Genomic DNA, 57,210 nt, shown 5'->3' with positions numbered 1-57,210 from the left:
TCATTTCATATTCGACAATCGAGAGAATCCCCGCCGGGATAACTTTCATGTATGGGTAGACCTCTGCCGATTTGACGTGAAATAACACCATGGCATTGTGACATACCGAGAACGTTACGCCTTGCTCGTGTAGAGCACTCAATAGCGGCGCCCAACCGCCGTATTTCTGATTGAAGGCACTCGCAACCCATACGGCCTTGCTATAAAAAACGAAATGTACTTTATAGCTATAGCCCTTTGATTTAAGATACTTAATCACCAACGCCGCATTGATTAGCGATTCCTTGAGTTGCGGCCCGGGTTGGCCGACGGCAAAGAGGATCTTGACGGGTTGGTGTTCCTTAAAGTAGCCCCCGTAAGACAGCCCCGGTTTAATCGGGATATTCGGTACGTTTGGGAAAGTAACGCCATCCGCGAGGCTCGATTGCCAGGATAGCAAAAACAAAAGCGCGACCGCGATAACACTTTTTTTCACAAATATGTCCTCTCAAAACTGCAGTGGATTGTAGAGGTGCGTCCAAGAAGGGGAGGCGATGTCCCAAGCCAACAGACCGGCGTTCATTGGGCCGGTTCGGTCGTAGGTATCCCGGGGCAGCCCGATCGCCTAGACGAACCGATCGGGAGCCGCGGAATGATGAAATGCCGGTAAGGGGAGTGAGCGCTAGCTCCGAGCGTAAGTGAATCCGGCTTGCTGCAGCGCAACCAACTCGCCGACAACATCGCTGGTGAGGATCACGCCGGGAATCAGATGATCGGTAAGTTCGGCGGCCAGCTCTTCCTGCGACAGCTTGTCGGGGTTGTGCCCTTTTTCGCGCAGGTGCATGCTTAATTCCCAGATGCCGTCGTGACATGCCATGAATACGACGCCGCGTTTCTGCAGAACTGTGACGCTATTAGCTTTCCCCGAAAAGGCCCCGACCGGGTTTTGGTAGTCGGCGGGATCGGCGTGGGCGGCCGCCGGAATGTCGATGAACGTATTGGTCTTAAATTTCCCTTTGGTCAACTTGGAAAAGTCATATTTTGCCCAGATCGATTGATCGAACAGCGCAAGGCCGGCCGGACCATGGGTGACCGACACAATGAGAAAATGAGGGTGCTTGAACGACCAAATTTGGGAGTTGAGCGAAAGCCGCATAAGATTGAGCCACGGCCCAGACAGATCGGTATTGTCCCAGACCTGTTTTGGACCGCCTGAATAATTCAGGACTTCTTGCAGGGCTTGGTTATCCCATTGATCCGGGTTGGTTAAGATCATCGGAACGGTCTTAAAATCGCGCCGTCGCGGTGCCTTAGCTAATTTTTCGCTCAGGGTCGCAAGGGTGGCAGCCCCCGTCGGTAACAGCGTCGCAGGCTCGCCGCTCGCGCCGGCAGCTTTCGCTGCACCCGTGCCGCGAACCGCAAGGCCGGCAACCCCAGCCAACGCTGCGCCATGAATAATACTACGTCTTGTAAAAAGGCGATTTTCCATCGTGCTCTCTCCTATTTAGCCCGTGTGGAATATGCTATGCCTCGTTCATTGACCGTAAACCGCTCTTCCAAGCACTTCGGCAACTACGATCGTCATCGTTCGATGAGTTTGAAGAGCGAGGCAAGTAGGCGGTCGGATTACGCTAGTCTTGCCTGCTTCCTTCCCGCTTGCGCGCTCGACGAGCGCAAACCGAAATATACGAATTTCGATATTTCCTATCGAGTATTTCGATGACGCTCCGTGCTACGACCGAAGGATTTACAAGACGTTACCGACCCGGCGAAAGAGTTGCCGGGGGGCGAGGCATTTTGGCGGGCATACCGTACGGCGAGCGCGCGGGGAGCGGGGCGGGCATTTCTGAACGCTCGGCATCGATGTGTGCAAACGTCTCCAGCGCTTGCGAAAACGCTTCCGACTTCACACTAACCACGCCCCGGTACGGAAAATCCAAACTCAGGGTGAGATAGAGCACTAGGCCGATGATTGCGGCCAGGGCGGCGATCATCAGGCGCTGCATCAGCGCGCTGCTAAAGCCGAAGAGGAGTGCGAATCCAACCGTCACCACGCCACCCAGCATCAGCGTCCACCACATGACCGGGCGCAGGCCGCTCGCATCCATGAATATCCGCTGATCGCGGTCCGCGAGGGCCGCTTCCGCGGAGGCGAGCATCTGCGCCTGAGCGTTCTGCTGAAGGCCGTTTCGCACCGGAAGATGCCGCACCGTCGCATCGATTCGTTCGATCTGGCGATCCGCCAGGGCGCTCTCGGAACCGTGCTGCATCAGCGGCCATTCGCCGTTAACGACGGTCTCGATATAGCTGCGCAACTGGTCGCGCAGGTGCGGCCCCGCCGAGAACGCGTCGGCATCGCGGTAGATCGTCGCGAGCTGCCCCGCTTCGCTATACGTACGCACCTCAGCTTGATCGAAACGCTCCCACACGCCGATGGCGACGAAGCCCAACAACACCGCATACACCACGCCGATGACGGCGAGAATAAAGCCGGCTAGCTCGTTGTGTGCGAGCAGGACGTCGCGGTTCACATAGCGGCGCACCACTTCGGCCGCGAGGAGGGCTAACGCGACCGCGCCCCCGACGATGAGCAGGCCTCCTAGAACCGGATGCCATGCAACCATCCCGCCTACATCCATGCGCTTACGGGAGTGGTAGCAACGATGCGCCGCTTGCAGAGCTGGTCGCATGCGCCGACTCCGGAACACCCGATTCGACTAACTGACGGTAGACGATCAGACGGTTCGTGTCTTTGGCCACATCGAGTTGCAACTCGTAGCTCTGCTTGATCGCTTTGGTGAGTTGCTCCGCATCGTAGGTGTAGCTGAAACTGCGCAGGCTCGCCATGATCGCCTTATTCGAAACGTCGATCTCGGCGTACGCGCGCTGCAGTTGGAGCCCGGCTTCGCGATAGGTCGGATAATTCGAAATCACGATCTCGCGCTTGAGCTTGGCTTGATCGATCGAGGTGCGCAAAGCCGAAAGGCGCACCGACGACGGATCGCTCTTGAGCCCTTCGTTGATGATGGTCAGCGCGGTATCGAATTGGCCTTTGGCATACTCGGCCTGGGCGTAGTCGCCGGCGGCTTGCACGAACCCGGTGCGGGCGGCTTCGTCGGCCGGATCGACGCGTAGCGCCAGGCGATACGAAAGCTCGGCATCGGCAAGGTTTCCGCGTTCGAGCGCGACGTCGCCCTGGTGGACGCGCGTCTGCACGATCCAACGCTCGATCGGTCCCGCGCAGCCGGTCAAAGCCAGCGTCCCGAGAAGCCCAAGAATGGCAAGCGGCCGAAATTTAAAGATGTACATGCCCCGCAAACCGTGCGACGTATTCGATGACGACGGCCGCCGGATAGAAGATCAACTGCGAGAGCAGCGACCCGACGATGGCCGTCACCGCAAGATAGAACACCATGGACCGAACCTCCTCGATGGTTCGCTTACCGTGGATAGCCTGGTCGGTAATCATCGAAGACGTGGGGTCGACGAAGAGCGTGAAACAGATAGTGCCGATCCCGTTAATGACGCCCGAGAGGCTGATGGCCGTCCGCGCGACGTGGATGTCCAAGACCGACGCCAGGAACGACGCCTGCACGCCGATCGCATAGACGCCCATCACCAGGGTATTGAAGATCAGCAGGCGGCGCGGGAGGATGCGCCACGAGAAAGACCGGATTTGCGCGAGCGACGGAAGCCGCTGCGAGCGAAACACGTCCCGCAAGTTCGAAGGCTTGAAGAGTTGCGCGAGCGCGTGCGGCACCGAGCCGCGAGCTTCGAACGAGTGGACGCCGCGCCGGAACAGATAGGTAAACATCGGCAACAACAGCGCCGAGAAGAGCATGCCGAGCGTGCCGGCAAGCACGATCAATCGCAGTTGCACTTCGAACGTGTGCTGCCAGGCCGCCGAGAGAGCGGGGTCGCTCTGGAACTTCACGACCGCGTTCCCGGCCGCGTCCGAAAGCGGCCCGATGAAAAACACCATGAACAGGTTCGCGAGCCGTGAGGTCGTGACGAACAGATTGAAGAGCGAGATCGACGTTGCGATCCGTTTCGTCTGGACGCCCGCCAGTCGAGCCGCATAGGCGCCGATGGTGAGGCCTTGGACGATGAACGTGATGGCCATGGCGCCGATCAGTCGCCCGGACCATAGGACCGGGGCCAGCGCGTGCGGGTCGGGGCTAGGCGGCGTCACGATTCCATGCAATCGCCGATTCGTCCACGGGACCCAAGATGCACAATCCGAGCTTGTCGTCGGTCAGCAGCTCGGCCGCGAGGGCTTGAATCTCTTCGGCTTGCACCGCTTCAACGCGCTCCTCGATCTCCTCCGGCGTTACTTGCCGGCCGAGTACGAAATCGTTTCGGCCCAAGCGCAACATCCGGCTCGAGGTCGACTCGAGCGAGAGCGTCAGGCTCCCTTTGATGTGCTCTTTTGCAAGCCGGAGCTCGCCGTCGCTCACGCGGACGTCACGGAGCAACGCGAACTGCTCGGCGATGACATCGACGCACGGCTGCACGTTCTCCGGCGAGGTTCCCGCATAGACGCCGAAGAGTCCCGCGGCGCGGTAGCCGGCTTGGAACGTGTACACCGTGTAGACCAAGCCGCGCTTCTCGCGAATCTCCTGGAAGAGCCGGCTCGACATCCCGCCGCCCAAGATCGTATCCAATACCGAGAGCACGTACCGGCGATCGTCGCGTACGCTCAATCCCTGCGCTCCCACGACGACGTAGGCTTGTTCGCTCTCTTTGTGCCGGACGAGTTTCGAGGGGCGAGCGATCGGCGCGTCGGCCCGCGGCAGCTCGCACGCTCCGGCGAATCCGGTGAACTGCCGGTTCACCATATCGACGAACGCATCGTGGTCGATATTGCCGGCCGCGGCCACAATCACCGAATTGGGAGCGTAGCGAAGGCGCATGTGTTCGCGTAAATCACCGGAGGTGGCCGCGGTAACCGTGGACGCGAAGCCGATCGTCGGATCGCCCAGATCCGAGCCGCCCCACATCGTCTGCAGGAAGAGATCGTGGATCAACTCATCGGGCGAGTCGTCGTACATCTTGATCTCTTCGAGCACGACCTTCTGCTCTTTGGCGAGTTCCTGCGGATCGAAGGTGGAGTGCAAAAACATATCGGAGAGGACGTCGACCGCGAGCGGTACGTGACGATCCATAACCTTCGCGTAGTAACAGGTCGTCTCTTTATCGGTGAAGGCGTTGAGATTACCGCCCACGCCGTCCATCGCTTCGGCGATCTCGCGCGCGCTGCGCGTATCGGTGCCCTTAAAGAGCATGTGTTCGATCAGGTGCGAGATGCCGCGCTGTTCCCGCGATTCGCTCGACGAGCCGACGTCGGCCCAAATGCCGATACTCGCCGAGCGCACCGCAGGCATGGCTTCCGTAATGATGCGAAGACCCGACGGCAGGGTCGTTTTCCGATACATTATGTCCCCTGTTTGAAAGCGGTCTTGGCCCATTCCTGGTCCCAGAACACGCCGTCACCCCGATCGATTCGCTGCACGAGCTTGGCCGTACTCTCACCGCGTCTGGCCGAAATGGTGAACACGTTCCGCCAAGCGGGTTTAGCCAGATCGCCGCTCACGATCTCGCCTTTGAAGACCGGTATCGGCACGTCGGCCCAGAGATCGACTTCGCCGGCCTGCGGCGCGGCCGCAAACGAACGCCGGACCAAATCGACGATCTCCGCGACGAACTGCGCCCGCGTGATGGCCGCGTGAAACTTGACGCCTGAGAGCGCCAAACCGATCACCGTGTGGCCGTCGGCCGAATTTGCCGAAACGTGGATAACCTGCGCGTTCCACGTGGTCCGAAAGATTGAGTCGCCGACGCGCTGCGCGAGGTCGATCCGATTGCCGCTCGCTCGCGAGTGGGCATCCAGATCGGCCACCGAGGGCATCTGCGCGCGCGCGACCGTTGCGGTCATCGCGAGCACGCCGAGGAACGCGACGATCTGTTTAATACGATTAATACGACTGGGCAAAATACGCTCGTACCTTTGCTGGTTCGCCGCACGCAACGCATGCGGTGGGTCCGCCCTCGAGGGGCCGCGTGTTCCGGCTGGTCGCACCCGTCTCAGCCTTGACGTACTCTTCGCATGCCGCACGTGCGCACCATGCGATATCGATCATGCCGGCGCGCGAGCGGCACTTCGCGAAAAACTCCGCACCGTCATCGACGACGAAGGTGTGGCCGGTAAGAAATGCGCTGGCCTGGTCGTAGAGCGAGCGCTGGATGTCTTCGAGCAGCGCGCGCAGTTGCGGCGCCAGCGCGTCGAGCATCACGCTCTGCTTATGATCGGCATCGCCTTTGTTGCGATCCCGTCGCACCAGCATAACGCTGCCGCCGTCGACGTCGCGCGGGCCGATCTCAATCCGCACCGGCACGCCGCGAACGTCCCATTCGGCATACTTCCAACCGGGCTGCTGATCGCGGTCGTCGACGCGAACGCGGAATCCGGCCTGCGTCAAGGTTTTCGCGGTCGCGTGGGCGGCCGCTACCGCGCGGTCGTCGCCCGAGCGCACGATCGGTACCAGGACCGCCTCGATGGGAGCCATTTTCGGCGGAATCCGCAAACCGCGATCGTCGCCGTGCGTCATGATCATCGCCCCGAGCATCCGCCACGACATGCCCCACGAGGTGGTATAGACGTGCTTGATCTGTTGATCGGCATCGGAGAACGTGATGTCGTAGGCCTTGGCAAAATTCTGTCCGAGATCGTGCGAGGTCGCCGATTGCAGCGCCTTGCCGTCGGGCATCAGCGCCTCGATCGAATACGTCTCGACCGCACCCGGAAAGCGTTCGTTCGCGCTCTTAACGCCCGGGTACACCGGCACTGCGACAACCTCGCGAGCGAATTGCGTGTAGACGTCGAGCATGCGCAGCGTCTCTTCGCGCGCCTCTTGGGCGGTCGCATGCGCGGTGTGGCCCTCTTGCCACAAGAACTCCATCGTGCGCAGGAACGGACGCGTGGCCTTCTCCCAGCGCAGCACGTTGGCCCATTGATTGATGAGGATCGGCAGATCGCGGTACGACTCGATCCACTGCGCGTACATCACCCCGATAATCACCTCGGAGGTGGGGCGAATCGCCAGCCGTTCGGTGAGCTTTTCCGTTCCGCCATGTGTAACCCAAGCGACCTCGGGGGCAAACCCCTCAACGTGGTCGGCTTCCTTCATCAACAAGCTTTCGGGAATCAGCAGCGGGAAGTAGGCGTTCTCGTGGCCGGTCGCTTTAAAGCGCGCGTCGAGATCCTTCTGCAGGTTCTCCCACAGTCCGTAGCCGTACGGACGCAATACCACGCAGCCGCGCACCGGCGAGTACGATGTGAGCTGCGCTTTGAGGCAGACCGCCGTATACCAAGCGGAGAGATCCGCGGCTTTAGGCGGAATCTCTTTCACGACGGGTTGAAGTTCTGATCCCTGGGACATGACCCGCCCGGGTTCTCGCGCGGTACCGGCGAAACCTCGCCGGTATGCCCAAGCTCACCCGAATCTACACGCGTACCGGCGATAACGGCACCACCGGCTTGGTCGGCGGCCAGCGCGTTAAAAAGAACGCGCTTCGCATCGAAACCTATGGAACGGTCGACGAGCTCTCGAGCGCGATCGGCCTGGCTCGCACGCAGATGCGCCCCCTGCTTGCCACCCATCGCCGCGCCCAGCGGCTCGATGCTTGGCTGGCCTGGACGCAAGACATGCTCTTCAACCTCGGGAGCGATCTTGCCACAATGCCGAAAGATCGCTGGGAGGGTATGCCGCTGGTCGAGCGGCAGGACGTCCAGGCGCTCGAACGCGCGATCGACGAAGCGCAGATCGATCTCGAACCGCTGGCGAACTTCATCCATCCGGGCGGCTCACCCACCGGAGCCTTTCTCCACCTCGCGCGAACGATCGCGCGACGGGCGGAGCGACTGCTCGTGACGCTGATGGAACACGACGACGGCGTATCGGTCACCACGCTTGAGTACCTGAATCGCCTCTCGGATGCGCTCTTTGTCTGGTCGCGCTGGATCAATGCGGAGTTGCGCGAACCGGAGTATCTCTGGAACGCCGCCACGGCGCCGCCGGCCGCGCTGGGTTAGGAAAGCAGTAACGCCCCGCTGCGCAAGCCGAAGCGCAGCAGCGCCGCGAGCGTGACCGCATCGGAAATGTCGCCGCGCAGGGCGCGATCGAACGCGGCGGCGCGGCTCATCCGCACGGGCGAGATCGATTCCACGTCTTCCTGTGCCCCCGAGCACGCCGAGAGATCGCGCGCGACGAACAGCGCGACCGGATGCGCGACGATCGACGGGAGTTCGTACACCTCGCCGAGCGACTCCCAGATACCGCCCTGCAGCCCGAGCTCTTCGCGCAATTCTCGCCGCGCGCACGCCAGCGCCGATTCGCCCGCTTCGGCACCGCCTTTGACGATCTCAACGGTCGTTTTTTGGGCGGCGAAGCGCGGCTGCCGGGCAAAGACCAGCTCCTCGCCGTCCAGGACCACCACCGCGCTCGCCGCGGGCGTGACGATCGCAACGTGCTCCCCCGCCACGCCGCTCGGATGCACGATCTCGTGCACCTCCACACTGATCCAGCGATTGCGATAGGCCTCGCGCGAACGCAGGCGACGGTAAGCATCCATGCCTGCGAGGTTCCGGGGGGACGGGCCGCCCATCCTTGCGAACGGTCGCGGAATGTCGTTCGTCTCCCAACTGTTCGCTACAACGAATGTCGATAAGCTACGCGAGCTCGGCTCTCGACGCATCCTCAAGCGCGCGCTCACGGCCAAGGATCTGATTGCAATCGGCCTGGGCACGATGATCGGCGGCGGAATCTTCACCACCATCGGTACCGGCGTCAAAGGCGCGGGGCCGGCGGTCATCATCTCGTACCTGCTCGCCGGCCTCACGTCGTTCTTTGCGGCGCTCTGCTATGCGGAACTCGGTGCGATGGTTCCCGTCGCCGGCAGCGCCTACACCTATGCGTACGCGACGATGGGCAAGCTGTTTGCCTGGATCATCGGCTTCGCGCTGATTTTCGAATACGGCATCAGCGCCGCGCCGGTAGCGCAGCAGTTTTCGGCCGCCATCCAAGACGTGTTCAAATCGATCGGCGTGTCGTTACCGGCGTGGGCGCAGCAATCGAACTTGATTATCCACGGCCCGTGGTGGCAACTCGGCAGCTGGGACCTGCTGCACTCGCAGTACGACGTCGTCGGAGCGTTGTTCGTTCTCGGGCTCTCAGCATTGCTATCGGTGGGCATTCGCGAATCCGCTACGACCAACAACATCTTCGTCGTGCTCAAAATATCGGCGTTGATCGTGTTCGTCATCGCCGGCCTTTGGCTCTTTAAGGCGGCTCATTTCGTGAGCGGCCCGCCGCAAACGTGGTGGAACCAACTCTCTCCACATGGCTGGGGCGCGCTCAAGCCGTTCGGCGGTGCGGTTGAATCGGCGCAGCCATACGGCATCGTAGCAATCGGCGCGTACGTCTTTTTCAGCTACATCGGCTTCGACACGGCAACGACCACCGCCGAAGAGTGTAAAAACCCACAGCGCGACGTTCCCATGGGCGTCATCGGCGCGCTCGCGATCGGCACGGTGATTTATTGCGCGACTGCGCTCGTGCTCATCGGCGCGCTGCCTTGGAGCCAGGTCCCGATCAAAAATCCCCTGGTCTACGCGCTCGCCCCTCTCCACATGCCGATTCTCAATTGGGTCATCACCATGGGCGTATTGGCGGGGACGACCAGCGTCGCGCTGAGTTCGTTACTCGGACAATCGCGTATTTTCTACGTGATGGCGCGCGATAAGATGCTGCCTCCGGTGGTGGCGATCATCCACCCCAAGTATCAAACGCCGATCGTGACCACCATGTCCACTGGCGTCGTCGTCGCGATCCTCACGCTCATCGTGCCGCTCAACAGCCTGCTGAACCTAGTGAACATCGGGACGCTGATCGCGTTCACGGTCGTGTGCGCCGGCGTGCTGTATTTACGCAAACGCAAGCCGAATATTCCGCGAACGTTTCGGGTTCCGTTCGTGCCGCTCTTCCCGATCTTGGGCATCGTATTTTCGCTCTTCCTAGCGGTATTCGGCCTCTCGCGCACGACCTGGGTGTGGTTCCTGATCGCGCTGGTCATCGGCCTGATCTTCTTCTTTAGCTACGGCTTTCACAAATCCAATCCCGACGACGTCGTCCCGGTCGAAGAGCCCGAAGGCATCAGCGAATTCGCTCCCTAAACGGTTGCGCTATGCCATGGTAATTCGCCGATCAGTTCGTCCAGCGGAACGAAGTGAGCGCGCAGAAGATCCTCTAAGAGATCTCGAGTCTCTTGCGAGAAAGCTTCGAGCGCCCTCCCGTTCGTACCGACGTTGCCGCGAGTTCTGCCCGACATCGCATTCGAATCCAGGACTGCAGACAGGCGCGCGCGATCGACGCTCCCGGCGATGGTCGCGATCGTCTCCGTAAAATAGGCCAGCGGATCGCTTGCGAGCAACTCGTAACGAGCGATCGGAATCCCTTGCTCCTTCCAGCCGAGATAGAAACTGACATACCACGGCGCGGCATAACGGATCAAAAATTGATAGCGGCGTTGATCCGGCATCGCGAGGTAAGCGGCGTCGACCGAATACATCAGGAAATGTTGAGCGACGCCTTCTCTGCGAACGTGATCGTCCAGCGACACAATCGTGTCCGCAAGATTACGCCACGTCACGACGACCGAGATACGTTCGTTTCGGATCGCGGCGAGATTTGGAGCGTATGGGCGCATGTGCCGCTGCAGTACGTACGACCGGCCGCGCAGTCGATCGACGACGTTGGCATCCAGGTTGTGTTCCCATTGCCAATGCATACCTGCGACGTGCGGCTCGTCGAGTTCGAAATACTTTTGTAGAATCATCGACGTGTACGTAGATCCGCTTTTCGGGGCCGCCGCGACGAGGATCCGCGACGCGAGGCCTCCGGTATACGCGACGACGCGGATGGGCAGGGGCTTCGCGTCGTACACCTCTCCGGCTTCGTCGAAGAACCTAAACGTAAACTCATGCTCGCCGATTCCGCATGCTTTGCTCGGAATCTCAAAGGCGAAGCCGCATCGTTCCAGCGCATCGTGCCCGAAGTGCTTGGCGATATCGGGACGCGATACCACCGTAGCTTCGACGGGAAAGAAGCCGTCGACGAGACCGGTCACCTTGCGCGCGACGCGCGCATTTTCGGGGTCCGCAAGCCACCCTGAAATCACGATCGTCTGTCCAGGTGCCACGACCCCGTATTCCACATCGGGCGCATGTACGTCGCCGGCGCGGTCGATATAAATCAGAAAGCTCATGCACTCATAGCGCGACGAATCGCTTTCCTGCAACAAGAGTGAACCCGCCTGTGACACTTTTACATTCTGCGGGCACGCTCCTCGCGCGACCTACTGCGTCGCGGGAACCGAGGATGCATCGGCTTGGCCGATCCCGGGCGTGAGCACGTTGATGCGGGCGGTGCGCGGATCGTAGTCGACGTGCACGTTGAGCGCGAGGGCCAGCGCCTTGATACCGATCATCACACGACCGCGCACGCGAAACGGCGCGCGCTCCAGCGTGAGCGGCATTCCGTTGAGCGTCGCATGGCGATCGCCGACGCGCAGTCGCAACGATTGCTTACCGCGAATGATGTAGATGTTATTCCCTTGGACGAGCGTCTGGGCTCCCAACGCGTCGGCAACCGCCCGTAACGGAACGAACACGCGTTGCGCGGCCGTGGTGATGGGAGGAACGTCGCTCTCGACGCGTTGACCGTCGATGCGCAACTGGGCCGGATGGGATAACGCCAGCATAGCCGACGCAACCAACGCCACGACGCCCGTAAGGATCAGCGTCTGGATGGCCGGCCGGGCATACGTCATGCGTGAATGCCGATCTCGTGCGCGTAATCCGGATATTTCTCGGCGATGACCTTCTCGATCTCGAGCCGCAACATCCCGAGTAACTCGTCTTCCGGGTAGGTTCCCACCAACTCCCCGGCTCGATAGATCGCGCCCTTGCCTTTACCGCCGGCGACGCCGACGTCGGCCATCTTCGATTCGCCCGGTCCGTTGACGACGCAGCCCATCACCGCAACCTTCACGGGCGCGGTATACTGTTTGGCAATCGCCTCGACCGAACGCCCCAGTTCCAGCACGGAAATCTCCGCGCGACCGCACGACGGGCAGGCGGTAATCTCAAAGCCCTTCTCGCGCAGACCGAGCGATTTGAGGATGCCCCAGCAAACCGGCACTTCTTCAATCGGATCGGCCGCGAGAGAGACGCGGATCGTATCGCCGATCCCCTCGAACAATAGGATGCCCAGACCGATCGACGATTTGATCGTGCCGTCGCGGAGCAGCCCCGCTTCGGTGATGCCCAAGTGCAGCGCGTACGGCGTGTTGCGCTCCGCTAAGCGCCGATCCATCAAGCGATACGCCGCCACGGTCGTTAGAACGTCGTGCGCCTTGAGCGAGATCGCGATGTCGGTGTGGCCGTGTTCTTCCAGGATCGCCACGTGACGCAGCGCCGATTCCACCATGGCCTGCGCGGTAAGGCCGAACGCTTTCTCAAGGTCCGGTGCGAGCGAGCCCATGTTCACGCCGACGCGAATCGGAATGCCGCGCGTCTTGGCGGCGCTGACGACTTCGGCGACTTTCTTGGGATCCCGAATGTTCCCCGGATTAAGGCGCAATTTCGCAACGCCCGCTTCGATCGCCGCCAGGGCCATCTTATGATCGAAATGGATATCCGCAACGATCGGCACGGGCGAGCGATGCACGATCGCGGGGAGACCAGCCGCATCCGGCGGATCTTTGACGGTAACGCGAACGATCTCGCAGCCTTCCATCGCCAGGCCGTAGATCTGTTCGAGCGTTGCCTCGGCATCGGCCGTATCCGTCGTGGTCATCGACTGCACCGCAACCGGATGGTCGCCGCCGATCCACACGCTCTTCGCATCGCTCTTGCCGGTTTTATTTTGCAGGAAGATCGGATTGCTTTTGCGCCGCAGGTGAATCACCTAGAAGACTCCCTTTCCGGCCACGATGCGCGCGATGTCGTGCGCGGCTACGAGCAGCATGAGCGCGATCAGCACCGCGAAGCCGCCGATATGCACCATCGCCTCTTTATCGGGGTCGACCGGCTTGCCGCGCAGCAATTCCGCGATGATGAATGCCGCGCGCCCGCCGTCCAGCGCCGGAATAGGCAGCAAGTTGAAGAGCCCGAGCGCGAAAGAAATCGTCGCCGCGAGCATCAGGTAAGGGCCCCAGCCGAAATCTTGCACGACGCCGGCCGCTTGACCCATGCCGATCGGGCCCGAGACTTGGCTGGCGTACTGCGTGAAATGCGTCACGAGCAGCCCCAGGCTGCTGAACGTTTGATCCGCGATGCCCAGGAATTCTTGGCCGCTGATCGTCAGCGCGGCCAACGGCGCCACATGCGTAAACTGCGAGGCCGGAATAATGCCGATACATCCGAGCTTCGACCCGGGCAAGCAGGGAACGGGCGTAACGAACGTTTCGCGGCGTTCGCCGGAACGGTCGTAGACGAGATCGAGGCGCTTGCCTTTGGAAGCGTGCATGATCGAGACCACCTGGTTACCGTCGCGAATCTGCGTCCCGCCGATCGCGACGATCTTATCCCCGACGTGTAGCCCGATGGCGCTTGCCGGGTAGCCGGCCTTGACTTCGCCGACCACAGCGGTCGGCGTATTGCCCATCACGCCGAACGAGAACGCGCCGACCACCAGAATCACGTAGCACAGGATGAAATTCGCGACCGGGCCGGCCAACACGATCGCCAGCCGCTGCCAAGGCGTCTTGCCCTGAAAGTTGACGGCGCTCGGGGCGGCTACCGCGGTGCTCGGCGCGTCGAGGCGATCGCGAAACTCGCGCTGCTGCTCGGCCTCGCTGGTTTTGCCGTCCTCGCCCTCCATGGCGCAGTAGCCGCCGATCGGCAGCGCCCGAATCGAGTAGAGCGTCCCACTCCGTTTGCTCGTCCAACCGAACAGCTTCGGCCCCATTCCGACGGCAAACTCGTTGACGCGGACGCCGTTGCGCCGCGCAACCAGAAAGTGCCCGTACTCGTGCAGCACGACGAGCACCGAGAGCATGAAGAGGAACGTGATGATTTTTCCGAGCGATGCGAGCGTGATGAGGGCAAACAACACGGGCGTTAGACTCTCTTCCTTACGGACGTACGATGGGTTCGGCGAGCGATGCGACGAAACCGCGCGCCACCTCGCGCGCTTGACGATCTGCAAGACGAATTGCGTCGATCGATGCTTCGTGCTGTGGCACAGCCTGCATCGTAGCTTCGATCACCGCATGGATCCGCCCAAATCGCATTATACCTTCTACGAACGCTTCCACCGCGATTTCGTTTGCGGCTGAGAGCACGGCCGGAAGCGTGCCCCCGGCCTCGAGCGCTTGGTAGGCCAGCCGCAAACAGGGGAACCGCTCCAGATCCGGGCGTTCGAATTCGTAACGTAACGCGGGCTCCTGGGGTTTGGCCCCGAGTGCCTCGAGCACGTCGAAACGGGCGGGCTGCGCCCCGACGATCCGGTCCGGGAAGGCGAGCGCATAACCGATCGGCAGGCGCATATCCGGGGCGCAGAGTTGGCCCTTCACGCTGCCGTCGGCGAACAGCACGAAGCCGTGGGCGATCGACTGCGGGTGGACGACCACGTGAACGCGCTCGCCCGGTACGGAAAACAAGCGGCTGGCCTCGATCGCTTCCAAGCCCTTGTTCATCATCGTCGCCGAGTCGATCGTGTTTTTGGTACCCATCTGCCAGGTCGGGTGGGCGAGCGCCCGGTCGAGGGTTGCGTCGGCCATCTCGCCGGCCGGGGTCCGCCAGAATGGCCCTCCGGAAGCGGTTAAGATGATCCCGGCGACCCGGGCGGGATCTTCTCCCACAAGGCATTGGAAGATCGCGCTATGCTCGCTATCGACGGGCAGGATCCGGGCGCCGCTGCGAGCTGCGGCATCCATCAAGAGTTCGCCCGCCGCGACGATCAGCTCTTTGTTGGCAACGGCTATATCGGTTCCGCGCGCGACCGCGGCGAAGACCGCATCGAACGCGACGGCGCCATCGGTTGCGGCCAGAACGATATCGGGCTCGCTCTCCACCGCTACGCGTCGCAGCGCATCCGCGCCGTCCGAAGCCACGGTAGCGATGCGGGGGGCGAATCGTTCGACTTGTTCGCGTAGCAGGCGCTCGTTGCGCCCTGCGGCCAAGCCCACGACTTCGAACCGATCGCGATGCCGTTCGAGAACGTCCAGGGCCTGCGTGCCGATGGAACCCGTGCTGCCTAGAATCGCGACCTTGCGACGCCCGCTCATAGTTGCAAGATACCCATAAGATGCAGCGTGCCGAAAAAGGCCATGCCGCCGAAGAGATACGAATCGAATCGGTCGAGCACGCCGCCGTGCCCGGCAATCATCGACCCCGCATCCTTCACGCCGGCGTCGCGCTTGAGGGCCGACTCCGCCAAGTCGCCGGCCTGCGCGGCGACCGAGGTGAGAATGCCGAGGATCGCGCCCTGCCACCACAAAAGCTGCAATTGCGGTAACTGCGTCGCGGCAATCGAGACCAGCGTCACGACCACGATCGCACCGGCCGATCCTTCGACCGTCTTCTTCGGCGAAATCTTGGTGAGCTGATGGCGCCCGATCAGCGTGCCGATAAACATGCCGAAAATATCGGTTAATGCGATCAGGACGATCACGTCGAACGTCCACCACATACCGACCACCGGAACCTCGCGAATCAGCACGAAGTAGGTGAGCAATTTACCGATGTACAGCACCGCGAGCAGCGTGTAGGCCGTGCGGGCGAAGTAGCCTTTCTGCTCGCCGTACATGCCGATCCAGAACGTCGCGATCACGATACCGGCAAGGAGCGCGCCCTCCCACTTTCGCAGAAGGTCGGTCACGGAGAGCAAAAGGTACGCCGACACGCCGAACACGGCAACCGGATACTCCAGCGGCTGGCCCTTGATTTCACAGAGATAATTGAGTTCGTAGATGCTTGCCAGACCGATGACGAGCAACAGCAGGTAGAAACACCACGCGTAGCTCACGCATCCCAGGCCTATCGCCGCAACGATCGCGCCAACGACGATGCGCCGGGTCACGCGCCGCCAAACCGCCGTTGGCGCGCTTGAAATTGCGCAACCGCGCGAACGAGTTCGTCGCCCGTGAAATCGGGCCATAGCGTCTGCGTCATGACCAATTCTGTGTACGCCAACTGGTAGAGCAGAAAGTTCGAGAGCCGCTGCTCGCCACCGGGGCGAATCAAGAGGTCGGGATCCGGCACGTCCGCCGTATAGAGCGCGGCGGCGATACGTGCGTCGTCGATCGCGTCGGGTTGGAGCGTCCCGGCGGCGACGTCGGCCGCAATGGCACGCACGGCGCGCCGCAACTCCGCCCGCGAACTATAGTTCACCGCAATGTTGAGGATGAGCCCGTCGTTGGAAGCCGTCTGCGCCTGCAAGCCGCGCAACGCTTCGCGCGAGCGTGGAGGCAACGCCTCCCAATCGCCGATAATCCGCACCCGCACGTTATTGCGATTGAGTTCGGCAAGCTCGTGTTTTGCGAAGTGGACGCACAGATCGAAGAGCAGCGAAATCTCGCTGACTTCGCGCGTCCAATTCTCCGTTGAGAACCCGTAGACCGTCACGGCTCGAACGCCGATATCGCTGGCGGCTCGCGTTACCGCGCGCAGCGCGATGATGCCGCGGCGATGGCCTTCGATCGCCGGGAGCCCGCGAGCTTTGGCCCAACGACGATTGCCGTCCATGATGATGGCGATATGCTGCGGGATCGTTTGCGGATCGAGTTGCGGCGGGGAAGGCGCCGCGTTGTGCGAGACGCTCACGCGCTCGCGCGCCCGCGTGCGGGTTCGAGCGATTCGTACGATTCGTATCCGGCGATGACGTCGACCGCATCGTCTTCACGCGGCCGCAAGTGCAGAACGCGCAACACGCCGCATCCCACCCACGATCCAACCGGAGCGAGCACGCGCAGATGCAAACGCCGGCCGCGCAGGAGACGACGCACCTGCACTTCCGGCATGAGAACGAGATCGTTGCTTTCGGGTAACACGGTCGTCCTTAGACTTCCATGATTTCTTTTTCTTTGGAGGTGACCAATGAATCGATATCCTTGATGAATCGATCCGTGAGCTTCTGCAGTTGATCCTGCATGCGCTTATTATCGTCTTCGGTGATCTCGCCGTTCTTGAGCTGTGCTTTCAGCTCGTCGTGCGCTTTGTGCCGCACGTTGCGCACGGCGATTTTGCCGTCTTCGGCCTTCTTTTTCATCACCTTGACGAGATCTTTGCGACGCTCTTCGTTGAGCGGCGGAATGATCAGACGAATCGTCGTGCCGTCGATGTTCGGGGTGAGCCCAAGATCGCTTTTCTCGATGGCCTTGCGGATCTCGGCTACCGTGCTTTTATCCCAAGCGCTGATCACGAGGGTGCGCGAATCGGGAGTGGAGACGCCGGCAACCTGATTGAGCGGAACGGCTTGCCCGTAGGCTTCGACGTGCAAGCGATCGAGCAGTGCGGGCGTCGCACGCCCGGTACGGATCGCGGCGAAATCCGCCTGGGTGGCGTCGACGCATTTGGTCATGCGCGACTCGACATCTTTGAAATACTCCGACATGGTCAACGTTCTCCCGAGCGAGGGTTATACGAGCGAGGGGGTCTCTCTACCGACATAGGTGCCGATCCGTTCGCCCCAGATGACGCGTCGAATATTTCCGGGCGCGGCCATGTCGAAGACGATGATCGGTAGATTGTTATCCATGCAGAGCGCCATCGCGGTGGAATCCATCACTTCGAGGCCGCGCTGCAGCACGTCCATGTAATCGAGCCGATCGAAGCGCGTCGCGGTCGGATCTTTCTTTGGATCGGCCGAATAGATGCCGTCGACCTTCGTGGCTTTGAGGATCGCTTCGGCATTCATCTCCACCGCTCGCAACGCCGCCGTCGTATCGGTGGTGAAGTACGGGTTCCCGGTGCCGGCTGCGAAGATCACGACGCGCCCTTTTTCCAAATGGCGCATTGCTTTGCGACGGATGTACGGCTCGGCGATCTGATGCATCGCGATCGCCGTCTGCACGCGCGAAGGCACGCCCATGCGCTCGAGCGCGTCCTGCAGTGCCAGCGCGTTGATGACCGTTGCGAGCATTCCCATGTAATCGGCGGTCGCACGATCCATGCCCGCTTCTTCGTGGATCTTACCGCGCCAGATATTGCCCCCGCCGACGACGACCGAAACGCTCACGCCCGCGCGACTGACCTCGGCGATCTGCTCGGCCATTCCGCGCGTGGTGTGAACGTCAACACCGGCATCATTCCCCGCGAACGCTTCGCCGGAGATCTTTAGGAGGACGCGGGCGAACCGGGGGCTACGACCGTTGGGTTCCAAGCGAGCTTAATTTTCTCCAAGAGCGAAGCGCGTAAAACGGCGCACCCGGATGTTCTCGCCAAGCGAGCCGATGGCCGCGTTGATCATATCGCCCACGCTGAGCGAATCGTCCTTCACGAACGGCTGATCGAGCAGCACGCGCTCCTCGAACCACTTGTTAAGCTTGCCCTCCACGATCTTCTCGAGCACCTCGGGGGGCTTGCCGGCCGGCGCCGACTCGCGAAATTCGTTCTTCGCTTCGTCGACGACGCTCTGGGGAACCGCCGCGCGATCGACGTACTGCGGAGCCATCCCGGCGATGTGCAGCGCGATGTCGCGCGTGAGTTCGGCGAATTTCGGGCTGCGCGCTACGAAATCGGTCTCGGAATTGACTTCGACCAGCACGCCGATCTTGCCGCCGGCGTGAATGTAGCTGCTCACGAGGCCCTCGTTGGCCGAGCGCTCGGCTTTTTTCTGGGCTTGAGCCGCACCGCGTTCGATCAGCACGGTCTTGGCCTTCTCGAAATCACCCGCCGCCTCGATGAGCGCCTTGCGGCAGTCCATCATGGGCGCGGCGGTTTGCTCCCGAAGCGATTTGATTTCGTCGGCTTTAGGCGAGTAAGAGGTTGAGGTAGACACCAATGTTCTCCAGTAGTTGCGGCGGCGATTTTAGAGGGCGGCGGCAGCTTCAGCTTCGGCCAAGGTGACCGGAGCTTCTTCTTCCGGGGCGTAGCTCTGCGCGTAATCGGTCTCTTCGTCGATCGAACTCTCGACTTCGGTACGGCCCTCGATGATCGCATCGGCAATCTTGCTCACCATGAGCTTGACGGCCCGAATAGCGTCGTCGTTGCCCGGAATCGGATAGTCGATCTCGTCGGGATCGCAGTTGGTGTCGATGACGGCGATGATCGGAATCTTGAGCTTCTTGGCTTCGAGGACCGCGATACGCTCCTTCTTCGGATCGACGATGAAGATCGCGTCCGGCAAGCGATGCATATCCTTGATGCCGCCCAAGAATCGCTCGAGCTTGTTCATCTCATCCTGCAGCTTCGCGACTTCTTTCTTAGGAAGCCGATCGAAATCGCCCTGAGCCTTCATGCCTTCGAGCTCGCGCAGGCGAGCGATGCGCTTTTGGATCGTCGAGAAGTTGGTCAGCGTTCCACCGAGCCAGCGCTGGTTGATGAAGTAGGTACCGGCGCGCTCGGCCTCTTCCTTGACGACTTCCTGCGCCTGCTTCTTGGTGCCGACGAACAGGATGACTTTCTTTTCGTGGGCCATCTGCTTGACGGCCGCGTACGTCGCACGCATCCGCTGGACGGTCTGCGACAAATCGATGATGTAGATGCCGTTACGCTCCTGGAAGATGAACGGCTTCATCTTGGGGTTCCAACGACGGGTCTGATGCCCGAAGTGAACGCCGGCTTCCAGTAATTCGCGCATGGTAATAACCGACACGATAGGGTCTCCATTCTGGCCTCAGGTCGCGTGCCGTCCTGGCGTGCGGACCATTATCGAGAGCCATACGCACCCCCCATCCATGCGGGGTGTAGTGAGTGACAACCGCCAGAGTATAACACGGTCGCACGCCCGGGTCCACAGGCAAAGGTCTTCGGTGCCGGGCGCGAACTCTGCGGCCCCATGGCCCCCACTAGCCCCAAGCGCTCCCTAGAAGCCAAGCTCAAGGACGTCGACGCTCGCTTGCGGCGGCTTCCGGGGAACACCGAACTCGCCTTCGAGCGCGCGCGGCTGCTGGACAAGCTCGAGCGGACCGACGCGGCCCAGAAGGCGTACCTCGCGGTTTTGGGCCGCTCGCCCGGACACTTCGGCGCGATCAACGACCTGGCCATGCTGCTTTACCGGACGGGGAGCCGGGGCGATGCCCTCAAGCTCTATGCGGAAGCCGTGGACCGGCACCCCGATAACCCGGTCGCCCACGCCAACCTGGCCTTCATGTTCCTGAAAGCTCAGGAGCCGGCTCGGGCTCGCGACCACTACGAGATCGCCCTGCGGCTGGACCCCACGAATACGGAGGCCCAACGGGGGCTCATGGCCGTGCTTACCCAGCTCGGGGAGGCGACGGCCGTTTCCGAGCTGCGGGAGGCCGGAGCCGGGCCGGCGATGACGGTGTTGCCCTACCGGGGCAGCGGCCGCCCCATCCCGCTCTTGCTGCTCGTCTCCGCCGGTTCCGGGAACATCTCCACCGAGCGCCTGATCGACGACCGGGTCTTTGAGACGACCAAGCTGGTGGTTGAGTACTACAACCGGTCCCAGCCCCTGCCGCACCACCAGTTGGCCTTCAACGCGATCGGCGACGCCGAGAGCTGCGTGGCCGCCCTCGAAGATGCCGGCGGGATCCTCGCCGGCTCGAAGGCGCCGCTCGTCAATCCGCCGGAGCGCATTAGCCCGACCGGGCGGGCGGCCAATGCGGCGCGTTTGGGTTCGCTTCCGGGCGTCGTCACGGCCCGAACCACCCTGCTCCCGCGAGCGGTCCTCTGCGGGCCGGCCGGGTCGACGATCCTCGAGGGGCACGGCCACGGCTTTCCGCTCTTGCTCCGTTCGCCCGGCTATCACACCGGGCAGCACTTCGTTCGCGTCGATAGCCCGGGCGAGCTCGGCGCGGCGGCCTCCGCGCTGCCCGGCGACGAGCTCCTCGCCATCGCATTCCTCGATACGCGCAATGCGGACGGCCTCTACCGCAAGTACCGCGCCATGCTCGTCGGGGGCGAGCTGTACCCCGTCCACATGGCGATCTCGCCGCTGTGGAAGGTGCACTACTTCAGCGCCGACATGGCGGAGAACGCCGCTCACCGTGCCGAGGACGAGGCGTTCTTGGCGGATATGCCCGCGGCGATCGGAGCCGAGGCGATCCGCGCCTTGCGATCGGTATCGGAGGCCCTCGGGCTCGACTACGGCGGCGTCGATTTCACGATCGGGGCGAACGGAAGCGTGGTGGTCTTCGAAGCCAACGCGACGATGGTGTTGGTGCCGCCCCAGCGCGACGCCCGTTGGGATTATCGTCGCGGGCCGATCGAGCGCGTCTTCGATGCCGTCGGGGCGATGCTCCGCAATAAGGTTTCGCAGGCGTCCGGCCGAAAGCATTGAGCATGCGTTGGTTAGTCACCGGTGGGCTCGGCTTCATCGGATCGAACTTTATCCGTTTGGCGTTGCGCGAACGGCCCGAGCTTTCAATCGTTAACCTCGATGCGATGACGTATGCGGGAAACCCCGCGAATCTCCGCGACGTCGAAACCAGTCCGCGCTACCGGTTCGTCAAGGGCGACATCGGCGATCCGGTCGCGGTCGATTCGGCCATCGGCGACGGCGTCGATGCGATCGTAAACTTCGCGGCCGAAACCCACGTCGACCGCTCGATTCTCGACCCCGAAGCCTTTCTGCGGACCGATATTCTCGGCACGCACGTCTTGCTGGAAGCGGTGCGCAAGCACGACATCGCGCGCTATCTGCAAGTCTCGACCGACGAAGTCTACGGCGACGTGAGCGAAGGCGAATCGCGCGAGGACGACCCGCTCCGCCCGCGCAGCCCGTACTCCGCCAGCAAGGCCGGCGGCGACATGCAGGTGCTCGCGTACCGGACGACTTTTGGAACGCCGGTGCTCGTCACGCGCGGCAGCAACACCTACGGGCCGTATCAATATCCCGAGAAGCTGATCCCGCTGTTCGTGAGCAATCTCATCGACGATCAACCGGTGCCGGTGTACGGCGACGGACTGCAGATTCGCGATTGGCTCCACGTGGACGATCACGCACGCGGTATCCTACACGTCCTCGAGCACGGCGCATTGGGTGAAATCTACAACGTCGGAGGCGGCAACCCGCGCACGAACATGGAGATCACGCAACTGCTCGTGGGCGGCTGCGGACGCTCGATGGACGCGCACGTGCGTCACGTTGAAGACCGCGCCGGACACGACCGGCGCTACGCGATCGATACCGCCAAGGCCCGAGCGATCGGATGGGCGCCCGTGGTGCCGTTCGAGGACGGGCTGCGCGCCACGATCGCTTGGTATCAGGCCAACGAAGCCTGGTGGCGACCGCTCAAATCAGGCGAATTTCTCGATTACTACAAGCGCCAGTACGCGCACCGCTAATCTAAAGTAGGAACCGCATGAAGGGCATCATTCTCGCCGGCGGCTTAGGCTCGCGCCTGCGTCCGCTTACCAAAGTTACGAACAAGCATCTGCTGCCGATCTACGACAAGCCGATGATCTACTATCCGATCGAGACGCTGTGCAAAGCCGGCATCCAGGACATCATGATCGTGACGGGCGGCAATTCCGCCGGCGACTTTCTGCGTTTGCTCGGCAACGGTCGCGACTTCGGACTGAAAGACATCTACTACACCTACCAAGAAGGCGAAGGCGGCATCGCCGACGCCCTCAAGCTCTGCGAGCATTTCGCCGAAGGCCAGCGCATCGCGGTCATTTTGGGCGATAACATCGTACAAGACGACATTTCGCCGTACGTTCGTAAGTTCGAACAACAGGATTCGGGCGCGCGCATCCTGCTCAAGCAGGTCGACGATCCGGAGCGCTTCGGCGTTCCGGAACTGGACGGCGACCGGATCGTGCGGATCGAAGAGAAGCCCGAGCACCCGAAGAGCAACTACGCCGTGACCGGCATTTACATGTACGATCGCCGCGTCTTCGATTTCTGCCGCAAGCTCAAGCCCTCGGATCGCGGTGAACTGGAAATCACCGATGTCAACAACGCGTACATCCGGGAAGGCGACATGCACTACGACGTGCTCGACGGATGGTGGACCGACGCCGGGCAATTTGAATCGCTCTATCGCGCCACGCAGCTCGTAGCGACGCAACACGGGCTTTGATCGAAGATGCATCCGCGCATTCTGGGGGACGTAACATCGAGATGAAAGCGGTTATTCTTGCGGGAGGGCTCGGGACTCGCATCAGCGAGGAGACGCTGCTTCGCCCAAAACCCATGATCGATCTTGGCGGCAAGCCGGTTCTTTGGCACGTGATGAAGACGTATTCGCATTGGGGCATCAACGACTTTATCGTGTGCTGCGGCTACCGCGGCTACATGATCAAGGAGTATTTTCACAACTACGCCTTGCACATGTCCGACGTGACGATCGACCTGCGGGAAGATGCGTTGACCGTGCATCGCAGCGACGTCGAGCCATGGAAGATCACGCTAGTCGATACGGGAGAGGCAACTGCGACGGGCGGCCGCCTCAAACGGGTGCGCCGCTACCTTGAGCCTAACGAGCTCTTCTGCTTCACGTACGGCGACGGCCTGAGCGACGTCAACGTCGCCGACACGATCGCATTTCATCGCTCCCAAGGTGCGCTAGCCACCCTCACGGCAGTTCAACCGCCCGGACGGTTCGGGCAGATCGAACTCTCGGAGCATCGCATTACCTCGTTCCGTGAAAAGCCCCCGGGTGATGGGGTATGGATCAACGGCGGGTACTTCGTGCTGCATCCCGACGTCATAGATTACATCGAAGGAGACGAGACTATTTGGGAGCGAGAGCCGATGGAGCGCCTCGCGCTCGAGCACAATCTCGCCGCATATAAACACAGCGGCTTTTGGCAGCCGATGGACACCATGCGCGACAAGACGCTCCTCGAAAGCCTTTGGGCGGGTGGCAGCCCTCCGTGGAAAGTCTGGGATTAGCGAGCCCGGAGCACGCGCGCGGGGTTCCCAACGACGACGACTCCCGCTTCGACGTTCCTCGTCACCACGCTACCTGCGCCGACGATACTGCCAGCGCCGATGGTCACACGCGGAAGCACGACCGCTCCGCTTCCAACGAATGCGTTTCTGCCGACCGTAACGCAACCGGCTAAGGTCGCGCCCGGCCCGATGTGAACGCCCGCCTCAAGCTCGCACTCGTGATCGACGCTCGCGCGAGTGTTCACGATGCAAGCCTCGCCTATTCGCGCGCGAGCCGCCACCACGGACCCCGCAAGCATCTGGCTCCCCTTACCGACCACGGCGTTGGAGGCCACATACGCCGCCGGATGCACCGCCGTAGCAACGGCTATACCCTTGCGCTCGAAAGCCGCTTGAACGTCAATCCGATCCGGGCCGCGCGCACCGCCGATCGCCGCGAGCCCCATGACCGGGCCAGGATCGCGCCGCTCGAGCCACCGCTGGAAGCCCTCGCCACCGAGGTACAGCGGGACGCCGTGTAGCACCGAAGTCGCGAGCGGGTCGTTGTCGAAGAGCGCCTCGATGGGCACGCCCAGGCGCTCGTAGAGCTCGGCGAGGACGATCGCTTGGCCGGTGGACCCCCACAGCACGATCCGCATGCACGCCGATTGGCCTTCCGTACAACGTGTCCTCCGCTCAATGCGCCCATTCTGATAGCCGATGATTGAAGTTGAGCCATTCAACATCCGCAGATATCACGAAAAAGGAGCTCCATGCAGGCAATCCGGCAGGGCGTCGGTGAGACCCTCGAACACATCCCGGTGTTCGCTCCGCACATCGGCGTCGACACGCTCAAACATCTGACGGATGCCCTGGACGTCGGTTGGCTTGGGATGGGAGCCACGACGAAAGACTTCGAGGAACGCATCGCAGCATATCTCAAGTTAGACGGGCGACACGTCGTTGCCACCAATACCGGGACCTCGGCGCTCCATATCGCCCTCCTCGCCGCCGGCGTTGGACCTGGCGACGAAGTTATCGTCCCATCTTTCAACTACGTTGCCGACCACCAGGCGATCCGGTATACCGGCGCAGACGTCGTTATGTGCGACATACGCGACGATAATCTCGGCATCGACGTTGAGAAAGCCCGCCGGCTCGTAACCAGCCGAACGAAAGCGTTGATACCCTTGCATTTCGCCGGGATCCCGTGCGACCGCAAAGGCACGTACGCCCTCGCGCGCGAGTTCGGGCTTCGAGTGATCGAAGATGCATGCCACGCTCTGGGCAGCACGATCGACGGAGCGAAAATCGGCAGCGACGGCGATATCGCGTGTTTTAGTTTCGACCCGGTTAAAATCATCACGTCCATCGACGGTGGCTGCGTCGTCGTCAACAGCGAGGAGGAGCTAAGCAAACTGCAGCACCTTCGACTGCTCGGCGTAGACAAAGACACGACCGAACGATACAAGAACGCGCGGGCGTGGGAATACGACGTCGTCGATCAGGGCTATCGCTACCACCTCACCAACATTATGGCCAGCGTGGGCGTTTCACAAATCAAACGGATCGAAGAATTTATTGCCAGCCGTCGGGTCGTCTGCGAACGCTACAGCCAAGTGTTTTCGTCATTAGACGGCGCGCGCGTGCTGCGGCGCGACTACGCAGACGTGAGCCCGTTCATCTATAGCCTGCGAGTGCTCGGGAACCGACGCACACAGCTCATCGAGCACCTGAAGGAACGCGGCATCGCCGCCGGCATACACTTCATGCCCGTTCACGATCACTCGTACTTCTCGCATTGCCGTCGCGACGACATGAGCGTCACCAATCGCGTCGCGTCGGAGGTGGTTACGCTGCCGCTGCATTCGAATATGAAGCCCGCATTTGTGGACCGCGTCATCGACGGCGTCGTCAGCTTTTTCGGTTAAACGTGCGGCTTTCGCTTGAGGCATCGGACCTAAAATCGTACCTTCGCACGCAACTGCGATTTCATTTCCCCGTCGCGGACGGTGCTTTTGCAGGCTTCGACGAGGTTGTCGATGAGGCTTTACGTCGACTCGCCGTATGTTTTCGAGACGTCGTTCTCCCAGGATACAGAAAAAACGGCGAACCGTTTTTCAATCATCTCCACGCAGATCAGAACGCGAGTTTCTACTATTTCTGCGCCAATAGCGCCTACCGATCGGGGCTCCTAGAGCTTGCGTCGCTCTTCTTTCTGTTCAACAAGATGCAGAACGGCCTCGTTTGCATGTACGATACCGCGCTTCCGGACGTTTTTTTGCTCATCCACACGGTCGGGACGGTGCTCGGCAAGGCGTCGTACGGTTCCAATTTCGTGGCTTACCAAAACGTCACGGTCGGAACGGAGTCCGGGCGCCAACCGGCCATTGGAGACGGCGTGGTCATTTACGGCGGCTCGATGATCCTCGGCGGGACGAGCCTTGGTAGCGGATCGGTCGTTTCCGCAAACTCGACGGTGATCGACGACACCGTCCCGGCCGACCATATCGCCATCGGCCGATCCCCCGAATTGCTGATCAAAGCCCGGCGACGGAATTTCATGGAGCAGTATTGGGATTCGGTTGCGCCATAGGCTAGGGCAGCGTGGCTTCATCCAGCGTCGGCCACGCACTATCGGCGTTCGATAGCGCGGTCACTTCGCGCGGCCACGCTATGCCGAGCGCCGGGTCGTCGAACCGAACGCCTCGGGCCGACTGTGGAGCGTAAGCCCCGGCGATAAGGTAGAGCGCTTCCGTATCATCTTGGAGCGTCTGATAGCCGTGCGCCAATCCCTGTGGGATGTACAGGGCCAAGCGATTCTCATCGTCGAGCCGAACGCCAACCCAGCGCCCGAACGTTGGGCTATCGGCGCGCAGATCCACGGCGACGTCGTACAGAGCACCGCGCGTAGCGCGGACGAGCTTCGATTCGCCGTGCGGTCGAACTTGGTAGTGCAGACCGCGAATCGTACCCGCACGGGCGTTGTACGCTATGCTTTGCTGATCGAACCTATCCGCGAGACCCTGGGCACCAAACGCCTGCGCGTCGAACGTTCTAGCAAAAAAACCGCGCGCGTCGTGGTGCATTTCGGGTTCGACGATAAATACGCCGGCAAGCGCGGTCGGCGCAAACTTCAAAATATCTCTAGTTCCGGCATCGCGACGACGAATCGAGCTCCCCATTCGCGCGCGAACGCATTTTGAGCGACCACCTCGTCCCGCAGATTCCACGGAAGGATGAAGATGTAATCCGGCTTCGTCTGTTTGTAGCGGTCCGTTTCGAAAACCGGGATGCGCGATCCGGGCAGGAGCGTTCCCACCTTGGCCGGATTGCGATCCACCGTGTACTGTAAGAGATCCGTGCCGACTCCGCAATAGTTCAGTAGCGTATTACCCTTGGCGGGCGCGCCGTAACCGACGACGCTTTTCTTCTGCTCTGCCGCGTCCAGCAAGAACCGAAGGACCTGGCGCTTGCGCAATGCGATCTTGGCCGAGAAATCGCGGTACACGCCGATCGACGTAATGCCGAAATCGCGCTCTCGTCGCCTGAAATTTCCGAGGGACGCAGACTCCTCGAACGCTCCTTTGTGGCCGATCCAAACGCGCAGCGATCCACCGTGAGTCGAGAGTTCTTCGACGTCGTACGCGGCTAAGTTGTGCGCTTCGAGTACGCCCTCTAACGAATGCAGGGAGTAGTAGGAAAAATGCTCGTGATAGATGGTATCGAACTCCACGCCTTCGATCAGCCGCATGAGGTGGGGGAACTCGACCGTCAGGGATCCCCGCTCGGCCAGAAGCGCAGCGAGCCCACCGAAGAAATCGTGGACGTCCGGTACGTGCGCGATCACGTTGTTAGCTATCAGTAGGTCTGCCGCACCATAACGCCGACGCAGTTCGCCCCCACTCGCTTCGCCCAGAAAAACGTTTTCGGTCGCGATGCCGCGATCGAGGGCGACCGCGGCTACGTTCCTGGCCGGCTCGACGCCGAGGACGCGAACGCCGGCATACACAAAATATTGCAAGAGATAGCCGTCGTTGCTGGCAGCCTCTATCACCAGCGACTGCGCCGTCAAACCCAAGCGATCGATGGCCATCCCGGCGTAGTTCCGGCTGTGCGCCAGCCACGAGTCCGAATACGACGAGAAATAGGCATATTCGGAGAAGATGTGCTCGCGCGACTGGACCACTTCCAATTGTACGAGAAAGCATCGCTCGCACACGTATGCATGAAGCGGGTAGGTCGGTTCCATCGCGCGGGAGCGATCGCCGGGAATGTAGGAATTCGAGAGCGGGGACGAACCGAGGTCGGCGAACGTCACCGAGAGCGGGGCGCCGCACGAGCGGCAGCATAACTCGCCGTTCATGCGTCGAAGTACTCCCGAATCTGCCGGAGCGTCAGGTCCCGCACATCGGCCCCCTCATCCCATTCGCGATACCATTCGGCAGTTCGGCGGATTGCCTGCTCGTCGCTCATCCGATTGCGCCAGCCCAGCCGGTCTCGCGACTTGGCGGAGTCCAGCAACAAAAGATGCGCCTCGTGCGGCTCGTGGCGATCGACAACCTTCACCTTTGTATGAGAGCCCATTTCCGTTAAGAGCCGCGCGGCCATCTCTGCAACGGTTATCTGCTGCATCCCCGCGGGCCCGAAATTCCAAGCCTCCGCAAAAGCCCGAGGATCCTCGGCCGCGCGCCTAGCAAGTAGTAGGTATCCCGAGAGCGGTTCTAAGACATGCTGCCATGGCCGAACCGCGGTTGGATTTCTCAATTCAAGCTCGCTGCCGCGCAGGACCGCCCTTACGACATCGGGGACCAGGCGCTTTTTCGACCAATCGCCGCCGCCGATCACGTTACCGGCGCGAGCCGAGGCGATCGCAGGCCCCGACGAAAAAAACGAACGACGGTACGCGTGAACGACCAGTTCCGCGGCGCCCTTGCTGCTGCTGTAGGGGTCGTTTCCGCCCATGCGTTCGATTTCGCGATAGCCCCAAACCCATTCGCGGTTCTCGTAGCACTTATCGCTACTGACCACCACCGCCGCGCGCAACGGATCGATCGCCCTGACGGCTTCGAGCACATTGACGGTTCCCATGACGTTCGTTGCGTAGGTCCCCACCGGATCCGCATAACCGTCGGCCACCAATGCTTGTGCCGCGAGATGAAATAGGTATTCCGGCTCCGCGGTGCGGACGACCCTACGTAAAGCCTCAAGGTCTCGAACGTCCCCAACGTGAGAATCGATTTCTCGTTCCAGCCCAAGCAGCGTAAAAAGATTCGGCTCCGTTGCCGGCTCCAACGCAAAGCCGGTGACGCGCGCCCCCGCCTCCAATAGAACGGCGCTTAACCAAGCCCCCTTAAAGCCCGTGTGCCCAGTTATCAGTACACGTCGGCCCCGCCAAAACTGCGCGTCTATGGTCACGCCGATCATTCCCACGCAGGGGCGGATAAGCCCTTTCTAAGACCGAATCGACCGTCATGGACGAGGCGCACGTATCCGTCAGCATCATCGTTACGTCGTTCAACTATGCGACGTACCTTCCGCGCGCCCTCGAGAGCGCGATGCATCAATCGGTCCCGGGTATGGAAATCGTCGTCGTCGATAATGCATCGGAGGACGACTCGTGGCGGATCATCGAGCATGCTGCGGCTCGCGACGCCCGCATCCGCGCGTTTCGAAATGAGCGCAATCTCGGCATGATCGGAAATCACGTTCGCGCATTGGAACACGCTCGCGGCAAACGCGTGCTCTTTCTCTCGGCCGACGATTATCTGTTGCCCGGCCACGTCGCGCGCCTGGTTTCCGCCCACCGGGAGCACCCCGAGATCGACTACATTTTCACGTCCTACGTGAAAGTCGACGAGCGCGAACGCTTCGTGCAGTTTTTTGGCCACCCCGGCCACTTACGAAGCTCGTATTTTGGTGGCCGCAACGAATTTGCCGACTTGCTCACCTACGACTGCTACATGTGTTTTCCGACGACGCTGTTTCGACGCGAAGAATTGCTGGAGCATGGCGGATTTCGTACCGAGCTCACGGCCGGCGACCTCGACACGTACCTGAGGCTTGCGTCTCGCGGCTCCCGTTTTGCGTTCCTCGATACCGCCGGCGTGGCCGTTCGGCTCCACGCCTTAGAAATCACGGGGGAGGAACGCTACGTCGCCACGGGACGACAGCTGCTCGATCACATCTTTTTGCTCGAACAATATCTGAACGACGCTAACGAACCGCTCGTCACGGGACGAGAACGAGGAATCGCGCGATTACTGGAGGCCAAGATCAATAACCTCCGGGCCTACCCCAAGGTCGCAGCGGAGATCCTCCCCGATGCCCAGCCGCGCATCGAAGATGTCGTGGCGCGGCTCAATCGCGCGCGTACCCAGCCGCGCTCTCGCCCGAAGACACTCAAGGCCGCAATAAGTGTCGTACTCGTGTGCGGGAACCAGACGCAGCAAGCGCTGGACGCCATCGACATGGTCGCAGCCCAACGGTATGAGAATCTTGAGTTAGTTCTCGTCTCGGGCTCACCCGAGGATACCCTCCCGCTCTTACTCGATCGAGCGCGCTCGCTAAACGTAAAGGCACTTCATAGCGCGCGTCCGTTGAGCGAAGCGGCCCGGCATAACGACGGCCTCCGTTTGACAAGCGGCGAAATCGTCGCGTATCTCGCGCCTCACGTACGCTGGCCCGACGGCCATTTAGATCGGATCTCAAAGCTCATCGCCGAGCAACCGGTGGACGTGCTGATCGTTCCCGGGGATCTCATCGTCGAGCGCCGCAATACCAACGCGTCGGAATTGACGGAAATAGCCCATTTTAAGGGGTTCGCGGGTACGCCGGTAGCGCCGACCACCATTCATGTCGGAGAGGGTATCCCGTTACACGCCGTCGCCCATCGCCGCATTCTGCTCGATACGATCGGTGTATTCGAAGAGCGCCTGCCGGTGCTCGCCGATATCGACTTCGTGCAGCGGCTCCTAGCCACGGGACGAATCGCCGTGGACGATCGGCTCCCGATCCACATTCACCGTCGGTGGGATGAATCGCATCCGGCATTCGACGATCCGAACGCCTACATCGCGACGCTACAAGCCCTTTATCGCGCGCGCCCCGCAGATGCGCCCCTCGCGGCGCTCAGGGAGGCGCATATTGCTCGCGTGCATGCCGATCTCGTACGAGCGGCCAAGTTGCGAACCCCCGGTTCCGCCTTGGCTTTTGCTTTTACCGCACGCGGCCCGTTACCGGAAAAGAGCCGCGAACCGCGGAAACGCCAAAGAGTGCTCGTTATCGACGATCGGGTGCCGTACAACGCACTCGGCCGCGGTTACCCGCGCGCGCGAAAAATCGTAGAAGATCTGCGCGATGCGGGACATGACGTAACGTTCTACCCGATGCTTTCGTTGTACGACGAGCCACCACTTGCGGGCGGAATCGACGGCGTCGAAATACTCTATGGACGCGGTAGAGAGCTTTTGGCGGCCACCCTCTCCGAGATGTTGCCCGAGATCGACACTCTCTGGGTAAGCCGGCCGCATAATATGGCCGACGTGAAAGCCGCCCTCGGGCCGCTCCCACCCACGCGTTCCTGGGCGTGCATCTACGACGCGGAGGCCGTCTACGCCGTTCGCGAGGCTGCAGAGGCGGCCTTAAGCGCCGCTCCACTGGAACCCAACGAATACGCGAGAAAACTCGAGCACGAACTCTCGCTAACCGACGGTTGCGATGCCGTGGTGGCCGTTTCCGCGGGCGAACGCGAGCTTATCGCCCAGCGTTTTTCGGGGCCTATCGAAGTGCTGTCGTTTTCGATCGCGCCGGCTCCAACGCCGAAGCCGTTTTCGGAGCGCGGCGGTTTGCTGTTCGTGGGCGCGATTGAAGCCGGGAGTCCGAATGAGGACGCGCTGTTGTGGTTCACCGATAACGTCGCTGCCGAGGTGGAACTGGAGCTTGGAACGCGCACGCGTCACGCCGGTGTGGTCGTTTCACCGCAGCTTGCCGAGCGTCGATCCAGCATCGACTTCCTCGGGGTCGTGCCCGATCTGCGAGAGGTGTACGGAAACGCGCGAATATTTATCGCGCCGACCCGCTTTGCCGCCGGCCTGCCGCAGAAAGTCTATGAAGCGGCCGCCAATGGCCTGCCCGTCATCGGGACGACGCTGCTTGCGAGGCAATTGGGCTGGGAAAACGAGCGCGACATGCTCGTTGCCGATTCCGCCCCGGAATGGATCGCAGCCGTGCGTCGTCTAAACGGCGACGCTACGCTCTGGCAATCACTCCGCGAAGGGGCGCTCGAGCGCGTACGCCGGGAGGTCGATCCGACCGTCTTCAAGGAGCGCACGCTCGATCTCTTACGCCGAACGTCTCTCGCACGCCTCGCCTCCGGCGGGGCATCAATCGCTCAAACGAGAATGCTCGGCAATTGATGGCGCATTACTACCGGTTCTTTGGGCTTGAACGCGACCCGTTCTTAGACACCGCGGATCCCTATTTTTATTGCGAACTGGGCGCCTTGCGTAAGGCCAAGGAACGCCTCACGGAGTCGGTCGATGCTTCGCGCGGGCTCACCGTGGTCATCGGGGAGCCCGGAACCGGCAAGACCAGCTTGAGCGGGGCACTCGAGCAAGATCTGCTTGCCGACGATCGCGTCGTCCTCGGGAAGATCCTCGACCCGACCTTCGCCACCGAAACCGAATTCCTCATCGGCATCGGGCGCGTGTTCGGGCTAGCGCTTCCGCCGCGGTCCAGCGCGGCGCTCAAGAACGCCCTAAAGAACTTCTTCTTCGAAACGGCCATCCTGGAGAAGCGGACGCTGGTCCTGGCGATCGACGAAGCGCAAAATTTGAGCGACGAGAACCTCGAAGCTTTGCGGTTGCTCCTGAATTACCATGTGCCGCAACGCAAGCTATTGAACATCTTGCTGTTCGGGCAGAGCGAGCTTGAGGCGCGCATTCACGCCAAAGGGAACTTTGCCGATCGCGTGGATAGTTGGATTCGCCTGGCTCGGCTCGACGAAACGATGGCCGGCGCGGTCCTGGATTTTCGGCTCTCCAGAGCCGGGTTATCGCCCGGGCAGGCGGTCTTCAGCCCGGACGCCCGCGCGTTGCTTCTCGATGGAGCGCAAGGCCTTCCGCGCCGGCTTACGATGCTGGGCCATCTCTCGATGCAAGAAGCCGCCGACCGCGCCAGCACGCTGGTCGCGGAGGATCACGTCCGCACCGCTCTCATTTCGCGCGGCATCGAAATCCTACCGCAACCGATCCCTCCAGCGGCGTTTGAAATCACGGCACCGGCCGTGAATGCGCCCCGCTCGGGCTTCCTGAGCCGCCTCTTCCCGCGGCGCGCGGAGAAATGAACCGAGAGCCCGATTTCGACGCCAGCGCCGATATGCGGCTGATCGAACTCCAGCGTTCGGCCCTCGGGCTCGCGATACCGGACCGCGCGAGTTGGCAAAGCCGGCTCTCCTCCGAACCCGCACTCGGCCTGGATGAGCCCGATCAGCCGGCGCCTCAAGGCGCGGTAATCGTCGTCGAAATCTCCGCTTCACCCGCGCGCGGCGTGATTCCGGGAGCGGTCGTTTCGGTCGGCGTAAGCCTCGCGAATGAAGGCGCCCATGCCGCCCGTGCGATCGAAATCAGCGTCCCCATCCCGGGAGCGTCATCCTACCGGGGCGGGAGCTTCGAGCGCGACGGGCGTCCGAGCGACGATCGTTTTGCCGAATCGCTCTTCGGCCCGGGCCTGACGATCGAAAGCATTCCACGGGGGGGCCGAGTAACGCTGCTCTGGAAGCTCGGCGTGAAGCTCGGCTCGCAGCCGTTGATTCTGGCGCCGCAAGTACGGGCTCAAGGTGCGGCGGTCGTCGGCGCCAAGCCCATCTCCATCTCGCGCAAAGGCCAGAGCGTCAGCGCTTTCTCTGCCGACCTCGCGCGCGCCGACGCATCGTTCTACGATCCGAGGCCGCTCATTCCCGTCGACATTCCCGCGGACGAACTCCCCATCTACGAACTCGACGAAGAAGAGCAACTCGTCTACGAAGCCGCAAATGCAGCGCTCTCTTCGGCGGTAGAGCCGCCGGCCGAAATCGTTCCCGCGGTCGTGGCGCCGCAACCGAAACCCGAGCCGGAGCCTCAACCGGTCGCGGCGGCGGTACCCGAGCCGCCACGCGAAGCGATCGTGCTTTACGGCCGCTTCGATCGTACGACGCTCGCATTCTTCGCTCGTACCTTCAACGGTTCCAAGCCGCCGACCATGCTGCAACATTGCATCTTTGCCAGCGCGCTCGCCTGTTCGGTCGATGGTAACCGCGCCGACGCCAGCGGTATCAAACAACATTTGGACGCGCAATCGCAGGTGCTGCACCGCGTCGTCCTACACGAAAAGTTGGGGAAACGCGAGCCCATCGGCGACTATACCGGCGATCTGCTGGCCCGCCTCGAAGCCCTCGTGCCGCATCCCGTGCTCGATGTCGACAAACAAGACGATGCGGTCGTGCTCGCGACCGAGCTCTCCGCGCCGACGATGCAAGTGGTGCGCCGCATTGCCGACGAACGCGAACGCTGGGATTTCGTGCGAGCGCGGCAACTCACGCTTGCGCTCCAGGCGCAAGGCGCCGCGCACGTCACCGACCCGGGCGCGTCGGCCGCCCTCGAAAATGCGCTTCGCGCCTACGCGCAAACGTCCATGACCGCGCTGCAACGACTCTTCGTTAGGATTCGCCTCGATCGGACGACCGGGATCCTGTTTGCTCCGGAGCCGAGCCTGGATGCGGCCGCGCGCAGTCTGCTGGCCGCGTTCGAAACCCTCCTGCGGTAGAACCGCGCTCGCTTACGTCTGCCTGTCTAGCCCGGCCGAGCGTCGGGGGGCATCCTTAGCGCCAACCGAACGCGCGTAAACCTTCCAATTCGAGAGGGTTCGTAGGCGTTCGCCTACGCCGTCGTGAAAGGCGCGCAGCCGCTCGATCTGTCCGTCGCGAACTTGCATGATCCGCTGGATGCGGGCCCGCAGCTGCTCCTCGAACGCTTCATCTCTTTGCCCCTGCGTGGTTTGTAGCGCGTTACGTAGCGCATGCGTGGCGCGTCGCATCTGTGCTAAAAGCTCATCGCAGTTCTCCCAATCGGTCGCCGCTATGCCCTTTTCAAGCTCGCCGCAGAGGCGCTCGAGGTCGCCGACCTCGCGTACGATCGTTTCGATCTCCGCTGGCCTATCCGACGCTGGCAAAACTCGCCGACTCACCCGAGGCGGAAGCGCGCTGCATCGCTTTAAACTGCGCGACGGCCGTATTCCAGGTTTGGCGATAGTCCTTAAAATCGGGAATGAGCCGCTCGACGCGTACCGGGTCCTTCTGCATGTTCGCCATGACGAGTTCGTGGTGCCAGAATTCGTACACGCGGAACAGATTTTTTGAAAGCTCTCCGCCGATTTCCATATTGAGCGAGCCCATGAGTAAACAGCAAGCCCGCTGCGCGCGAAGCAACGCGTTGTGAATGCCCTCGATGTCGTTGCGATCGCCCACGAGACGCTCGTGCCCCTGTTGCGCAGCGATGATCAACACGTCGAAAATCTTGACGATAAGGTCTTCTTTTGACGCGGTCGCTATCGACGTCTCTAGATATTTCTGTTCGGCTGAAAGATTCTTCACGTTCGCCTTACTATGACGACGAGCTCGATGAGGATACGGTAAAGCCCAGAGCGGCCGCAAGCTGCTGCTGCTCGGATTGCAGCCCCGAGATCAAGGTTTCGCTTGCAACGAATTGGCTTCGCAGATTGTTGGCCTGCTGGTTGGCATTGCTGGTGATCTGTTTTATCTGCTGTTGAAGATCCTGAATGGTGTTCGTATTGTTGTTTTCGAAATTTTGCAGCAGCGACACCGTTGGAATATTCCCGGCCGGGCCGCTATTAAGCAGCGTTGGCGCCCCGGTAACACCGGTCAGGTACGTCCCGAGTTGCTGCGTGAGGCCGTTGGCCCCATTAAGGACATCGCTCACGGCGTTGGGATTGGCCTGGAGTGCGGCCAGCAGGGTGGTGGTATTCAGCGGCTGGAGCTGTCCATCCGTACCTTGATACGTCGTGTTTTGAATCGTACCGCCGCTGGTACTGCCGGGAGACGCGGTTCCACCGTTCGATAACTGACCGTTGTTGCCGGTCGTCACCGTGGAGAAACTATCGTCTAGCGTTAAGCCGATTTTTGCGAGCGAATTGTACCCTGCATCCGATGCACCGCCAAACATGCCGCCCACGATATTGGTGAGTTGATAGCGTAGCGACTGCACGTCGGAGTTACCGTACAACACGCCACCACCGAAACTTTGCGAACTGCCGGTAGAGAGAGTCCCCGGCTGCACTGCGGAGACGATCGGCGGCGCCGACGCGCTGTTGATTTCACCGATGGCCGCATTATATGCCGACACAAAGGTGTTCAGTGCGTTAACGAGATTGGTCGTATCCTTAGCAACCGTAATCGATACCGGCGAGCTAATGGCGCTGGTTAGATCGATTTCTATCCCGGGAATCGCCGTTGTTATGGCATTAGACCCGCTATATACCGTCGAAAGTACGCCACTGGCGTTCTGTATGGTTAAAACGGATTGCTTCCCGACCGCAGTTGTGGCGCCACTTCCCGTAGTCAGACCGACGGCAGAAAGAAAATTACTCGTATCGCTACTCGAGCCCAGGACGATGCTCTGCGTTCCGGTCGCATTGTTCACCAGCGCAATATGATTGGTAGCGGCGTCGTATGATGCGGTGACGCCGGCACTGCTCGCGTTGATCTTTGCGAGAACGGACGCGATATTGTCGCCGGTAGCGTCCACCGAAAGTTGCACGCCGTTGATCGTAAAGGTGCCGGAGCTAATCGGTGTGATAAGGTTGGCGTCATTGCCGGTATCGAGTGACGCGGTTTCACTCAAGCCTCCGACGCCCGAGGTTCCCGTAACGCTCGTCGTATTATTCTGCGCTTGATCGAGCTTTAAAACACTTAACAGGTTTCCGGTATCGGAAGCGCTACCGAGTGTAATCGGCTGAGTGCCGGTAACCGCGACCACGTCGGTGCCGGACTGGAATCCAATATTGAAACTGGCGTCGACACCGGCGGAGTGTACCGCGTTGTTGATGTTGGTGAATATTTGATCAATCGACTGAGAGTTGACGTTATACTGTATTTGAACTCCATCGACAGTGATTTGACCCTGGCCGGTCGAGGAGGTGCCGTTATTCGGTTGAACCGCCGCGTACGAGTCCACGAGAGGAACCGTGTCAGACGCCAGGCCGGCATACGTACCTGATGTAATAAGATCCGTTTCTTTGTGCCCGACCGACGTCGAATTCGTAATGACCGTCGAGGTGGCGACGCTTGCGCTCTCGATCACATAGGTACCAGGGGTCGCAACTTGGCCCGCAATGCCCTTGGCCGTCGCTAATGCCGTATTGCTCGACGTGGCATCGTACGAACTATACAGCGATGGATTGGAGAGGTTGGCTATCGCATTCTGCACCGACTCGAGCATGTTGTTGATCTTGATCAACTCGAGATTCGCGTTATTGAGTGTCGCGAGTTGCGCGTTTAGCGCATTCGTCGGCGCAAGCGTGAGCGAGGTCAGCTTGGTGATGATCGAGTTGTAATCGATACCCGAAACGATTCCCGGGAACGTAATCGGGGCGACGTTGGTCCCAGGGACCGAACTTGAAGACACGCTGTAAACCTCTTCTCGTTACGCGCTACGGTCGAGCGTAGCGCCTTGCTGCTGGTCGAAAAACTCGGCTAGACCGATCATGATCTCGGCCGGGAACTGCGCAATTTCTTTGCCGGTGCTCGGGTCGGTGAAGACCGTGACGATTTCGTTCGGATCCTTTACCACGCGGTACGAGACGTTCAGGCTCAGTGGAAGCGGGATCCCGCGCGCGCTAAAAATCTTCGCGATCGCCGGAGCGAGGCCGGCATTTGATTGCCCGGGCACGGCTGCGGTAGTGGTGGTCGCGGGGCCCGAGGGGCCGCTCGCAGGCGTCGCCGAGGAGGAACCCGTGGCTTGCGGGCTCGCCGGCGCTGCCGTTATGATATTTGCCCCTGGCGCGGGGGGCGGCGGAACATCCATGTGCCTCTCGTCTCCTTCACGTCCTATCTTCTATAATCGGCTCTTGAAGAGGCGTAATTTAGGCGTCCTGCGTTAAGGAGTCGCCCCCGAACTTGCTTGCTGGTACGCGCGAACGACGCCGACAAGAGCCAGTTGTTGGTCGAAGGTACGAGCCGCGTCGAGCGCGAGCGTCTCCCCGCGTACCGGCGCCGCTTCCCAGGCCCGCCGGAGGCCTTCGCCGATGGCATCGACTCCCGCCGGGTCCACAAGCTCGACCGATGCCCCAAATACCGAGGATGCCAGACCCGTCGAGGACGCAACTAGAGCGGCGCCGGCGGCCCCTGCCCGGGCCAAGCGGTGCAATCCATGCCCCGTCCACGATGCATCCAGAAAGACACGGGCTCGTCCGTAGAGGCCCGCCAGCCGGCCTGCATCGAGCCAGCGCTCGGGAAGAAAAATCACGCGATCGCCCGCCAGCATCTGCAGATAGGTGTAGTACTCGCTATTGCCGATCGGGCCGGTGACCACCGCGGCGAAGCCCGCCTTCGAGGCGGCCAGCGCCGCAAAGATTGCGCCGCTGCGGGGCTCGATGGAGGTATGGACGAGTACGAAGTCGTCGTGTCCGACAAGGGCATCGACGCCGGCGGGGAGCGCCGTATCGAAGAGCGCCGGGACGTTCACGGCAGGCCCGCGATATCCGAATCCCGCTCTGGCGCGCTGCTCCTCTTCCTCCGAGACCACGATGATGGATGATGCGAATTCGAACAGCGCGCGGACATCCGGATCGGGAGCCGGTGCCGCAAGGGGGACCGGAACTTCCCAAACCAGCCGCTTCATGGCGATCGCACCGAGATACTCTTCATAGAACGCGTCATCCGGAATCGCGCGAAGCGCTCCCAGGGTCGTGGATGTTCCCCATGCGGCCAGGCCGCCCGGATCGTCCAGGTAGGGCATCACCACGATCGGTATCCCGCGCTCTTTGAGCGATTGGAGATTGGCGAGAATGGCGGACGCATGGCGATGCCCGACAACGTGGACGATATCGACGGCGTCGGAGTGAAGCGGCCTGCTTGCGATGCTCACCGAAGGCGTGAACCCCTCGGCTTGCAGCCGGCGCGCCAACACCCGAACGGCGTCGGTGTCGGCATCGGGATTGCTCCACAGATCCTCGCGGACTACGATTGCGACGTTTCCAGCCGAGCCGCCCACGGCGATAGGTTCCGCAAGCGCCGAAGCGCGCTCTGCGGCCCGCGATCGAACCGCAACTGCGAAAGATCCATCCGCAACGGAATCCTCGGGGTCGAAGGACAGCATGACCGTTAACGGCAGCGGGCGCGCAACGATAACGGGATGCTCGTTCGCGAGTGCCGCGCCGCGAATCACAAGCTCGGCACCGTCCGGCAGCCGTTCGCGTAAGCCCACGGCGACGTCGACCGCGGCAGCCTGCGACGGTGCAAACGAGAGCGTCGAAAACCAACGCTGAACGAACGCATTCTGGTCCGCATTCCCCGAATCAAAATACACCGACGCCGCTCGTCCGATCAGGAACGCCGCTCCATTACCGCCGTCCGGATCGTACACGCCGGCGCTTCGTCCGCGCGTGAGCCGTCGCGCGTACATTGCCGCGGCGGCGGAACGAACCACGTCGGGAAACGGGGCCGCGCCCAGGAGCCCTAGCGATCGAGCTCGCTCGAAGTCGCTCCGCGTCGCATCGCTTTCCGAGAACATATGGATCGATTCGTCATTTTCAAAACGCGCGAGTACTCTGGCCCGCAACCACGGAAAAATCAACTCCTGGATATGATCCGCGACGTCGCTTTCAAGAAGATCGCGAACCCAACGCGGCCAGATCAACGGGTCGCTCTCGCGAGCAACCAGCATCGGAGCTTCCACTTTCAATAGCGGAACCGTCAAGAACCGGCCGCCTCGCTCGAACGTCAGGTCCAAGAGCCCCTCGTAGCGTACCGATAGCGTCGGTTCCAAACGTGCGGCGACGAGACGATCGGGCGAAAGCAGCTTTTTGGCAGCAGCGGCATCCAAGCGCAGATCGAATGTGGAGAACGCTCCGTGCGTTCTCACGTCCGTATCTCCCTCATCAGCCTACGGAGCCCGCTGGGGCTGGGGTCCGCGATGGAGATAGCCTCAACGATGTGGTCCTCCTCAAAGGCCCCGACCCATACATCGACGCCGTCCTCGTCGCTCACCTCGAGATGCGGCGCGCGGGCCGGATCGATACCGAGGCGATTCAATAAGGACTCGATCCGGCCACCGATGGTTTGCGCTACCAAGGGACCGGTGGCGCCGATCGCCAGCACGACGGGATCCTCCGCAGAGAATGCCCGTACGAACCGGCGCACAAACTGGGCAACCGGAGGCCATTGACCCTCGTCATTCACAACACAATAGAAGCGCATGGCAGCGTTAACGGCGCGCGGTCCGGCGGCATCGGTCCTTAGACAGATTGCGGGTAGCGCGACGTAGTCGCGCTCGCGCACGAACCCCCCCATGTTTGCAGAACGCGGATCGTATCCGTGCTCCGGGGTCGGCATCGCATAGCCCCATTTGCGCGCAAATTTCGTCCAGTTCTCCTGCATGCTTTTCGAATAATCCACTTCGTTCGCCACAAACGAGCGGCTCCCGAAGTGATGGATAAAGACGTCGTCACAGACGTAAATCTGGTACCCGGCCGCTCGAATACGAATGCAGAGGTCGTCATCCTCGAAATTGCCCATCCCGAACCGGTCGTCGAAGCCACCAACTTCGTCGATCACTCGACGGTCGATACAGAGGCACAAGCCGATGGCGCGTTCTGTGATGTAGCCGCTCCGATGCCAGCGCTTGTGCCGTTCGCGAGCGTATCGTTGAATGCCGTCGGTGTCTGCGTAGGACGCATCGCCGACGACTTGCGAGCCGGCCACGCGATTGCTGCGAGGGGCGGAGACTCCCAACCCCGGAATTCGCGCGAAGGCATCCAGCAAGCCGTCGAGCCAACCTTCGGTGACGATCACGTCATTGTTGAGCAGGACGATGTAGTCGCCGCGCGCGTGCGCCATACCGACGTTATTCCCGAGACCGTAGCCGAGATTACGCTCGTTGTAGACGACGCGAACGTGCGGATCCTCGATCGACTGTAGATAGGCCACGGCGTCCGGCCGCGAGCCGTTATCGACGACAACGACTTCGTATGGCTCGCTGGTGTATTTTTGGATCGAGTCGAGCGCCAACTTCGTAAACTCCAGCGCATTCCAGCTTAACGTGACGATCGAGATTAATCCGCGAGCCGGTTTCTTTCGATGCTCGAGACGCTGCTCTATGGCCCCGCGGTCGTCCCGCAGGATATCCGATACGGCAAACCCGTAGGCCGCCTCGAAAGAGCTATCGCGGACGGGGCCTCCGAGCGCGGCGATCGGCCGGGATACGCCGCGGGTGCCAAGCTCCAAATCGAGAGCACGCAGCGAGAGGTCGGCCAATGCGCCGTCAAGCGTCGGGAAGCGACCTAGCCGCACGTGCTGCGGTAAACGGTGCAACGCCAGCAGCGTACAACGCGCGTCGACCCCTATAGGTGCGACGTTCGTCCCGATGGGTAACTCCGGCGCATATGTGGCCGCGAGCGCATCGACGCTGCCTTCAACCTGGCTCGAAAGCTCGTCGAGCCACCCGGGGGCGAGCGCGGCACCTCCGTGCACGAACACGATGTAGCGGTGTCCACGCAATTCCATCGCATCGCGAGCAACGTCAACGACATCGTCACCGAAAGCCCACAGGATCCGATGAATGGGCACAGACGAAGCTCGCAACGTACCTTCGAAGGCGGCCCGACCGGCGATGGGCTCAGTTCCGTGAACGACCACCGTGGTAGCGGGAATCGGGAACACATTCCAGATCATCCCTCCACGCGGCTCGCGGGTAACACGCCGCACGAGCCCACGCGACAGGTTCGTCACGCCGGCATCGAACGCGACCTTTCCTCGCCAACGCTCGTCTAAAAGCTCCGTATTCCACGAAGCCTTGCGGAAGCGCTGGACGCCCGACTGCGATTCGTAATGATAGAGCACGGCATCCGGCTCGTACACGACACGAAGGCCGCGAGCGCGGACCTTCAGGCAGTAATCGACATCCTCGTACCCGTTCCAGTAACGTTCGTCCAAACCGCCAAGCTCGCCGTACAGCAGCCGGGGCGTGAGCAAACACGCACCGGTCACGATCTGGAAATCACGCCGAATCAGAACGTCCGGCTCGTCCCGCGGAACCATAAAATTGTGATGGAACGGCGAAATACTCTGGCGGCTCAGAAGGCTCTGCGCAACCACGACGCCGGCGTGTTGAATCGTGTCGTTCGGAAAAATGAGCCGTGCGCCGACCGCTCCGACATTGGGATCCTCTGCCGTAGCCAACATCGCGCGCAACCAGCCGGAAAACGCCTTCGTATCGTTGTTGAGCAGCACGAGATACTCACCGCGCGCGACGCGAGCCGCTTGGTTATTTGCACCGGCGAACCCGGCGTTCACTTCGTTACGGATCATCCTGATCCACGGGTATCCGGCAAGCAGTTCTTGGGTCTCGTCGCTCGAAGCATTGTCGACGACGATGATCTCGCCTTCGCCCGCTCCCTCTAACGTCGGGCGAAGCGTGTCGAGACATTGCCGGGTGAACGCGGCCTTGTTAAAGACCGGGATGATGATGGAGTACTTCACAAATCCGGAATTACGACCGGCTTGCTAACGCGCGCTCGGCGATCGCCGCGGCGTCCGCGTAGCGTTCGGCGCGCATGTAAAAGCCCGCGAGCTCGATGCCGACCCGCGCGGGATCGATTTCGAAAGCGGCGATCAACGATCCCTCGGCGGCCGCCGCGTCCGACATCTTCTCCAATAGCGAGGCGCGGGCCAGGATCGCATCGATTTGTTCCGGCGCCACGGCCAGCAGCCGGTCGAGCGCGGCTTTGGCTTCGCTCGATCGGTCGAGTTCGCGTAGAATGACGGCACGCAACAGTTCCGAACGTTGATAGGCCTCTTCGTGACTGGCATCAACGAACTCAAGGTGCTCGAGCGCCAAATCCTTGTTATCGAGATTCACCGCTGCGATCGCCGCGTTGTAGTGCAAGAGCGCGTCGCTCGGAGCCAACACGATCCCGGCCTGCGCCAGCGTCAATGCATCCGCGAAACGACTCTGCGCGATCGCTTGAAACGAACGGCGCAGAAAGTCGGAGGCGGTTTGCGGTTGCGTCTGCGCTTCTTGCGCGAGCAGCTCCCGGACGGCGCTATCGTCGCCTCGATGACGTAGCGCCGCCTCAAGGGGATTCAAGATATCGGCGCTTCCCGGAGCTCGTTTAGCGGCCGCGCTCAGATAACGCTCGGGCGCCTCCACGGCATTCTTTTGAGCGATTTGGTACCCGGCGACGAGAACCGCGCTCGCAGCGCCGTCGCTCAATCGCTCGTGAGAGGCGGAGATGATCTCCAGCGCGCGCATTCCTTGGCCCGTCTTCAGGAGCGCGTTCACGTAGTCGATGGTGGACATGTCGTCGCGATGCATCTCGTACGCTGCCCGGAGAACCTCGAGCGCTTCGTCGAAGCGCTCCAAGCGCAGGAGCGCGCGGGCAAGATTGATTTGGACGGGCTGAACGTTCGGGGCCGCTGCGTGCGCCTTCTTAAACCACTCGACCGCTTGGCCATCGTCGGACTGCATAACGAACGTCGAACCGATCTCGCACTGCGCCTTCCAAATATAGACTTGGTCGTCGATCACGAACTGTAAATGCGCGTAGGCACCGTCCGCGATCGCCTCGCGATACGCGCCTCGCGCCTCGTCCAGCCGCCCCTGTGCGACCAGGGCCTTGCCCAACTGGAAGTGCGCGTTGGCATAGTGCGGGGCAACCAGCAACGCCTCGCGCGCGACTTGCTCCCCGCGGATCGGGTTACCTAACTTGTCCGTATAGGTTTCGGCCAGAACGGCGTAACCGTTTGGAATGAATCCGCGTCGAGCCGTGCCGTTGCGCCGGAACATCTCCTCCAACGCATCGCGCGCCCGCTCAAAATCCCCCATGAGAAACGCCGTATTGCCCAAATTAAACCAATGAAACGGATCCTCAGGTTCCCGTTCGGCCGCAGCCTGAACGATGTCCAAATTTCGCTGCCCCTTATTGCGCTCGGCAACGACATCTTTGAGATACCCGTGGTGCACGATCGAAATGGGCGCGATCACCGCGTGCAACCCGGTGGGGCTATCGGCACAACTCGGAAACTCGTGAATGAGCCCGCGAAAGCGAATCTCGGCATCGTTTGGAAAGATGCGAATGAGGGCGTGCGACATATCGCCCGTTCCTAAATAGTCATCGGCCTTGTTGAAACAGCGGACCCAAACGGCATCGCGATACGCCGGCGCCGTGCGAAGTTCGGCGAGTGCAGCTTTCGACTCCGGAACCAGCTCCTCGTCCGCGTCGAGAAACAGGATCCAGCGTTTCGTAGCCGGCGCGATCGACTCGTTACGCGCCCACGAGAAGTCGTTCCGCCACTCCCGCTCGATCACGGTGGCCCCAAAACTCTTCGCGATTTCTATGGTCTTGTCCGTAGAACCGGTATCGACCACGATGATTTCGTCGACGGCATCGGCCACGCTGCGCAGGCACTGCGCGAGGAACCGCTCCTCGTTTTTGACGATCATGCACAGGCTGATGCCCGGGGGTTTCTGCTCGTGTCCCGGCGGCGGGGCCGGCAGGCCAAACGGAAGAGCGGCGCTCGACGAAAGCGGCGCTGAGGCTGGGCGTTTAGACGTAACCCGTATCGGCATCTGTTATGTAATCGGCACCAGCGCGCGACGGCGTTAGATAAAAGCGAGGGCCCGCCGAAGCGGGCCCTCGCTCTAGGGCCGACCAGGTCTCGAGCTACCGACTTATCGGAAGAGCGAGAGGACCGATTGAGCGTTGGCATTCGACTGCGAGAGGACCGACGTGCCGACTTGCACGAGGATCTGCAGTCTGGTGAACTGCGTGGTCGCGGCGCCGACGTTGAGGTCGCGGATGTTCGATTCCGAGGCCTGCAGGTTGGTCGCTGCGGTGTTATCGCTGTCCTGATCTTCGTTCAAACGGACCACGACTGCGCCGAGCTTGGCTTGCTGCGAGAGCAGGTTCTGCAAGGCATTGTCGATCTGGCCGATCGCGTCTTCCGCACCCAGCGACGGGTTGTTCGAGGACGAGATCGCGACGTTGATGTTCGAGATGCGAAGCGTCTGCGTGTTGGTCGCTTCGATGCCGACCTGGATCACGTCGCCTTCGTTGGCGCCGGACTGGAAGTTGAACGCCGGGTTCGACGGATTCGTCAGCGCGGCGACGTTCTGCGAGACCTTGATGTACGAGGTCGTGCCGACATCGGCCGTCGAGATAGCGCCGATCGTGATCGACACGTTATCGAAGTCGGACGATATGCTGGTTCCACCGTACAGCGTCGAGGAGACCGAAATGGCACCCGACGAGCTGTTGATGAAGGTCTCTTGCACGGCGATCGAGACGCCGGTGTTGACGACCTGCAGCGAGATGGTACCGTCGACCGTGTTGTAGCTACCGGCCGAATTGTACGCCGATACCGCGTACGCGGATGTGGTATTGAAGTCGGAGCTGGTAGCCGAAACGGTTGCCGCGAGGAAGCCGTAGTTGACGCCGTTCGCCGACGAAACGCCGCCGTTGGTGGCAAGCGCGGTGTTCGACGAAACCGTCAGGAAGGCGGCCTGCTCTGCCTGGAAGCCGGCGTGGCTGCCGTCGAGAAGCGCCTGGCCGTTGAAGTTCGTGTTCTGCGAAATACGGTTGACTTCGAGCAGGAGCTGCGAAACTTCCGTTTGCAGGTTGGCACGATCGTTCTGGCTGTTGATATCCGAAGCCGCTTCGACAGCGAGGCTGCGAACGCGTTGCAGAATGTCGGTGGTCGTGGTGAGCGCACCGAGCGCGACCTGGGCCGCGTTGTTTGCGTTCTGAACGTTCTGCGAAGCTTGGTTGAAGCCGTCGACCTGCGTTTGCAGGTTGGTCGCAATCGCCAGACCCGACGGGTCATCTGCGGCACTGTTGATACGCAGACCGGACGAGAGCTGATTGACGGTGTTTTGCAGTTGTTTCTGGTTGTTATTCAGGTTTAGCTGAACCTGATTGGCCAACAGGTTGTTGGCGATACTCAAACCCTGAGACATTTTTCCTCCATGATGCGCGTAAGGCGCGTTATACAGACTAGTCTAGGAAGGGAACGTCCTGCCCCTTCCATATCAATATCGGCCCGGCAACCCGGCACTTTAGGGTTTATTGGTGATCGTGGGGGTCTTTTTTACGAGGGGAAAGCCGGGCTCTATTGGCGACCGTGGCGGCGGATTGGGGTGCCGCGGGAGCGTCCGCAGCCGAGCGGTTGCTCCGCTGGATTTCCTCGTAAATTTCCGAGCGATGGACGGAGACCTCCCGAGGGGCCTCGATACCCAGCTTGACTTGATCGCGATCGACCGAGACGACGACGATCCGGACGTTGTCCCCGATAATGATCGATTGGTTGACTTTGCGGCTCAGTACGAGCATTCCGACGGCCCTCCGTGGCAGGAGGGGTGTTTCTGCAAGGGGAGGCGCTCCTCCCTTTGCTCGATGGCCTACTGCTCCGAAGGAGCCGCGGCCTCCGGCTCGGCTGGGGTCTTACGGGGGATCGGCTCGCGTACCGAATAGCTGGAATTCTCCAGCATGATCTGCCGCCCGCGACGGGCCCGAAGGTTGACGACGATCGGGGCCATGAGGTTCATCGTCATCTCCTGCGCGTCGGCCGTAGCGACGACCACGCAGAGCATCGCGAAGTCGCCGGCATCGGCGATTTCGAGCGCCGCCACGGCATACGCCGGCAGCTTGGGATCGTAATTCTCAAACACCATCCACGGATCGATGGTCGGCAGCGCGACCGCGACGTCGTCGAGGCTCTGCAACCAGATGTACGTCGATTGCGACTCCAGGTTCAACGCTATCCAGCGATGCAGATTGGGGAACCCCGGGAGACCCCACGGGAACGTGAAGACATCGTTCTGCGTATATGTAAACTCGCCGAACCGCGGGAAGTTCACCGTTACGTGTTCTGTCGATTCCATCAAAGTCGCATCCACCATATGTTCTATCCTACTGGACATAATCGAACAGGGTTTTTTGTTCTAACCGGGTCGTGGTCCCGTACGCGGCCTGCAGAGCCGTTTGGGTCTGCGTGAACTGCGTAGTCACCTTTGCTATATCGGCATCTTCGATGCCCGATTGAACGGCCGTATCGTTGGTGATCGTGGTCGAGGTTGCGCTGGAAAGGCCCTGGACGCGCTGAATCGTGGCGCCGACGTTCGCGCGCGCGTCGAGCAGAACGCTCGTGACCTTATCGATATCCCCGATCTGACGCGAGAGGTTATTGACCAGCGTGGCCGTCGTCTGGAGGCCGAATGCGGTTGTAAAGTTTCCGCTATTGGTCGCGCCGGCGCTCGGCACGTCGGTGACGTTGAACGCCCCGGTCCCGGTCAGTTGTATTTTTTCCGTTTGCGGATTGAACGATGCGGTGACGCCCGTAGCGGCCGTCTGCGCGTTGATCTTCGTTACGACGTTCGCGACCGTATCGCCGGGCAGGAACGTCACCGCGACCCCGCTGGGCGAGTTGCCTCCGGCGATCGATATCGAAACGTTTCCGGTGCTATCGGCGGTAAGCGGCGTTTGCATCAGCGCCGGCGGACCGATGAGTTGTGATACGGTCGTTGCGTTCGAGATCGATTGCCCGGCCAGGTTGATCTGCGAGGAGCTCGCGTCGACGACCTGTTGCTTCTGCAGCGTATTGCGCAGGTTGATCAGGGTCTGGAAAACATCGGGAGAGCCGTCGGCGGAGCCATAGTTGAACGCCTGCCGCATCGTCACCGACGTCGTGAGGGTTTGGCCGTCCGGAAGGGTCTGCGTCTGCGGCACCTCGTTGCCGCCGAACGTCACGGCCGAAATCGGCGAGCCGACGGTTTGCACGGGTAGCGACGTCGGCGCTGCCGTCCCCGCGAAAACGTACTGCCCGGCATACTGCGTGTTCGCAAAGCCGACCGTCTCTTGCAACAGCTGATCGACCTGCGTTGCGATCGCCTGTTCTTGGGCGGGCGTTAGCGTATCGCTCGCACCCTGCACGGCCAGAGACCGCGCGCTCTGAAGTACCCCGGTAACGTTTGCCAACGCACTATCGACGGTGGTCAGCTGCTGCTGGGTGCTCGAGAGATTGTTCCCGACCTGCGTCTGCACCGTAATATCCGTGCGGAACGAGATATCTTCTGCAATTTGAGTCGGATTATCCGATGGATACGTCAACGATTTGCCGCTCGAGAGCTGCTGCGCGTAATTCGCCTGCTCGGCATTGAGCGTGTCGAGCGCGTACGTCTGTTGAGAGAACTCTTGTGATGTCGAAATGCGCATCGGTTAGCCTCCAACCCCAAGGTTGTTGATGATCGTTTGCAGATTTTGATTGAGCACGTTGAGCGTTCGAGCCGCGGCGGCGTACGCGTTCTGGTATTGGATGAGGTTCTGCGTTTCCTCGTCGATATTGATGCCGGAGATGCTCTGACGCTGCTGATTGAGTGAGTTCGCCAGGGTCGTTTGCGTGGTGACGCCCGTATTCGCTCCCTGCGCGTCCAGCCCGAGCTGCGTCACGAAATTGCCGAAGTATTGGCCGAGCGTCTGCGTCTGCGCCGAGGCTACCGAGTACCCCGCGGCGTGGGGCTTGGCCGGCGTGAACGTGATGGATTCGGCTCCGGTCGTGGGACTAATCGAAACGGCCGAGACGGTGACGTTCTCCTGATTCGCCGTGCCCCCGTCGAGGGTGAGCAATTGCCCCACTTGCACGGTATTCGAAAAATACGAGTTCGGAATCGTGACCGTCGTCGCGGTCCCGGCGGTCGCGCCCGCCACGCTGCTGAACTGTAGCGCCGGAGCGCCCACGTTCGTCGAAAACAGTTTGATCATCGCGCTCGCCGCTCCGTTGCTGCTTTGGCCGAAGGCGTTACTCGCGTTCTGCGACTGCCCGTTGATGGCATTGGCGCCGAGCGCTCCGATCAGCGATGCGGCGGGTGTGCCGGCAACGTAGTTCGAGTCGGAGATCGTGAACGACGGTGTAGAACTGTTCGAGCCTTGCTGCGCGCGTAGCGCCAAGCTCTCGTTTGACGGGTCGCGCGTGAAGACGATTCGCTGGCCGGTCGCGTCGAACGAAGCGGTAACGCCCAGTTGCGCCGTATTGAAGTTCGTGATGACGTTATCGACCGAGTTCGCATTCCCAGCCGGCGGCCCGACGGCGGTACTGTAGGCGAACGTCTGCGTCACGCCGTTGACGACCACGCTCAAATTACCGGCGAGCGTTGCGGCCGGCGGGTTGGCGAGCGAGGTGTCTCCGGTAATGTTGGCCGACGTATCGACCGTATTGTTGGCCGAGTTCATTCCGACCACCGCGCTACCGGCCGCGGTGGAGACCAGGACGGTGGGCAATTGGCTCGCATCGGTGATGCCGGCTTTGATGTTCCCGGCGGTAATCGGCAAATTGGCGACGATCGGCTGGAATAGTTGCGTGCCCGGCTGGCCGTTGGAATCGTAAGCCGATTGGCTGATCCGGTCGACCTCGTTGGCAAGCGACGAAGCGAAACTGTTGAGCTGATTGCTGTACGGCGTGAGCTTGTTGTTGTAGAGGTCTTGCAGCCCGGCAAGTTGGCCGCTGCCGAGCGGTATGCCCGGTGCGCTGCCGGCGGCCGGGGGATTGGTCGCGAAGTCGATCTTGAACGTCGATTGGCCGTCGGCGGCCGTGCCGATCACCGGCGGATTGAGATGGTACGCCACCGTATCGTTCACCAGCGCTTGGCCGTTGACCGAAACCAGGACCGACCCGTCGGCCTGCACCGACGTCTGGGTCGACATATAAGTCGAAAGCTTGTCGATGAGGTTGTCGCGCTGATCCTTGTAGGTATTCGGGCTATCGCCGGCCGCCGTCGAAGCTCGGATTTGTCCGTTGAGCGTCGCGATCTGATCGAGAACGCCGTTGACGGTACTCACGATCGCCGCGCCCTGCGTGAGCGTCTGGGATTGCTGCGTTTGGATCGCCGTGGCGGCGCTATTGAGCGAAGAGGCGAGGGCCTGCGCCTGCGTAATCACCCCACGCGCCAGCGTCGGCGTCGATCCCGTGCTCGATTGGGCGACGAGTTGATTGATCGCCGTTTGAAAATTTGCGTACTGCGCGCTGATGCCGGAATTGGGATCGCCCAGGCTCGACTGCACGGCCTGCAGCGCTTGCTGCTCGGTTTGGTAGAAGTTCTGCGACGACGACGCACCGCGATAGAGGTCGGTGTACGACTCGGAGTAGACGCGCTGCACTTGCTGCACCAACACGCCGTCGCCGGACGTCCCTCCGACGTTGGCCGGATAACCGGGAGAGCCCGCAATCGGCGGAGCCGGTGCGAACACGACCTGCTGGCGCGAGGCGCCCGGCGTGTTGACGTTGGCGATGTCGTTAGCCGTGATGTTTTCGGCGTACTGAAAGGCTTCGAGGGACTTGCCCGCGAGCTCGACGCCGAAGAACGTTCCCTGTGGAAAGAAGCTCATGCTTGACTACTCACTAAGACGCTGTTGGTCGGAGGGGGAATGAAGCCGCGTCGTTTATAGGTCTTCGGTTGATCGCTCGCAGCTTGCTGAAGCGCCGCCGTAACCTTGAACAAGCGCTGCAATCCGGCAGCGATGAGCGCCTTGTTATTGTTATTGGTGATCCCAAGGCCGATCGAGCGGGTCGCGAGTTCCGAAAGCCGTTGATTGAGCGAGGGCGAAAGGCGCCGCGGCGCGTACGCGCAGACTTGACGCAGCGTCATCGTCCCAAAACCGCGGACTTGCATGCCGCGCCGCTTACCGGAAGCCGTAATGTAGGCCCTGCGCGCCCCGTCTAGTTCGCGCTCGGTAAGGGTGATGCTCGCGATGTCGTTGTTCACCAGCGACTGCGTCAAGCGCAACGCCGCATCCTCGACCCGTCCGAGCGCATCGGCTTCTTCTTGTAGCGCGCCGGCGAAGCTATCCCAGGAATCGTTCATAGGTCATTCCCTCGATCGACTTGTGCCTTGGATTCGTGCGCGGCATCGCCGAGCACTTGCGAGCGGAGCTGCTGCTCGAGTTGCTGCGCTAGGCCAAAAGCGCCGCTCTTGGCCATAGCCTGTGCGCGTTCGTCGCTGAGCATGCCTTGCCACGTCTGCTCGGACGCGGAATCTTTACCGAAGATGGAATCCTTGGAGACCGTGTCGTTCATCGCGCTCATCAGCATTTGCAGAAAAACGCCCTCGAACTTCGTGGCGGCTTGATGCAGGTTCTTGAGCGCTTGCTGTTGCTCGGGCGTCAGCGCAGCGGCGGGAGCGGTGGGCGCGGAAGGTGCGCCGACCTTATTCACGTCGGTCATCAGATCATCTCCAAGTCGGCCTGCAAGGAGCCGGATTCACGTAGCGCTTGAACGATGGCGATCAGATCGCGGGGCGACACGCCGAGCGCGTTGAGCGCGCGAACGACGGACGCAAGCGTGGCGGCTCCCGCGATGAACGTGAGCTGCTTGCCTTTCTCCGTTGCCGCGATGGTCGAATTACGCTGCAATGCCGTCGTCCCGCCGTTGGTGGTGAACGGATTCGGCTGAACCACCTGATTGTTCGTGGTAATCGTAATGGTCAAGTCGCCGTGCGCGATCGCGCACGGTGCAAGTTTGATGTTGCCGCCGAAGACGATCGTCCCGGTCCGCTCGTTCATGACGACTTTCGCCAACTCGTCCTGACTGACGCTCAGGTTGGAGGCGTCGGCGAGAAATTGCACCGGATTCCCGGCATAGCTGGGAGGCAAGTTGACGTGGATCGTCTCGGCATCGAGCGCGCGCGCCGTGGTCGCTCCGAAGTGGCCGTTGAGCAGTGAGGCGAGGTTCGCCGCGGTCTTGAAATCGGGGGTCGTCAGCACGTAATTAAAGCCGTTGGGCTGGTTCTCGAGCGGCGTGACCATATCTCGCGCGATGACTGCGCCATTGGGGATACGCCCGGCTCCCGTATAGTTTTTGTTGACCGACGAGCCCGAAAAGCCGGCGACGAATCCGCCGACCGATACGGGGCCTTGAGCGGTTGCGTACACGAGATTGTTCGCGCCGCGCAACTCGGTGAGGACCAGCGTTCCGCCCTGGAGACTGGAGGCGTCGCCCATCGCGGAGACATCCACGTCGACGTTATCCCCGGAGTGCGCGAACGGCGGCAGCGTGGCGGTAACGATCACCGCGGCGACGTCGCGCGTGCGCACCGCCTGCTGCGAAACCGACAGGCCGAACGATTGCAGGACGTTCTGAATCGTCTGACTCGTGAAGATCACCGAAGTCGAATCTCCGGTACCCTGCAGGCCAACCACGATCCCGTAGCCGACGAGTTGGTTACCCGTGACGCCTTGTACGTGCGCGATATCTTTCACCAGCACTCGCTGGCCGGTGGTCTGCGCAAAAGCAGGCGTGCCCACCACGGCGATCGCTAGTGCGAGGGCCGTCGTGGAGCGTAGGAACATCCAGAGCTTCGATAATGGCTTCATCGTATCAACCGCTTCTTCTCATCTAAAACAACCAGCTCAAGATCCGCGAGAGCAGGCCTTTGTTCTTCTGGTCGTCGCCCTTGAACGTCGCGTGAACGTCGGCGACCCGCGAACTCAGAATCGCATCGGTATTATCGATATCCTCGGGACGAACGTACCCCGTGATATGAAGGGTCTGTTGACGACCGTTGATGACCACGCCTTGGTCGCCGGCAATTTCGAGCGTGCCGCTGGGCAGCACGTTCGTGACGGTGGCCATCATGGTCGAAACGAAGGAGTCGGCACCGGTGGCGCTTTGGGTCGTCTGGGTCTGGCTGGATCCGCCGATCCCGCTGGTATTCTTGAGCAGCGCGATATTGAAATTTCCGAATCCGCCGGTGGTGTTGATACCCGATGATTTCGCGCTGTTGTAGTTGTTGGTATGCGCGTTGGCGTCGTTGAAATCGAACTGTACGTAGACCAAATCACCGATCTGCTGGGCGCGATGATCGGGCCCCAGTCGCAATGGGTGGCCCGGCCCGGCCGGAGGCGGCGCAGCAACGTAGAGCGTGTCCGCGCTCGCTGCGATCGGAGCCAGAGCGAAGAGGACGAGCATGGCAACCAGCGTACGCATTACTGTGTATCTCCCAAGTTGAGTTCGACACGGTCCGGCCCGACGATGGTTCCGGAGAGCGTTTTATTGGTTTGCGGGTTGAAGACCGAGATCTGGTCGCCGAGCCCGCCGCCGTTGCGAGCGACGACGTCGGCCACGACCGAGACCCCACCATCGTGCACGATGAGGACCACGCTGGCACCGGGCTTCACGATCTGATTGATCTGTGTTGCCTCGATCGCGACCGGCTGACCGGCGCGAAACGCGGAAAGGATCCGCCGTCCGACCAGCACGCGCGTACCGTTGACCTGCTGCCCGTCGAAGGGCACCCGAGCGACGCGCAGGTCGCGGGCGGTGAGCAGCGTTCCGGGGACCAAGTCCCGCGCCGCCACGGCCGTATCGACCCATCGCTGCACGCGATACCCAACGAAGATCGTGCGCACGAAGTGCCCGTTGACATCCAGCTCGATCGGCACGTTGATATACGACGGATTGACGAGCGCGCTTCCGACCACCAGCGAGAGTTTGCCGTTTTGGAGCAACTGATCGGCGACCGTGAAGGCCGGGACGATCGTCGCATCCGAACCGACGCGGATCCCGTGCACGGCGCGATTGGCGAGTGCCGCCAACCGAGTACCGCTGACCCGCTGCGTCCCGGCGATCTGCGCGCGCGCCACGCCGAGCCCGCCCCATATGGGAGCGAGCAACGCGAGGACTGCGAGAACGATCGTCGAGCGCTTCATCATGACATCTTATTGGAACGGCGACATATTGACGGCGGTTGAGAGCATTTGGTCGGCCGCGCCGATCGACTTCGAATTCGCTTCGTACGCGCGTTGCGCGACGATCATGTTGACGATCTCGTTGACGACTTGCACGTTGGAGTTCTCGAGGTAACCGCCTTGGAGGCTCCCGGCACCGTTGAGGCCCGGCTGAGTCACCACCGGCGGTCCGCTGGCGGCCGTCTGCGTGTACAGATTGTTGCCGCCGACCGGCGAGAGCCCGGCGTTATTGACGAACCGCGCCAGCGTAATCTGCCCGAGCTGCTGCGGCTGACTGCTGCCCGGAACCTGCGCGGTAACCGTGCCGTCGGGGCCGATGCCGACCGAGATAGCGTTCTGCGGAATCGTGATTTGCGGTTGCAGAAAATTTCCGTCCGCCGTGACGATCGCGCCGTTGGCATCTTCTTTGAAAGAGCCGTCGCGCGTGTAAGCGGTCGTACCGTCCGGCATCGTCACCTGAAAGAAGCCGTCGCCTTCGACCGCAACGTCCAGCGAATTACCCGTCTGCACGAGCGAGCCTTGCGTAAACTCTTTCTCCGACGAGCCGACCTTCACGCCCAAACCGACTTGCTGCCCGACCGGAACGATGCTCGCACCGATCGGAGAGCCCGGCGCCTGAATCTGCTGATATATCAGATCCTGGAAGTGCGCGAGGTTGCCCTTAAAGCCGGTCGTATCGACGTTGGCTAGGTTGTTGGAGATGGTATCCATGTTGTACTGCTGGGCGACCATGCCGCTAGCCGCAGTATAGAGTGCTCGCATCATATCGGTTTTTACTCCTCGTCGTTACTGCGATTTGCCGACTTGCGTGATCGCAAGGTTGGTCGCGTCGTCTTCGTTCTTGATCACGCGCTCGTTCGCGTCGAACCACCGTTCGGCCGTAATGAGATCGACCATCGATCGCACCACGTTGCCGTTGCTCTTCTCGAGCGTGCCCTGCTGCACGCCGACGGTCGAAGCCGCCGGCCCCGCCTGCCCCGTATCGACGAACTGATTGTCGCCTTGCGGGCGGAGTGCCGCGAGATTGTTAAACTGCACCACAGCAAGTTGATCTATCACGCGCCCTTGCTCCGAAATCGTGCCGTCGCTGGCAATCGCGATCGTGCTCTGGTCGGCTCCGGCGCCCTGCGGTTGCAGGTTGATCGGCCGTCCCTGCGCGTTGAGCACGGAGAGGCCGTCTTGCGTGGTTAGGTTTCCGTTGGCGTCTTGCAAAAACTGTCCGTCGCGCGTATACCGGACGCCTTGCGGCGTCTGCACGGCGAAGAACGCGTTGGGCCCGGCCAGCGCGACGTCGAGCGGATTGCCCGTTCGCTGGAGCGCGCCCTGCGAGAAGTTTTCCGGTGTATCGTACACCTGCGAGCCGGTCCCAAGCTGGCCGATATACGTCGCGCTCGAAACGCCGGGCGTCGCGCGGTTCGGCGTCTGGCCGGGATTGGTCTGAAGATGATAGATGTTGAGCGTGCCCGCGGACGCGATTTGCATCAGCGTCTGCTTGAAGCCGCTCGTATTGACGTTGGCGAGATTATTCGCAACGTTATCGACCATGCTCTGGGCGACGAGCGCTCCGCTCGCTGCCGTGTAGATGCCACGTACCAAAACAAAAACCCCCGCACGAGATCACCGAGTATTCCTGCGGAGCCATCAATCGGTCAGGCTCCGCCGCGGCCCCACCTCGTGCAAAGGTTGTCCAGCCGCGTACATCTTAATAGTCGGCAAAGGGCCCCGGGAGTTTAGTCCGGAGCCCTTTTCCTTAGAACTGCATGCGCCCAATTTCAGTATAGGCGCTCAGAAGCTTATTTCTGATCGCCAGGGTCATCTGCATCGAGAGCGAGGCCTCTTCAACCGCCTTGACCGTCCCCTCCATGTCGTGAGACTGCCCGGTCGCGATCGCCATGGACTTCTGATCGGCCGTCACCTGTTTTGAGTTCACGTCGTCCAGGAGCGACTTGACCGTATCCTTGAACGAGACGCCGCCCGCCCCGGCCGTTGATTGATCGGAAGGCAACGGGATCGACGCCGGCGCCTGCGTCCCGATATCGGGCACAAAGGTCCCGGGCGTCACCGCGCTGATGGCCTTGCTGTAAGCGTTAATGTCCATACGGCTTCAAAAATCTCCGATTAGCTACGCAGCAGTGCGAGATCGGCGGTGCCCATACTCCGCGCCTCTTGAATCGCCGCTACGTTGGCCTCGTAGGCCCGCGACGCAGCCATCATATCAACCATCTCTTTGACGATCTGCACGTTGGGATAATGCACGTACCCACGCGCATCCGCCTCGGGATTGCCGGGATCGAACACCAGGCGATCGGGGCTGGGATCGTTCACGATACCCACCGCCTGAACGCCGTTGACGCTTGGCTTTACTGCGGCATTCGGCGAGAACGGGTCGGCGCCGGCCGGAATCGGCGAACCGTCGGGATTGGTGCCGTTGGACTTCTGAGCGAACACCACCAACTGTCGCTTGAACGCCCCGCCCTGCGGCGTGCGCGTCGTATTCGCATTGGCGATATTGTTGGCGATCACGTCCATCGCGAGCCGCTCCGCGGAGAGCCCGGACGCGCTGATCTCGATCGAGCTATAAAATCCCATTAGGTCGGTTGCTCCTGAATGGCTTCGCGCAGACGCTTGTACTGCGAGGTCAGCAGTTGCGCCATGTCCTGCTCGTATCCCGAATTGACCGAGAGCCGGGCCATCTCTTGATCGATATCGACGTTGCTCTTATCGACCCGCATCTGCGTGCTGGTATCGATCTGCGCCTTCGGATCGAACGGCATCGGCGGCTTACCGTCATTGAGCGAAAACTGCCGGCTGCTATCCGTCTTCAACCCCAGCGTATCGGTAGGCGCGGGCGTGCCCAACGATTCCGCGAGCGCTTCTTTGAACGAGACATCGGAGCGCCGAAAATTCGGCGTGTTCACATTCGCGATATTATTCGCGATCTGGTTCTGCTCGTCGGATGCTCCGGCGATCGCATTTGAAAGCAGATCGACGGGCTGGCCAAAAGAGATGCCGCTAATATCAGCCATCGTTTGTGATATCGGCCCAATCGGCGCGATACTTTACGGCAGCTTCGGCGCTTGGGCGATGGCGGGCTGGGGAGCCGACACCACTATGGCGGGGCCTGTGAAGGAGGAGCGGAGCCAGGATGGCGGGAGCGACGACG

The 57,210-nt window shown here is 61.4% G+C and carries 58 protein-coding genes (1 of these 58 only partly in view); 11 read left to right on the top strand and 47 right to left on the bottom strand.

Annotated features, from left to right (window positions below):
• The 8 genes from VMW12_00545 to proS all read right to left on the bottom strand — a co-directional run.
• A protein-coding gene (locus tag VMW12_00545; protein HUZ48206.1) for a DsrE family protein crosses the window boundary here: on the bottom strand, positions 1-475 show its 5' portion. 44 nt of this gene lie to the left of the window's left edge; the window shows 475 of its 519 coding nt (coding positions 1-475); the start codon lies at positions 473-475; its stop codon lies off the left edge, out of view.
• A gap of 186 nt (positions 476-661) precedes the next feature.
• Complete coding sequence (locus VMW12_00540) at positions 662-1,468, bottom strand: transcriptional initiation protein Tat (protein HUZ48205.1); 807 nt, start codon at positions 1,466-1,468, stop codon at positions 662-664.
• A 268-nt stretch (positions 1,469-1,736) separates the two neighbouring features.
• Positions 1,737-2,618 (bottom strand): hypothetical protein, encoded by an 882-nt coding sequence (locus tag VMW12_00535; GenBank protein ID HUZ48204.1) that lies wholly within the window; start codon positions 2,616-2,618, stop codon positions 1,737-1,739.
• Between the two features lie 4 nt (positions 2,619-2,622).
• The gene (locus VMW12_00530; GenBank protein HUZ48203.1) at positions 2,623-3,288 is read right to left on the bottom strand and encodes a hypothetical protein; all 666 of its coding nucleotides are present in this window, start codon (positions 3,286-3,288) and stop codon (positions 2,623-2,625) included.
• Positions 3,275-4,171 (bottom strand): DUF2837 family protein, encoded by an 897-nt coding sequence (locus tag VMW12_00525; protein HUZ48202.1) that lies wholly within the window; start codon positions 4,169-4,171, stop codon positions 3,275-3,277. The genes VMW12_00530 and VMW12_00525 overlap by 14 nt, the downstream gene beginning before the upstream one ends.
• Entirely contained in the window at positions 4,158-5,414 is a 1,257-nt protein-coding gene (locus tag VMW12_00520; protein HUZ48201.1) for a pitrilysin family protein, read from the bottom strand. Before VMW12_00520 ends, VMW12_00525 begins: the two co-directional genes overlap by 14 nt.
• Positions 5,414-5,971: a hypothetical protein gene (locus tag VMW12_00515; protein ID HUZ48200.1), complete on the bottom strand. Its 558-nt coding sequence runs from the start codon at positions 5,969-5,971 to the stop codon at positions 5,414-5,416. Before VMW12_00515 ends, VMW12_00520 begins: the two co-directional genes overlap by 1 nt.
• The gene (proS, locus tag VMW12_00510) at positions 5,955-7,418 is read right to left on the bottom strand and encodes a proline--tRNA ligase (GenBank protein ID HUZ48199.1); all 1,464 of its coding nucleotides are present in this window, start codon (positions 7,416-7,418) and stop codon (positions 5,955-5,957) included. The genes VMW12_00515 and proS overlap by 17 nt, the downstream gene beginning before the upstream one ends.
• 44 nt (positions 7,419-7,462) lie before the next feature.
• Here proS and VMW12_00505 point away from each other — a divergent pair, with 44 nt between their 5' ends.
• A complete protein-coding gene (locus VMW12_00505; GenBank protein HUZ48198.1) occupies positions 7,463-8,071 on the top strand; it encodes a cob(I)yrinic acid a,c-diamide adenosyltransferase in 609 nt (202 codons plus the stop codon).
• Here VMW12_00505 and VMW12_00500 read toward each other — a convergent pair.
• On the bottom strand, positions 8,068-8,610 hold the full coding sequence (locus VMW12_00500; protein HUZ48197.1) for an NUDIX hydrolase: 543 nt from the start codon (positions 8,608-8,610) through the stop codon (positions 8,068-8,070). The two genes, VMW12_00505 and VMW12_00500, sit on opposite strands and share 4 nt — an antisense overlap.
• Before the next feature lie 52 nt (positions 8,611-8,662).
• On the opposite strand from VMW12_00500, the gene VMW12_00495 reads away from it, so the two are divergent.
• Positions 8,663-10,210: an amino acid permease gene (locus VMW12_00495; protein ID HUZ48196.1), complete on the top strand. Its 1,548-nt coding sequence runs from the start codon at positions 8,663-8,665 to the stop codon at positions 10,208-10,210.
• Here the strand turns inward: VMW12_00495 and VMW12_00490 are convergent.
• The 12 genes from VMW12_00490 to rpsB form a co-directional block, all read right to left on the bottom strand.
• The gene (locus tag VMW12_00490) at positions 10,207-11,301 is read right to left on the bottom strand and encodes a hypothetical protein (protein HUZ48195.1); all 1,095 of its coding nucleotides are present in this window, start codon (positions 11,299-11,301) and stop codon (positions 10,207-10,209) included. The two genes, VMW12_00495 and VMW12_00490, sit on opposite strands and share 4 nt — an antisense overlap.
• Before the next feature lie 90 nt (positions 11,302-11,391).
• The gene (locus VMW12_00485; GenBank protein HUZ48194.1) at positions 11,392-11,865 is read right to left on the bottom strand and encodes a stalk domain-containing protein; all 474 of its coding nucleotides are present in this window, start codon (positions 11,863-11,865) and stop codon (positions 11,392-11,394) included.
• Positions 11,862-12,968 (bottom strand): flavodoxin-dependent (E)-4-hydroxy-3-methylbut-2-enyl-diphosphate synthase, encoded by a 1,107-nt coding sequence (gene ispG, locus VMW12_00480; protein HUZ48193.1) that lies wholly within the window; start codon positions 12,966-12,968, stop codon positions 11,862-11,864. The genes VMW12_00485 and ispG overlap by 4 nt, the downstream gene beginning before the upstream one ends.
• A 36-nt stretch (positions 12,969-13,004) precedes the next feature.
• Complete coding sequence (locus VMW12_00475; protein ID HUZ48192.1) at positions 13,005-14,153, bottom strand: M50 family metallopeptidase; 1,149 nt, start codon at positions 14,151-14,153, stop codon at positions 13,005-13,007.
• 19 nt (positions 14,154-14,172) lie between these two features.
• On the bottom strand, positions 14,173-15,327 hold the full coding sequence (locus VMW12_00470; protein HUZ48191.1) for a 1-deoxy-D-xylulose-5-phosphate reductoisomerase: 1,155 nt from the start codon (positions 15,325-15,327) through the stop codon (positions 14,173-14,175).
• Positions 15,324-16,121, bottom strand: coding sequence for a phosphatidate cytidylyltransferase (locus VMW12_00465; GenBank protein ID HUZ48190.1), 798 nt, complete (start codon positions 16,119-16,121; stop codon positions 15,324-15,326). Before VMW12_00465 ends, VMW12_00470 begins: the two co-directional genes overlap by 4 nt.
• Positions 16,118-16,864 carry an isoprenyl transferase gene (locus VMW12_00460; GenBank protein ID HUZ48189.1) on the bottom strand — a complete coding sequence of 249 codons (747 nt, stop codon included), beginning with the start codon at positions 16,862-16,864 and terminating at the stop codon, positions 16,118-16,120. The genes VMW12_00465 and VMW12_00460 overlap by 4 nt, the downstream gene beginning before the upstream one ends.
• Positions 16,861-17,091, bottom strand: a complete 231-nt coding sequence (locus VMW12_00455) for a hypothetical protein (protein HUZ48188.1) — start codon at positions 17,089-17,091, stop codon at positions 16,861-16,863. Before VMW12_00455 ends, VMW12_00460 begins: the two co-directional genes overlap by 4 nt.
• Before the next feature lie 8 nt (positions 17,092-17,099).
• A complete protein-coding gene (gene frr, locus VMW12_00450; protein HUZ48187.1) occupies positions 17,100-17,654 on the bottom strand; it encodes a ribosome recycling factor in 555 nt (184 codons plus the stop codon).
• A gap of 24 nt (positions 17,655-17,678) precedes the next feature.
• Complete coding sequence (gene pyrH, locus VMW12_00445; GenBank protein HUZ48186.1) at positions 17,679-18,422, bottom strand: UMP kinase; 744 nt, start codon at positions 18,420-18,422, stop codon at positions 17,679-17,681.
• A gap of 6 nt (positions 18,423-18,428) precedes the next feature.
• Positions 18,429-19,040 carry a translation elongation factor Ts gene (gene tsf, locus VMW12_00440; GenBank protein HUZ48185.1) on the bottom strand — a complete coding sequence of 204 codons (612 nt, stop codon included), beginning with the start codon at positions 19,038-19,040 and terminating at the stop codon, positions 18,429-18,431.
• A 30-nt stretch (positions 19,041-19,070) separates the two neighbouring features.
• On the bottom strand, positions 19,071-19,856 hold the full coding sequence (gene rpsB, locus VMW12_00435) for a 30S ribosomal protein S2 (GenBank protein ID HUZ48184.1): 786 nt from the start codon (positions 19,854-19,856) through the stop codon (positions 19,071-19,073).
• 183 nt (positions 19,857-20,039) lie between these two features.
• Between rpsB and VMW12_00430 the strand changes: the two genes are divergently transcribed.
• The 4 genes from VMW12_00430 to rfbF are packed head-to-tail and all read left to right on the top strand — an operon-like array spanning position 20,040 to position 24,065.
• Positions 20,040-21,503, top strand: coding sequence for a tetratricopeptide repeat protein (locus tag VMW12_00430; GenBank protein ID HUZ48183.1), 1,464 nt, complete (start codon positions 20,040-20,042; stop codon positions 21,501-21,503).
• 2 nt (positions 21,504-21,505) lie between these two features.
• Entirely contained in the window at positions 21,506-22,510 is a 1,005-nt protein-coding gene (gene rfbB / locus VMW12_00425) for a dTDP-glucose 4,6-dehydratase (GenBank protein ID HUZ48182.1), read from the top strand.
• 17 nt (positions 22,511-22,527) lie between these two features.
• Positions 22,528-23,250, top strand: a complete 723-nt coding sequence (locus VMW12_00420) for a sugar phosphate nucleotidyltransferase (protein ID HUZ48181.1) — start codon at positions 22,528-22,530, stop codon at positions 23,248-23,250.
• A 41-nt stretch (positions 23,251-23,291) separates the two neighbouring features.
• Positions 23,292-24,065, top strand: a complete 774-nt coding sequence (gene rfbF / locus VMW12_00415) for a glucose-1-phosphate cytidylyltransferase (protein ID HUZ48180.1) — start codon at positions 23,292-23,294, stop codon at positions 24,063-24,065.
• Here rfbF and VMW12_00410 read toward each other — a convergent pair.
• Positions 24,062-24,703 carry an acetyltransferase gene (locus tag VMW12_00410; GenBank protein HUZ48179.1) on the bottom strand — a complete coding sequence of 214 codons (642 nt, stop codon included), beginning with the start codon at positions 24,701-24,703 and terminating at the stop codon, positions 24,062-24,064. The genes rfbF and VMW12_00410 overlap by 4 nt on opposite strands.
• A 114-nt stretch (positions 24,704-24,817) precedes the next feature.
• Between VMW12_00410 and VMW12_00405 the strand changes: the two genes are divergently transcribed.
• Together VMW12_00405 and VMW12_00400 are read left to right on the top strand one after the other, a co-directional pair.
• Entirely contained in the window at positions 24,818-25,975 is a 1,158-nt protein-coding gene (locus VMW12_00405; protein HUZ48178.1) for a DegT/DnrJ/EryC1/StrS family aminotransferase, read from the top strand.
• 2 nt (positions 25,976-25,977) lie between these two features.
• Positions 25,978-26,640 (top strand): hypothetical protein, encoded by a 663-nt coding sequence (locus VMW12_00400; GenBank protein HUZ48177.1) that lies wholly within the window; start codon positions 25,978-25,980, stop codon positions 26,638-26,640.
• 1 nt (position 26,641) lies between these two features.
• Here the strand turns inward: VMW12_00400 and rfbC are convergent, their stop codons facing one another.
• The 3 genes from rfbC to rfbG are packed head-to-tail and all read right to left on the bottom strand — an operon-like array spanning position 26,642 to position 29,471.
• Positions 26,642-27,184 carry a dTDP-4-dehydrorhamnose 3,5-epimerase gene (rfbC, locus tag VMW12_00395; protein ID HUZ48176.1) on the bottom strand — a complete coding sequence of 181 codons (543 nt, stop codon included), beginning with the start codon at positions 27,182-27,184 and terminating at the stop codon, positions 26,642-26,644.
• A complete protein-coding gene (locus tag VMW12_00390; protein ID HUZ48175.1) occupies positions 27,181-28,410 on the bottom strand; it encodes a class I SAM-dependent methyltransferase in 1,230 nt (409 codons plus the stop codon). Before VMW12_00390 ends, rfbC begins: the two co-directional genes overlap by 4 nt.
• Positions 28,407-29,471 (bottom strand): CDP-glucose 4,6-dehydratase, encoded by a 1,065-nt coding sequence (gene rfbG / locus VMW12_00385; GenBank protein ID HUZ48174.1) that lies wholly within the window; start codon positions 29,469-29,471, stop codon positions 28,407-28,409. The genes VMW12_00390 and rfbG overlap by 4 nt, the downstream gene beginning before the upstream one ends.
• Before the next feature lie 47 nt (positions 29,472-29,518).
• Here rfbG and VMW12_00380 point away from each other — a divergent pair, with 47 nt between their 5' ends.
• The 3 genes from VMW12_00380 to VMW12_00370 are packed head-to-tail and all read left to right on the top strand — an operon-like array spanning position 29,519 to position 34,847.
• Positions 29,519-32,461, top strand: a complete 2,943-nt coding sequence (locus VMW12_00380) for a glycosyltransferase (GenBank protein HUZ48173.1) — start codon at positions 29,519-29,521, stop codon at positions 32,459-32,461.
• A complete protein-coding gene (locus VMW12_00375; protein ID HUZ48172.1) occupies positions 32,461-33,390 on the top strand; it encodes an AAA family ATPase in 930 nt (309 codons plus the stop codon). Before VMW12_00380 ends, VMW12_00375 begins: the two co-directional genes overlap by 1 nt.
• Positions 33,387-34,847, top strand: coding sequence for a hypothetical protein (locus VMW12_00370; GenBank protein ID HUZ48171.1), 1,461 nt, complete (start codon positions 33,387-33,389; stop codon positions 34,845-34,847). Before VMW12_00375 ends, VMW12_00370 begins: the two co-directional genes overlap by 4 nt.
• Before the next feature lie 12 nt (positions 34,848-34,859).
• Here the strand turns inward: VMW12_00370 and VMW12_00365 are convergent, their stop codons facing one another.
• From VMW12_00365 to flgB, 22 genes are all read right to left on the bottom strand, one after another.
• Complete coding sequence (locus tag VMW12_00365) at positions 34,860-35,252, bottom strand: hypothetical protein (protein ID HUZ48170.1); 393 nt, start codon at positions 35,250-35,252, stop codon at positions 34,860-34,862.
• Entirely contained in the window at positions 35,236-35,673 is a 438-nt protein-coding gene (locus VMW12_00360; GenBank protein HUZ48169.1) for a flagellar export chaperone FliS, read from the bottom strand. Before VMW12_00360 ends, VMW12_00365 begins: the two co-directional genes overlap by 17 nt.
• Positions 35,674-35,683: 10 nt before the next feature.
• The gene (gene fliD / locus VMW12_00355; GenBank protein HUZ48168.1) at positions 35,684-37,723 is read right to left on the bottom strand and encodes a flagellar filament capping protein FliD; all 2,040 of its coding nucleotides are present in this window, start codon (positions 37,721-37,723) and stop codon (positions 35,684-35,686) included.
• Positions 37,724-37,741: 18 nt separating this feature from the next.
• Positions 37,742-37,987 carry a hypothetical protein gene (locus VMW12_00350; GenBank protein HUZ48167.1) on the bottom strand — a complete coding sequence of 82 codons (246 nt, stop codon included), beginning with the start codon at positions 37,985-37,987 and terminating at the stop codon, positions 37,742-37,744.
• 207 nt (positions 37,988-38,194) lie between these two features.
• On the bottom strand, positions 38,195-40,180 hold the full coding sequence (locus VMW12_00345) for a hypothetical protein (protein HUZ48166.1): 1,986 nt from the start codon (positions 40,178-40,180) through the stop codon (positions 38,195-38,197).
• A complete protein-coding gene (locus VMW12_00340; GenBank protein HUZ48165.1) occupies positions 40,177-42,795 on the bottom strand; it encodes a glycosyltransferase family 2 protein in 2,619 nt (872 codons plus the stop codon). The genes VMW12_00345 and VMW12_00340 overlap by 4 nt, the downstream gene beginning before the upstream one ends.
• 10 nt (positions 42,796-42,805) lie before the next feature.
• Positions 42,806-44,758, bottom strand: coding sequence for a glycosyltransferase (locus VMW12_00335; GenBank protein HUZ48164.1), 1,953 nt, complete (start codon positions 44,756-44,758; stop codon positions 42,806-42,808).
• A 228-nt stretch (positions 44,759-44,986) separates the two neighbouring features.
• On the bottom strand, positions 44,987-46,270 hold the full coding sequence (locus VMW12_00330; GenBank protein HUZ48163.1) for a flagellin: 1,284 nt from the start codon (positions 46,268-46,270) through the stop codon (positions 44,987-44,989).
• A gap of 106 nt (positions 46,271-46,376) precedes the next feature.
• Entirely contained in the window at positions 46,377-46,643 is a 267-nt protein-coding gene (csrA, locus tag VMW12_00325; protein ID HUZ48162.1) for a carbon storage regulator CsrA, read from the bottom strand.
• Between the two features lie 68 nt (positions 46,644-46,711).
• Positions 46,712-47,194 (bottom strand): flagellar assembly protein FliW, encoded by a 483-nt coding sequence (locus VMW12_00320; protein ID HUZ48161.1) that lies wholly within the window; start codon positions 47,192-47,194, stop codon positions 46,712-46,714.
• Positions 47,195-47,222: 28 nt separating this feature from the next.
• Positions 47,223-48,524, bottom strand: coding sequence for a flagellin hook IN motif-containing protein (locus VMW12_00315; GenBank protein HUZ48160.1), 1,302 nt, complete (start codon positions 48,522-48,524; stop codon positions 47,223-47,225).
• 3 nt (positions 48,525-48,527) lie between these two features.
• A complete protein-coding gene (gene flgK / locus VMW12_00310) occupies positions 48,528-50,690 on the bottom strand; it encodes a flagellar hook-associated protein FlgK (GenBank protein ID HUZ48159.1) in 2,163 nt (720 codons plus the stop codon).
• Complete coding sequence (locus tag VMW12_00305) at positions 50,687-51,166, bottom strand: hypothetical protein (protein HUZ48158.1); 480 nt, start codon at positions 51,164-51,166, stop codon at positions 50,687-50,689. Before VMW12_00305 ends, flgK begins: the two co-directional genes overlap by 4 nt.
• Positions 51,163-51,525, bottom strand: a complete 363-nt coding sequence (locus VMW12_00300) for a rod-binding protein (GenBank protein ID HUZ48157.1) — start codon at positions 51,523-51,525, stop codon at positions 51,163-51,165. The genes VMW12_00305 and VMW12_00300 overlap by 4 nt, the downstream gene beginning before the upstream one ends.
• The gene (locus VMW12_00295; GenBank protein HUZ48156.1) at positions 51,525-52,673 is read right to left on the bottom strand and encodes a flagellar basal body P-ring protein FlgI; all 1,149 of its coding nucleotides are present in this window, start codon (positions 52,671-52,673) and stop codon (positions 51,525-51,527) included. The genes VMW12_00300 and VMW12_00295 overlap by 1 nt, the downstream gene beginning before the upstream one ends.
• A 22-nt stretch (positions 52,674-52,695) precedes the next feature.
• Positions 52,696-53,286: a flagellar basal body L-ring protein FlgH gene (locus VMW12_00290; GenBank protein ID HUZ48155.1), complete on the bottom strand. Its 591-nt coding sequence runs from the start codon at positions 53,284-53,286 to the stop codon at positions 52,696-52,698.
• The gene (flgA, locus tag VMW12_00285) at positions 53,286-54,011 is read right to left on the bottom strand and encodes a flagellar basal body P-ring formation chaperone FlgA (protein HUZ48154.1); all 726 of its coding nucleotides are present in this window, start codon (positions 54,009-54,011) and stop codon (positions 53,286-53,288) included. The genes VMW12_00290 and flgA overlap by 1 nt, the downstream gene beginning before the upstream one ends.
• 6 nt (positions 54,012-54,017) lie before the next feature.
• Positions 54,018-54,812, bottom strand: coding sequence for a flagellar basal-body rod protein FlgG (gene flgG, locus VMW12_00280; protein ID HUZ48153.1), 795 nt, complete (start codon positions 54,810-54,812; stop codon positions 54,018-54,020).
• Positions 54,813-54,833: 21 nt separating this feature from the next.
• The gene (flgF, locus tag VMW12_00275; GenBank protein ID HUZ48152.1) at positions 54,834-55,643 is read right to left on the bottom strand and encodes a flagellar basal-body rod protein FlgF; all 810 of its coding nucleotides are present in this window, start codon (positions 55,641-55,643) and stop codon (positions 54,834-54,836) included.
• Between the two features lie 154 nt (positions 55,644-55,797).
• Positions 55,798-56,145: a flagellar hook-basal body complex protein FliE gene (gene fliE, locus VMW12_00270; GenBank protein HUZ48151.1), complete on the bottom strand. Its 348-nt coding sequence runs from the start codon at positions 56,143-56,145 to the stop codon at positions 55,798-55,800.
• A gap of 20 nt (positions 56,146-56,165) precedes the next feature.
• Entirely contained in the window at positions 56,166-56,636 is a 471-nt protein-coding gene (flgC, locus tag VMW12_00265; protein HUZ48150.1) for a flagellar basal body rod protein FlgC, read from the bottom strand.
• On the bottom strand, positions 56,636-57,073 hold the full coding sequence (gene flgB / locus VMW12_00260; protein ID HUZ48149.1) for a flagellar basal body rod protein FlgB: 438 nt from the start codon (positions 57,071-57,073) through the stop codon (positions 56,636-56,638). Before flgB ends, flgC begins: the two co-directional genes overlap by 1 nt.
• Positions 57,074-57,210 lie beyond the last annotated feature (137 nt).

It is taken from the genome of Candidatus Dormiibacterota bacterium, assembly GCA_035532835.1.
In the GTDB taxonomy this organism is placed as follows: domain Bacteria; phylum Vulcanimicrobiota; class Vulcanimicrobiia; order Vulcanimicrobiales; family Vulcanimicrobiaceae; genus DAHUXY01.
Note: the sequence above shows the minus strand (reverse complement) of the source record. Positions and strands in the feature narration are given on the sequence as shown.

Excerpts from the sequence above, each read along its gene's own strand:
- flgB (HUZ48149.1), bottom strand. The coding sequence starts at position 57,073 with ATGGCTGATATTAGCGGCATCTCTTTTGGCCAGCCCGTCGATCTGCTT.
- VMW12_00380 (HUZ48173.1), top strand. The coding sequence starts at position 29,519 with ATGGACGAGGCGCACGTATCCGTCAGCATCATCGTTACGTCGTTCAAC.
- flgK (HUZ48159.1), bottom strand. The coding sequence starts at position 50,690 with ATGAGCTTCTTTCCACAGGGAACGTTCTTCGGCGTCGAGCTCGCGGGC.
- VMW12_00315 (HUZ48160.1), bottom strand. The coding sequence starts at position 48,524 with ATGCGCATTTCGACATCACAAGAGTTCTCTCAACAGACGTACGCGCTC.
- VMW12_00320 (HUZ48161.1), bottom strand. The coding sequence starts at position 47,194 with ATGGAATCGACAGAACACGTAACGGTGAACTTCCCGCGGTTCGGCGAG.
- VMW12_00295 (HUZ48156.1), bottom strand. The coding sequence starts at position 52,673 with ATGAAGCCATTATCGAAGCTCTGGATGTTCCTACGCTCCACGACGGCC.
- VMW12_00420 (HUZ48181.1), top strand. The coding sequence starts at position 22,528 with ATGAAGGGCATCATTCTCGCCGGCGGCTTAGGCTCGCGCCTGCGTCCG.
- flgC (HUZ48150.1), bottom strand. The coding sequence starts at position 56,636 with ATGGGATTTTATAGCTCGATCGAGATCAGCGCGTCCGGGCTCTCCGCG.
- VMW12_00485 (HUZ48194.1), bottom strand. The coding sequence starts at position 11,865 with ATGACGTATGCCCGGCCGGCCATCCAGACGCTGATCCTTACGGGCGTC.
- VMW12_00500 (HUZ48197.1), bottom strand. The coding sequence starts at position 8,610 with ATGGATGCTTACCGTCGCCTGCGTTCGCGCGAGGCCTATCGCAATCGC.
- VMW12_00530 (HUZ48203.1), bottom strand. The coding sequence starts at position 3,288 with ATGTACATCTTTAAATTTCGGCCGCTTGCCATTCTTGGGCTTCTCGGG.
- VMW12_00520 (HUZ48201.1), bottom strand. The coding sequence starts at position 5,414 with ATGTATCGGAAAACGACCCTGCCGTCGGGTCTTCGCATCATTACGGAA.
- fliE (HUZ48151.1), bottom strand. The coding sequence starts at position 56,145 with ATGGACATTAACGCTTACAGCAAGGCCATCAGCGCGGTGACGCCCGGG.
- VMW12_00495 (HUZ48196.1), top strand. The coding sequence starts at position 8,663 with ATGTCGTTCGTCTCCCAACTGTTCGCTACAACGAATGTCGATAAGCTA.
- VMW12_00470 (HUZ48191.1), bottom strand. The coding sequence starts at position 15,327 with ATGAGCGGGCGTCGCAAGGTCGCGATTCTAGGCAGCACGGGTTCCATC.
- csrA (HUZ48162.1), bottom strand. The coding sequence starts at position 46,643 with ATGCTCGTACTGAGCCGCAAAGTCAACCAATCGATCATTATCGGGGAC.
- VMW12_00290 (HUZ48155.1), bottom strand. The coding sequence starts at position 53,286 with ATGCGTACGCTGGTTGCCATGCTCGTCCTCTTCGCTCTGGCTCCGATC.
- rfbB (HUZ48182.1), top strand. The coding sequence starts at position 21,506 with ATGCGTTGGTTAGTCACCGGTGGGCTCGGCTTCATCGGATCGAACTTT.
- proS (HUZ48199.1), bottom strand. The coding sequence starts at position 7,418 with ATGTCCCAGGGATCAGAACTTCAACCCGTCGTGAAAGAGATTCCGCCT.
- VMW12_00330 (HUZ48163.1), bottom strand. The coding sequence starts at position 46,270 with ATGTCTCAGGGTTTGAGTATCGCCAACAACCTGTTGGCCAATCAGGTT.
- VMW12_00390 (HUZ48175.1), bottom strand. The coding sequence starts at position 28,410 with ATGAACGGCGAGTTATGCTGCCGCTCGTGCGGCGCCCCGCTCTCGGTG.
- rfbG (HUZ48174.1), bottom strand. The coding sequence starts at position 29,471 with ATGATCGGCGTGACCATAGACGCGCAGTTTTGGCGGGGCCGACGTGTA.
- VMW12_00505 (HUZ48198.1), top strand. The coding sequence starts at position 7,463 with ATGCCCAAGCTCACCCGAATCTACACGCGTACCGGCGATAACGGCACC.
- VMW12_00540 (HUZ48205.1), bottom strand. The coding sequence starts at position 1,468 with ATGGAAAATCGCCTTTTTACAAGACGTAGTATTATTCATGGCGCAGCG.
- flgA (HUZ48154.1), bottom strand. The coding sequence starts at position 54,011 with ATGATGAAGCGCTCGACGATCGTTCTCGCAGTCCTCGCGTTGCTCGCT.
- VMW12_00375 (HUZ48172.1), top strand. The coding sequence starts at position 32,461 with ATGGCGCATTACTACCGGTTCTTTGGGCTTGAACGCGACCCGTTCTTA.
- VMW12_00410 (HUZ48179.1), bottom strand. The coding sequence starts at position 24,703 with ATGCGGATCGTGCTGTGGGGGTCCACCGGCCAAGCGATCGTCCTCGCC.
- VMW12_00305 (HUZ48158.1), bottom strand. The coding sequence starts at position 51,166 with ATGAACGATTCCTGGGATAGCTTCGCCGGCGCGCTACAAGAAGAAGCC.
- VMW12_00535 (HUZ48204.1), bottom strand. The coding sequence starts at position 2,618 with ATGGATGTAGGCGGGATGGTTGCATGGCATCCGGTTCTAGGAGGCCTG.
- VMW12_00490 (HUZ48195.1), bottom strand. The coding sequence starts at position 11,301 with ATGAGCTTTCTGATTTATATCGACCGCGCCGGCGACGTACATGCGCCC.
- VMW12_00335 (HUZ48164.1), bottom strand. The coding sequence starts at position 44,758 with ATGATCGTCAAAAACGAGGAGCGGTTCCTCGCGCAGTGCCTGCGCAGC.
- frr (HUZ48187.1), bottom strand. The coding sequence starts at position 17,654 with ATGTCGGAGTATTTCAAAGATGTCGAGTCGCGCATGACCAAATGCGTC.
- VMW12_00405 (HUZ48178.1), top strand. The coding sequence starts at position 24,818 with ATGCAGGCAATCCGGCAGGGCGTCGGTGAGACCCTCGAACACATCCCG.
- VMW12_00370 (HUZ48171.1), top strand. The coding sequence starts at position 33,387 with ATGAACCGAGAGCCCGATTTCGACGCCAGCGCCGATATGCGGCTGATC.
- VMW12_00300 (HUZ48157.1), bottom strand. The coding sequence starts at position 51,525 with ATGACCGACGTGAATAAGGTCGGCGCACCTTCCGCGCCCACCGCTCCC.
- rfbF (HUZ48180.1), top strand. The coding sequence starts at position 23,292 with ATGAAAGCGGTTATTCTTGCGGGAGGGCTCGGGACTCGCATCAGCGAG.
- flgG (HUZ48153.1), bottom strand. The coding sequence starts at position 54,812 with ATGATGCGAGCACTCTATACTGCGGCTAGCGGCATGGTCGCCCAGCAG.
- VMW12_00430 (HUZ48183.1), top strand. The coding sequence starts at position 20,040 with ATGGCCCCCACTAGCCCCAAGCGCTCCCTAGAAGCCAAGCTCAAGGAC.